At 71.6% G+C, this 57,375-nt stretch carries 49 protein-coding genes and 1 pseudogene (1 of these 50 only partly in view); 25 read left to right on the top strand and 25 right to left on the bottom strand.

Annotation, left to right across the window (positions count from 1 at the left end):
- Positions 1-88: 88 nt before the first annotated feature.
- The 5 genes from AB0F82_RS28830 to AB0F82_RS28850 form a co-directional block, all read right to left on the bottom strand.
- Positions 89-250 carry a hypothetical protein gene (locus tag AB0F82_RS28830; RefSeq protein WP_157854831.1) on the bottom strand — a complete coding sequence of 54 codons (162 nt, stop codon included), beginning with the start codon at positions 248-250 and terminating at the stop codon, positions 89-91.
- Between the two features lie 51 nt (positions 251-301).
- The gene (locus AB0F82_RS28835) at positions 302-811 is read right to left on the bottom strand and encodes a hypothetical protein (RefSeq protein WP_362632551.1); all 510 of its coding nucleotides are present in this window, start codon (positions 809-811) and stop codon (positions 302-304) included.
- Positions 812-1,252: 441 nt separating this feature from the next.
- The gene (locus AB0F82_RS28840; RefSeq protein ID WP_362632553.1) at positions 1,253-1,894 is read right to left on the bottom strand and encodes a hypothetical protein; all 642 of its coding nucleotides are present in this window, start codon (positions 1,892-1,894) and stop codon (positions 1,253-1,255) included.
- Between the two features lie 233 nt (positions 1,895-2,127).
- Positions 2,128-3,657, bottom strand: coding sequence for a helix-turn-helix domain-containing protein (locus tag AB0F82_RS28845; protein WP_030651535.1), 1,530 nt, complete (start codon positions 3,655-3,657; stop codon positions 2,128-2,130).
- A gap of 467 nt (positions 3,658-4,124) precedes the next feature.
- On the bottom strand, positions 4,125-4,961 hold the full coding sequence (locus AB0F82_RS28850) for a transglutaminase domain-containing protein (protein WP_362632555.1): 837 nt from the start codon (positions 4,959-4,961) through the stop codon (positions 4,125-4,127).
- Positions 4,962-5,325: 364 nt separating this feature from the next.
- On the opposite strand from AB0F82_RS28850, the gene acnA reads away from it, so the two are divergent.
- The 4 genes from acnA to AB0F82_RS28870 all read left to right on the top strand — a co-directional run bounded on the left by acnA (position 5,326) and on the right by AB0F82_RS28870 (position 11,719).
- Positions 5,326-8,043: an aconitate hydratase AcnA gene (acnA, locus tag AB0F82_RS28855; protein ID WP_356812589.1), complete on the top strand. Its 2,718-nt coding sequence runs from the start codon at positions 5,326-5,328 to the stop codon at positions 8,041-8,043.
- 324 nt (positions 8,044-8,367) lie between these two features.
- On the top strand, positions 8,368-9,792 hold the full coding sequence (gene ngcE / locus AB0F82_RS28860; protein ID WP_390078485.1) for an N-acetylglucosamine/diacetylchitobiose ABC transporter substrate-binding protein: 1,425 nt from the start codon (positions 8,368-8,370) through the stop codon (positions 9,790-9,792).
- A 42-nt stretch (positions 9,793-9,834) separates the two neighbouring features.
- Positions 9,835-10,779 carry a carbohydrate ABC transporter permease gene (locus tag AB0F82_RS28865; protein WP_356812578.1) on the top strand — a complete coding sequence of 315 codons (945 nt, stop codon included), beginning with the start codon at positions 9,835-9,837 and terminating at the stop codon, positions 10,777-10,779.
- Positions 10,780-10,792: 13 nt separating this feature from the next.
- On the top strand, positions 10,793-11,719 hold the full coding sequence (locus AB0F82_RS28870) for a carbohydrate ABC transporter permease (RefSeq protein ID WP_356812576.1): 927 nt from the start codon (positions 10,793-10,795) through the stop codon (positions 11,717-11,719).
- A 15-nt stretch (positions 11,720-11,734) separates the two neighbouring features.
- On the opposite strand, the gene AB0F82_RS28875 is transcribed toward AB0F82_RS28870, so the two are convergent.
- Complete coding sequence (locus AB0F82_RS28875) at positions 11,735-12,340, bottom strand: hypothetical protein (protein WP_362632558.1); 606 nt, start codon at positions 12,338-12,340, stop codon at positions 11,735-11,737.
- A complete protein-coding gene (locus AB0F82_RS28880; RefSeq protein ID WP_362632560.1) occupies positions 12,292-12,612 on the bottom strand; it encodes a hypothetical protein in 321 nt (106 codons plus the stop codon). The genes AB0F82_RS28875 and AB0F82_RS28880 overlap by 49 nt, the downstream gene beginning before the upstream one ends.
- 569 nt (positions 12,613-13,181) lie before the next feature.
- On the opposite strand from AB0F82_RS28880, the gene AB0F82_RS28885 reads away from it, so the two are divergent.
- From AB0F82_RS28885 to AB0F82_RS28910, 6 genes are all read left to right on the top strand, one after another.
- On the top strand, positions 13,182-14,396 hold the full coding sequence (locus AB0F82_RS28885) for an ROK family transcriptional regulator (protein WP_362632561.1): 1,215 nt from the start codon (positions 13,182-13,184) through the stop codon (positions 14,394-14,396).
- Between the two features lie 117 nt (positions 14,397-14,513).
- Positions 14,514-15,626 carry a sugar ABC transporter substrate-binding protein gene (locus AB0F82_RS28890; RefSeq protein ID WP_030651559.1) on the top strand — a complete coding sequence of 371 codons (1,113 nt, stop codon included), beginning with the start codon at positions 14,514-14,516 and terminating at the stop codon, positions 15,624-15,626.
- Positions 15,627-15,785: 159 nt separating this feature from the next.
- The gene (locus AB0F82_RS28895) at positions 15,786-16,574 is read left to right on the top strand and encodes an ATP-binding cassette domain-containing protein (RefSeq protein WP_030036503.1); all 789 of its coding nucleotides are present in this window, start codon (positions 15,786-15,788) and stop codon (positions 16,572-16,574) included.
- Positions 16,571-17,872: a sugar ABC transporter permease gene (locus AB0F82_RS28900; RefSeq protein ID WP_356812572.1), complete on the top strand. Its 1,302-nt coding sequence runs from the start codon at positions 16,571-16,573 to the stop codon at positions 17,870-17,872. The genes AB0F82_RS28895 and AB0F82_RS28900 overlap by 4 nt, the downstream gene beginning before the upstream one ends.
- A 262-nt stretch (positions 17,873-18,134) precedes the next feature.
- Positions 18,135-20,084: a 1-deoxy-D-xylulose-5-phosphate synthase gene (gene dxs, locus AB0F82_RS28905; RefSeq protein WP_356812571.1), complete on the top strand. Its 1,950-nt coding sequence runs from the start codon at positions 18,135-18,137 to the stop codon at positions 20,082-20,084.
- Between the two features lie 128 nt (positions 20,085-20,212).
- Positions 20,213-21,751, top strand: coding sequence for an amino acid permease (locus AB0F82_RS28910; protein ID WP_362632565.1), 1,539 nt, complete (start codon positions 20,213-20,215; stop codon positions 21,749-21,751).
- Positions 21,752-21,777: 26 nt separating this feature from the next.
- On the opposite strand, the gene AB0F82_RS28915 is transcribed toward AB0F82_RS28910, so the two are convergent.
- The 3 genes from AB0F82_RS28915 to AB0F82_RS28925 form a co-directional block, all read right to left on the bottom strand.
- Positions 21,778-22,821: an LCP family protein gene (locus AB0F82_RS28915; protein ID WP_362632567.1), complete on the bottom strand. Its 1,044-nt coding sequence runs from the start codon at positions 22,819-22,821 to the stop codon at positions 21,778-21,780.
- A 91-nt stretch (positions 22,822-22,912) separates the two neighbouring features.
- Positions 22,913-25,051, bottom strand: a complete 2,139-nt coding sequence (locus AB0F82_RS28920; RefSeq protein WP_362632568.1) for a 3-hydroxyacyl-CoA dehydrogenase NAD-binding domain-containing protein — start codon at positions 25,049-25,051, stop codon at positions 22,913-22,915.
- Complete coding sequence (locus AB0F82_RS28925; RefSeq protein ID WP_356812567.1) at positions 25,048-26,274, bottom strand: thiolase family protein; 1,227 nt, start codon at positions 26,272-26,274, stop codon at positions 25,048-25,050. Before AB0F82_RS28925 ends, AB0F82_RS28920 begins: the two co-directional genes overlap by 4 nt.
- Positions 26,275-26,600: 326 nt before the next feature.
- Between AB0F82_RS28925 and AB0F82_RS28930 the strand changes: the two genes are divergently transcribed.
- A complete protein-coding gene (locus AB0F82_RS28930) occupies positions 26,601-27,773 on the top strand; it encodes an alpha/beta hydrolase (protein ID WP_362632570.1) in 1,173 nt (390 codons plus the stop codon).
- A gap of 52 nt (positions 27,774-27,825) precedes the next feature.
- Here the strand turns inward: AB0F82_RS28930 and AB0F82_RS28935 are convergent, their stop codons facing one another.
- The 3 genes from AB0F82_RS28935 to AB0F82_RS28945 all read right to left on the bottom strand — a co-directional run bounded on the left by AB0F82_RS28935 (position 27,826) and on the right by AB0F82_RS28945 (position 30,817).
- Positions 27,826-29,109 carry a ribonuclease D gene (locus AB0F82_RS28935; protein WP_356812565.1) on the bottom strand — a complete coding sequence of 428 codons (1,284 nt, stop codon included), beginning with the start codon at positions 29,107-29,109 and terminating at the stop codon, positions 27,826-27,828.
- Positions 29,110-29,233: 124 nt separating this feature from the next.
- Positions 29,234-29,896, bottom strand: coding sequence for a helix-turn-helix transcriptional regulator (locus AB0F82_RS28940; RefSeq protein WP_007267191.1), 663 nt, complete (start codon positions 29,894-29,896; stop codon positions 29,234-29,236).
- A gap of 264 nt (positions 29,897-30,160) precedes the next feature.
- On the bottom strand, positions 30,161-30,817 hold the full coding sequence (locus AB0F82_RS28945; RefSeq protein ID WP_356812564.1) for a DUF3000 domain-containing protein: 657 nt from the start codon (positions 30,815-30,817) through the stop codon (positions 30,161-30,163).
- A gap of 91 nt (positions 30,818-30,908) precedes the next feature.
- On the opposite strand from AB0F82_RS28945, the gene hemE reads away from it, so the two are divergent.
- Entirely contained in the window at positions 30,909-31,973 is a 1,065-nt protein-coding gene (gene hemE / locus AB0F82_RS28950) for a uroporphyrinogen decarboxylase (protein ID WP_362632573.1), read from the top strand.
- A 107-nt stretch (positions 31,974-32,080) separates the two neighbouring features.
- Here hemE and AB0F82_RS28955 read toward each other — a convergent pair whose 3' ends face one another.
- Positions 32,081-33,463, bottom strand: a complete 1,383-nt coding sequence (locus AB0F82_RS28955) for an FAD-dependent oxidoreductase (protein ID WP_362632575.1) — start codon at positions 33,461-33,463, stop codon at positions 32,081-32,083.
- A gap of 59 nt (positions 33,464-33,522) precedes the next feature.
- Positions 33,523-34,563, bottom strand: coding sequence for a DUF4349 domain-containing protein (locus AB0F82_RS28960; protein ID WP_362632577.1), 1,041 nt, complete (start codon positions 34,561-34,563; stop codon positions 33,523-33,525).
- Positions 34,564-34,701: 138 nt separating this feature from the next.
- Between AB0F82_RS28960 and hemG the strand changes: the two genes are divergently transcribed.
- Positions 34,702-36,201, top strand: coding sequence for a protoporphyrinogen oxidase (gene hemG, locus AB0F82_RS28965; RefSeq protein WP_436842180.1), 1,500 nt, complete (start codon positions 34,702-34,704; stop codon positions 36,199-36,201).
- 4 nt (positions 36,202-36,205) lie between these two features.
- Positions 36,206-36,919: a hydrogen peroxide-dependent heme synthase gene (hemQ, locus tag AB0F82_RS28970; RefSeq protein ID WP_030032685.1), complete on the top strand. Its 714-nt coding sequence runs from the start codon at positions 36,206-36,208 to the stop codon at positions 36,917-36,919.
- A gap of 113 nt (positions 36,920-37,032) precedes the next feature.
- On the opposite strand, the gene AB0F82_RS28975 is transcribed toward hemQ, so the two are convergent.
- The 4 genes from AB0F82_RS28975 to AB0F82_RS28990 form a co-directional block, all read right to left on the bottom strand.
- A complete protein-coding gene (locus tag AB0F82_RS28975) occupies positions 37,033-38,709 on the bottom strand; it encodes an alpha/beta hydrolase (protein WP_362632580.1) in 1,677 nt (558 codons plus the stop codon).
- 102 nt (positions 38,710-38,811) lie between these two features.
- Positions 38,812-39,837, bottom strand: coding sequence for a TIGR04222 domain-containing membrane protein (locus AB0F82_RS28980; protein WP_362632582.1), 1,026 nt, complete (start codon positions 39,835-39,837; stop codon positions 38,812-38,814).
- Positions 39,834-41,177, bottom strand: a complete 1,344-nt coding sequence (locus AB0F82_RS28985) for a DUF692 domain-containing protein (RefSeq protein ID WP_362632584.1) — start codon at positions 41,175-41,177, stop codon at positions 39,834-39,836. Before AB0F82_RS28985 ends, AB0F82_RS28980 begins: the two co-directional genes overlap by 4 nt.
- Positions 41,178-41,327: 150 nt before the next feature.
- Positions 41,328-42,080 (bottom strand): aminoacyl-tRNA hydrolase, encoded by a 753-nt coding sequence (locus AB0F82_RS28990; protein ID WP_362632585.1) that lies wholly within the window; start codon positions 42,078-42,080, stop codon positions 41,328-41,330.
- Positions 42,081-42,151: 71 nt separating this feature from the next.
- On the opposite strand from AB0F82_RS28990, the gene AB0F82_RS28995 reads away from it, so the two are divergent.
- From AB0F82_RS28995 to AB0F82_RS29005, 3 genes and pseudogenes are all read left to right on the top strand, one after another.
- Positions 42,152-42,826 carry an AIM24 family protein gene (locus tag AB0F82_RS28995; protein WP_356812557.1) on the top strand — a complete coding sequence of 225 codons (675 nt, stop codon included), beginning with the start codon at positions 42,152-42,154 and terminating at the stop codon, positions 42,824-42,826.
- Positions 42,823-42,939: pseudogene (locus AB0F82_RS29000) on the top strand (ABC transporter ATP-binding protein); the annotation flags it as partial. The gene AB0F82_RS28995 and the pseudogene AB0F82_RS29000, both read left to right, overlap by 4 nt.
- Positions 42,940-43,073: 134 nt before the next feature.
- A complete protein-coding gene (locus tag AB0F82_RS29005) occupies positions 43,074-43,265 on the top strand; it encodes a hypothetical protein (protein ID WP_362632588.1) in 192 nt (63 codons plus the stop codon).
- Between the two features lie 14 nt (positions 43,266-43,279).
- Here the strand turns inward: AB0F82_RS29005 and AB0F82_RS29010 are convergent, their stop codons facing one another.
- The 3 genes from AB0F82_RS29010 to AB0F82_RS29020 all read right to left on the bottom strand — a co-directional run bounded on the left by AB0F82_RS29010 (position 43,280) and on the right by AB0F82_RS29020 (position 46,248).
- Positions 43,280-44,209: a polysaccharide deacetylase family protein gene (locus AB0F82_RS29010; protein ID WP_362632590.1), complete on the bottom strand. Its 930-nt coding sequence runs from the start codon at positions 44,207-44,209 to the stop codon at positions 43,280-43,282.
- Positions 44,210-44,279: 70 nt separating this feature from the next.
- Positions 44,280-45,641: an alkaline phosphatase PhoX gene (locus AB0F82_RS29015; protein ID WP_362632592.1), complete on the bottom strand. Its 1,362-nt coding sequence runs from the start codon at positions 45,639-45,641 to the stop codon at positions 44,280-44,282.
- A gap of 49 nt (positions 45,642-45,690) precedes the next feature.
- Positions 45,691-46,248, bottom strand: a complete 558-nt coding sequence (locus tag AB0F82_RS29020; RefSeq protein WP_356812553.1) for a hypothetical protein — start codon at positions 46,246-46,248, stop codon at positions 45,691-45,693.
- Positions 46,249-46,564: 316 nt separating this feature from the next.
- Between AB0F82_RS29020 and AB0F82_RS29025 the strand changes: the two genes are divergently transcribed.
- Positions 46,565-47,908: a cytochrome P450 family protein gene (locus AB0F82_RS29025; protein ID WP_362632595.1), complete on the top strand. Its 1,344-nt coding sequence runs from the start codon at positions 46,565-46,567 to the stop codon at positions 47,906-47,908.
- 8 nt (positions 47,909-47,916) lie between these two features.
- Positions 47,917-48,996, top strand: coding sequence for an amidohydrolase family protein (locus AB0F82_RS29030; protein WP_362632597.1), 1,080 nt, complete (start codon positions 47,917-47,919; stop codon positions 48,994-48,996).
- A gap of 55 nt (positions 48,997-49,051) precedes the next feature.
- Here the strand turns inward: AB0F82_RS29030 and AB0F82_RS29035 are convergent, their stop codons facing one another.
- Together AB0F82_RS29035 and zapE are read right to left on the bottom strand one after the other, a co-directional pair.
- Positions 49,052-49,480, bottom strand: coding sequence for an OsmC family protein (locus tag AB0F82_RS29035; RefSeq protein ID WP_356812550.1), 429 nt, complete (start codon positions 49,478-49,480; stop codon positions 49,052-49,054).
- Between the two features lie 63 nt (positions 49,481-49,543).
- Positions 49,544-50,599 carry a cell division protein ZapE gene (zapE, locus tag AB0F82_RS29040; protein WP_362632656.1) on the bottom strand — a complete coding sequence of 352 codons (1,056 nt, stop codon included), beginning with the start codon at positions 50,597-50,599 and terminating at the stop codon, positions 49,544-49,546.
- 84 nt (positions 50,600-50,683) lie between these two features.
- Here zapE and AB0F82_RS29045 point away from each other — a divergent pair, with 84 nt between their 5' ends.
- The 4 genes from AB0F82_RS29045 (at position 50,684) to msrB (ending at position 53,958) form a co-directional block, all read left to right on the top strand.
- Entirely contained in the window at positions 50,684-51,466 is a 783-nt protein-coding gene (locus tag AB0F82_RS29045; protein WP_356812549.1) for a pyrimidine reductase family protein, read from the top strand.
- 131 nt (positions 51,467-51,597) lie between these two features.
- Complete coding sequence (locus tag AB0F82_RS29050) at positions 51,598-52,065, top strand: indole-3-glycerol phosphate synthase (RefSeq protein ID WP_356812548.1); 468 nt, start codon at positions 51,598-51,600, stop codon at positions 52,063-52,065.
- Positions 52,066-52,123: 58 nt separating this feature from the next.
- Entirely contained in the window at positions 52,124-53,521 is a 1,398-nt protein-coding gene (gene murC, locus AB0F82_RS29055) for a UDP-N-acetylmuramate--L-alanine ligase (protein ID WP_356812547.1), read from the top strand.
- Between the two features lie 23 nt (positions 53,522-53,544).
- Positions 53,545-53,958, top strand: a complete 414-nt coding sequence (gene msrB, locus AB0F82_RS29060; RefSeq protein WP_030651645.1) for a peptide-methionine (R)-S-oxide reductase MsrB — start codon at positions 53,545-53,547, stop codon at positions 53,956-53,958.
- A gap of 95 nt (positions 53,959-54,053) precedes the next feature.
- Here the strand turns inward: msrB and AB0F82_RS29065 are convergent, their stop codons facing one another.
- On the bottom strand, positions 54,054-54,377 hold the full coding sequence (locus AB0F82_RS29065) for a hypothetical protein (protein WP_356812546.1): 324 nt from the start codon (positions 54,375-54,377) through the stop codon (positions 54,054-54,056).
- 429 nt (positions 54,378-54,806) lie between these two features.
- Between AB0F82_RS29065 and AB0F82_RS29070 the strand changes: the two genes are divergently transcribed.
- Both AB0F82_RS29070 and AB0F82_RS29075 read left to right on the top strand, forming a co-directional pair.
- On the top strand, positions 54,807-57,140 hold the full coding sequence (locus AB0F82_RS29070; protein WP_362632601.1) for a sensor histidine kinase: 2,334 nt from the start codon (positions 54,807-54,809) through the stop codon (positions 57,138-57,140).
- Positions 57,137-57,375 carry the 5' portion of a roadblock/LC7 domain-containing protein gene (locus AB0F82_RS29075; RefSeq protein WP_362632603.1) on the top strand. 181 nt of this gene lie beyond the right edge of the window, so only the first 239 of its 420 coding nucleotides appear in the window; its start codon is at positions 57,137-57,139; its stop codon lies off the right edge, out of view. The genes AB0F82_RS29070 and AB0F82_RS29075 overlap by 4 nt, the downstream gene beginning before the upstream one ends.

Genomic DNA, 57,375 nt, shown 5'->3' on the forward strand with positions numbered 1-57,375 from the left:
TTTCGCCATCCCGCCTCCCCACGCTGCTTGGAGAACTCATTTCCAACCAGCACAACGAGCAACCCGGCGAACCTTCCCGGTCACAGCACTAGGCGCTGTCGAGGATGCTGCCGACCGTTTCCGTGATGCGGTGCTTCCACTTGTGCCGGCGGTTGCAGTACTGGCGCGGGAACCAGCGCCGCTCCTGCGGTATCTGCCGGTTGCACCACTTGCACAGCACCGTGCGGCCCCTGCTCGCGAAATCCCCCATACCGTGACTCTAGCTGCTGTGACCTGTGCTTCAGGCGTGAGGGGGAACGGGTCAGTAGCCCCAGCGCTGACCGACGCTGCTGTCCTGACGGCAGTGGATCGCGCGGCCGTTGGCGTCGCGTCCGGAACTTCCGATGTCGGCCTTTCTGCATATCTGGCCGGCTCTGTAGCAGTTCCCCGCGTTGGAGAGCGGGTAACAGGTGCTGATTTCCTGGGCCTTGGTGGGCTCGGGAGCCGGTGCCGCCGTACGGGTTCGCGTCGGAGCGGGAGGTGCGGGGGCGGGCTTGGTGGCGGCAGGGGCCTGCGTCGTGGGCCGGGGGGCCGGTGCAGCGGTGGTGGGGTCGGCGCTCGCCGTGGGGCTGGCGCTCGGGCTCGGGGAGGTGGGCGCCGCCGAGGGGGTGGCGCCGACCGTGGTGGCGACGCTCGTGCTCGCACTCGGGGCGACGGCGCCGGTGGCGCTCGGGTCGCACGCGCCAATCAGCAGCACGGCGGTGACGGCGGCGAGGGCGCCCCCGTAACGCCTGTTGAGGGTGTTCTTGATGCCGGGCGGACGCATGGCCATCGGTGGCTCCTGGATGGAGGGGACACTTGGGATGGCGAGCAAGATACTCGGCAAGTTGAAGCTTGTACGGGTTAATGCAGAAATTCGAGACGGTGTACGACGACCGCGGGCTCGCGCCCCGGACGCGGGCATGGTCTGGTCATGGCGGCGAGGCTGCGCGCGCCAACGCTTCAATGGTGCCCGTGGAACCCCGAGAGAAGCGGGAGTGCGCGGCGGGCAACCACCGCGTCGGCACGGCTTCCGCGGGGCGAGTGCACCTGTGCAGCCCCCTGCTCCCCACCCCCCCCCGGCGTGGACCGTGCGGGTCAGCGACGCCGGCGGCGACAGTTGGTGGGCCGCCTGCGCGGATCAGCCGCCGCATCCACGGTGCTCTCGCCCGACGCCACCGACTGAGAGGCACACGGCTCCGAAGGCCCGACGCGCCTCCCGTGTTTCAGCAGCTCAGGAGTTCCCGGCTCTTCCGACCAGGCCGGTCGCTATGAGTTCCTTGGTCCTCGCGACTGCTTCCGCAAGCTCGGGGTGCCGGCCCGCGGGCGGGAAGAAGTCGACCGCGCCGACCGCGCCGTGGTTCGCCCACAGGCAGGTGGTCATGGGGAAGGTCTCCCAGACGTTCTTCTGGCAGGTGATCGCGGCCGTCTTGGTGGTGACCGTCTGCGCCTCGCCGACCAGGGTGCGCTCGGCGTCCTCCGCCAAAGATTTGCTGTACACGGTCTTGACGGTCGTGAGCGGGTCCGGAACGGCTCCGTAGAGGTCGTACTCGGCCGCGATGTGAGGGACCGCCACCGTCCGCCCTCCGATGGCAAGACTGATCCTGTCCGGTCCGTGGCAGACGTAGTCCTCGGAGCCGTTCTCCCCTTTGAACTCGGGCAGGGACTCGTCCTCGTGGGCGTTGAGCCCGTACCGGATCGAGCCGCGCTTGCGGTCGCACGTCATGTTCTGGACCGTCGGCACCTGGGACTTGTCGTACCGGATACCGGTGTCCTTGCCGAGCAACTCCGACTCCGGCCCCGATGCGTCGCCGGCGCACCCCACAAGCAGCAGAGCCAGCCCCGCGGCCCCCACTGCGACTTTCCCTCCGCGCACGCTCGCGCCCCCTCGCTGCTCACACCGTCTGATGATCGAACTTCGAAACCATAGGTGAGCAACGCCGGTCGTCCGGCATCCCGTGGGGGAGGGCGGGGCTGTACGCACCTCATGCCCGGCAGCCGGGCGCGAGCGCGAAGGGCCGTCGACGGGGTCTTCCGCGGGGCGGAGACACCGGCGACGGCCCACAGGCGGCCCAGCAGGACGTGAGTCCGTCCTGACCTGCGGCGTACTTAAATGTCGCGGAAGATCTCGATCTGGGCGCCCACCGAGTTGAGGCGTTCGGCCAGTTCCTCGTAGCCGCGGTTGATCACGTAGACGTTGCGCAGCACCGAGGTGCCCTCGGCCGCCATCATCGCGAGGAGGACGACCACCGCCGGGCGCAGGGCCGGCGGGCACATCATCTCCGCGGCGCGCCAGCGGGTGGGGCCCTCGACCAGGACGCGGTGGGGGTCCAGCAGCTGGAGGCGGCCGCCCAGGCGGTTCAGGTCCGTCAGATAGATGGCGCGGTTGTCGTACACCCAGTCGTGGATGAGGGTCTGGCCCTGGGCGACGGCGGCGATGGCCGCGAAGAAGGGGACGTTGTCGATGTTCAGCCCCGGGAAGGGCATCGGGTGGATCTTGTCGATCGGAGCCTCGAGCTTCGAGGGGCGGACCGTCAGGTCCACGAGCCGGGTGCGGCCGTTGTCCGCCGTGTACTCCGCCGAGCGGTCGTGGTCGAGGCCCATCTCCTCCAGCACCGCGAGCTCGATCTCCATGAACTCGATCGGTACCCGGCGGATCGTCAGCTCCGACTCCGTGACGACCGCGGCGGCCAGCAGGCTCATCGCCTCGACCGGGTCCTCGGAAGGGGAGTAGTCCACGTCCACGTCGATGTTCGGGACGCCGTGGACGGTGAGGGTGGTGGTGCCGACGCCCTCGACCTTGACGCCCAGCGCCTCCAGGAAGAAGCACAGGTCCTGGACCATGTAGTTGGACGAGGCGTTGCGGATGACGGTGACACCGTCGTGCCGGGCGGCCGCCAGCAGCGCGTTCTCGGTGACGGTGTCCCCGCGCTCGGTCAGCACGATGGGGCGGTCGGGGGAGACCCCCGCCGCGACCTTCGCGTGGTAGATGCCCTCGGTCGCGGTGATGTCCAGGCCGAAGCGGCGCAGGGCGATCATGTGCGGCTCGATGGTGCGGGTGCCGAGGTCGCAGCCGCCCGCGTACGGCAGACGGAAGGTCTCCATCCGGTGCAGCAGCGGGCCCAGGAACATGATGATGCTCCGGGTCCGGCGGGCCGCGTCCGCGTCCATGGCCTCCATGTCGAGGCGGGCCGGCGGTACCAGCTCCAGGTCCACACCGTCGTTGATCCAGCGGCTGCGGACGCCGATGGAGTTCAGGACCTCCAGCAGGCGGTAGACCTCCTCGATGCGGGCCACCCGCCGAAGTACCGTACGGCCCTTGTTGAGCAGCGAGGCGCAGAGCAGGGCGACGCACGCGTTCTTGCTCGTCTTGACGTCGATGGCGCCGGACAGCCGGCGGCCGCCCACTACGCGCAGGTGCATCGGGCCGGCGTAGCCCAGGGAGACGATCTCGCTGTCGAGAGCTTCACCGATTCGGGCGATCATCTCAAGGCTGATGTTCTGGTTGCCGCGCTCGATCCGGTTCACTGCGCTCTGGCTGGTGCCGAGAGCGTCGGCGAGCTGACTCTGTGTCCAGCCCCGGTGCTGACGGGCGTCACGGATGAGCTTGCCGATGCGTACGAGGTAGTCGTCTGCCATGGGGGAACCGTATCTCAGATATGAGATGACTCCTGCGTCGGGTGTGGCAGACGGGTGTGTTGGACGGCGTGTCGTCGCGCGCTCCCGCGTGTTACTGACCGTCAGGTTCCTGGCGGGGCGCCGCCGTACGCGTGGTGCGGCTGCGGGCCCCGGGGTCCCCCGGCCCGGCGCCTCGGCGACCGAACGCTGTGCGTGCGTGGAGGCCTGCCGCGGCAGTCGGCCGCGCAATTGGCGTAGTTCGCGCAGTGGGCGTAGCTCGCGCAGTCGGGCGGGAATATCGCCCGCGCCCGCTGGTGTCGGACGAGTACTCGCCCGACGAGTACCCGCCTGCCGCATGTATCCGGTTCGAGGTGATACGTACCCCCGAAGGGCCCGCCGACATCGTCGCTTGCGCCTGCGCCCGCGCCCACGCCCTCGCCACGCCCTCGCCGAGCGAACGCCGAAGCGCCCGGGCCGCGCCGTACCGCCTACGCCGCTCCGCGGCGCCCCAGGACCGGTTCCGCCACCAGCCTGGCCAGGCCGCACAAGGTCTGGCCGTGCCGCGCGAAGAGTTCGTCGCGCGAGTCGTAGTGGCCGAGGTCGGTCAGGACGTATGCCGACAGGTCGCACGCCGCGCCCGCTGCGGCCCCCGCTCCGGGACCCGTGCTCGGGCAGGCGGCCGGTGCGGCGCCCCAGTCGATCGCCGTCCGCGACAGCGCCTCGAAGAGGGTCTCCGATCCGGCGTTGGTGAAGCCCCCGCCCTGCTCGGCGGCCACCGGGCGCAGCCCGCCGAGGAGTTCGGACACCGTCAGCCAGGACGCGGGAGCCCCGGCCGCCCCCGCCGGGCTTCCGAGCCGGAACTCCGGCCAGGCCAGCAGTACCTGGTCCGGGACGATCCGGCGCAGCCGCGGGAACCGCGGGTACCAGAACGAGCCGTCCACCAGCAGGCCGTGCACCCGCGTGGGCACCCCGTACGCGCGTGCCACCGCCTCCAGCACGGCCAGCCGCTGGCTGCACGACCCCCGGCCCCGGCGCAGCACCTCCGAGACCGGCCGCCCGTCCTGCACGGAGTACACCGGCCGGACGGCCCGGGAGATCCACGTATGGACGCGGTGCAGGGACTCGACCTGCCGCCCGGCGTCCGCCCCGCCCACCGACCCCGCCGCGTCCGCCGGCCCCGTGCCCAGCTCGCGCACCAGTGCGGCGACCCGGGGGTGCCGCCAGTCCAGGATCCGGGTCGGGGCGGTGCTCCCCGCCGCCGCCCCGCCGGACGCCCTTGTGCCCGTACGGGTCCGACCCCGCGGTCTGAGCAGTGAGCTCGTCATGGACGGCGTCCTTTCGTAGGGCCCTCCCCCGAGGGCTGGACGCATCCTGACAGAAAATCTGAACACGTTCAATGCCGGGTCCGTGCCCGTCCGCACGCATCCGAGCTGCCCCCTGGAAGTGGGATCAGGGCATGCCGAAGTGCCCCTCCCGGCCCCTCGCCCCTCCGGGCGCGGGTGCGTGCCTCGTCGTCGCACCCGGACATGTACTAGAGTTATCTCGACATCGAGATATCTGCCGAAGGCGTACCGCAGCCGCCCCCGCTGGTAAGGGTTACCTAACTTAGCCTTACCTCAGCGGATTGGCCAAGGGGCGTGGCGGCAGGATGCGGTTATACGCGCGAATTCATGCATGAAGGAGACTGTCGTGTCGGCGAACAGCTTCGACGCCCGCAGCACGCTGCAGGTGGGCGACGAGTCGTACGAGATCTTCCGGCTGGACAAGGTCGAGGGCTCCGCCCGCCTGCCCTACAGCCTGAAGGTGCTGCTGGAGAACCTGCTCCGCACCGAGGACGGCGCGAACATCACCGCCGACCACATCCGGGCGCTGGGTGGCTGGGACTCCCAGGCCCAGCCCAGCCAGGAGATCCAGTTCACGCCGGCCCGCGTGATCATGCAGGACTTCACCGGCGTCCCCTGCGTCGTGGACCTCGCCACGATGCGCGAGGCCGTGAAGGCCCTCGGTGGCGACCCGGCGAAGATCAACCCGCTCTCGCCCGCCGAGATGGTCATCGACCACTCGGTCATCGCCGACAAGTTCGGCACGAAGGACGCCTTCGCGCAGAACGTCGAGCTGGAGTACGGCCGCAACAAGGAGCGCTACCAGTTCCTGCGCTGGGGCCAGACCGCCTTCGACGACTTCAAGGTCGTCCCCCCGGGCACCGGCATCGTCCACCAGGTCAACATCGAGCACCTGGCCCGCACGATCATGGTCCGTAACGGCCAGGCGTACCCCGACACCCTCGTCGGCACCGACTCGCACACCACCATGGTCAACGGCCTCGGCGTGCTGGGCTGGGGCGTCGGCGGCATCGAGGCCGAGGCCGCGATGCTCGGCCAGCCGGTCTCCATGCTGATCCCGCGCGTCGTCGGCTTCAAGCTGACCGGCGAGCTGCCCACCGGCACCACCGCCACCGACCTGGTGCTGACCATCACCGAGATGCTGCGCAAGCACGGTGTCGTCGGCAAGTTCGTCGAGTTCTACGGTGAGGGCGTCGCCGCCACCTCCCTCGCGAACCGCGCCACCATCGGCAACATGTCGCCGGAGTTCGGCTCCACCGCCGCGATCTTCCCGATCGACGGCGAGACCCTGAAGTACCTGCGCCTGACGGGCCGCGACGCCCAGCAGGTCGCGCTCGTCGAGGCGTACGCCAAGGAGCAGGGCCTGTGGCTGGACCCGGCCGCCGAGCCGGACTTCTCCGAGAAGCTGGAGCTCGACCTCTCCACGGTCGTCCCCTCCATCGCCGGCCCGAAGCGCCCGCAGGACCGCATCGTCCTCGCCAACGCCGCCGAGCAGTTCGCCCAGGACGTGCGCAACTACGTCGACGACGTGGACGAGGCGGGCAAGGAGTCCTTCCCGGCCTCCGACGCGCCGGCGAACCACCCGAACGGCGCCCCGTCCAAGCCCACCCCGGTCACCCTGGCCGACGGCACCTCCTTCGAGATCGACCACGGCGCCGTCACCGTCGCCGCGATCACCTCCTGCACCAACACCTCGAACCCCTACGTCATGGTGGCCGCGGCCCTCGTGGCCAAGAAGGCGGTCGAGAAGGGCCTGACCCGCAAGCCGTGGGTCAAGACCACCCTGGCCCCGGGCTCGAAGGTCGTCACCGACTACTTCGACAAGGCCGGCCTGACCCCGTACCTCGACAAGATGGGCTTCAACCTCGTCGGGTACGGCTGCACCACCTGCATCGGCAACTCCGGTCCGCTGGACGAGGAGATCTCGAAGGCGATCAACGAGCACGACCTCGCGGTCACCTCGGTGCTCTCCGGCAACCGCAACTTCGAGGGCCGGATCAACCCCGACGTCAAGATGAACTACCTGGCCTCCCCGCCGCTGGTCGTCGCGTACGCCATCGCGGGCTCCATGAAGGTGGACATCACCACCGAGGCCATCGGCATTGACACCGAGGGCAAGCCGGTCTTCCTCAAGGACATCTGGCCCTCGGAGGCCGAGGTCAACGACGTCGTGGCGAACGCCATCGGCGAGGACATGTTCAGCAAGTCCTACAGCGACGTCTTCGCGGGCGACGCCCAGTGGCAGGCGCTGTCGATCCCGACCGGCAACACCTTCGAGTGGGACCCGCAGTCCACCTACGTCCGCAAGCCCCCTTACTTCGAGGGCATGACGATGGAGACCACCCCGGTCTCCGACATCACCGGCGCCCGCGTGCTGGCGAAGCTGGGCGACTCGGTCACCACCGACCACATCTCCCCGGCGGGTGCGATCAAGGCAGACACCCCGGCCGGCAAGTACCTCACCGAGCACGGCGTCGAGCGCCGCGACTTCAACTCGTACGGTTCCCGCCGCGGCAACCACGAGGTCATGATCCGCGGTACGTTCGCGAACATCCGCCTGCGCAACCAGATCGCGCCGGGCACCGAGGGCGGCTTCACCCGCGACTTCACCGTCGAGGGCGCCCCGGTCTCCTTCATCTACGACGCCTCGCAGAACTACCAGGCCGCCGGCATCCCGCTGGTCATCCTGGCCGGCAAGGAGTACGGCTCCGGCTCGTCCCGCGACTGGGCCGCCAAGGGCACCGCGCTGCTCGGCGTCAAGGCCGTCATCGCCGAGTCCTACGAGCGCATCCACCGCTCCAACCTGATCGGCATGGGCGTCCTGCCCCTGCAGTTCCCCGAGGGCGCCACCGCGGCCTCGCTGGGCCTCACCGGCGAGGAGACCTTCTCCTTCACCGGTGTGGAGGAGCTGAACAACGGCACCACCCCGCGCACCGTCAAGGTGACCACCGACACCGGTGTGGAGTTCGACGCGGTCGTCCGCATCGACACGCCGGGTGAGGCCGACTACTACCGCAACGGCGGCATCATGCAGTACGTCCTGCGGAACCTCATCCGCGGCTAAGGGCGCGCCAGGCGGAGCGATCCGCCCTCTGTCGGCACCATAGGGCCGTACCCCTCTCAAGGGGGTGCGGCCCTTCCGCTTTTTTTGCGGCGGCGGTCTCAGGTGACGGACAGGTCTCAACTCGGAAAAGCCGGGGACGATCCTTGTGCACGATCTTGCTCAGCCGAGCGGAAGTGGACTATACCTGTGCCCGTCCGGGGCCACTGCGTGACGAGCGGCTCCGGGCCGGGGGATGCCGGGGGACCTGCGGTGATGCCCGCATGCACGGCAACTGCCGCGATTTCCGGCCTCCTTCACACTCCTGACGAAGGCGAGGACATGAGCATGGGATCCACTGGTGAGGGCTTCGGCCGCCGTGATCTGATCAAGCGTTCCGCAGCGCTCGGACTGATCAGCGTGCCGACGATGAGCTTCCTGTCCGCCTGCGCCTCCGGCGGGGGGGACACCACGAAGGGCCCCGACAAGGGGGTCGTGTCCAAGGAGAACCCCTTCGGCGTCGCCAAGGGCGGCACGATGGACGTCGTCGTCTTCAAGGGCGGCTTCGGCGACGACTACGCGAAGGCCTGGGAGGCCGCCTTCGACAAGAAGTGGGGCACCACCAGCTCCCACCTCGGCACCCAGGAGATCACCGGAAAGCTCCAGACCCGCTTCAACGGCGGCAACCCGCCGGACGTCGTCGACAACTCCGGCGCCCAGAGGATCAAGCTGGACGTGCTCTTCAAGAGCAACCAGCTCGCCGACCTCACCCCGGTGCTCGACGCGCCCTCGCTCGACGACCCCGCCAAGACCGTCCGCGACACGCTCATCGCGGGCACCGTCGAACAGGGCACGCAGGGCGGCAAGTTCGTCTCGCTGAACTACGTCTACACGGTCTACGGCTTCTGGTACTCCGGGAAGCTCTTCAAGGAGAAGGGCTGGGCGCCGCCCAAGACCTGGGACGAGTTCCTCGCGGTGTGCGCGAAGGCGAAGGAGGCCGGCCTCGGCGGCCTCGCCCACCAGGGCAAGTACCCGTACTACATCAACGTCGTCATCATGGACCTGATCGCCAAGAAGGGCGGTCTGGAGGCCATGAAGGCCGTCGACAACCTGGAGCCGAACGCCTTCGAGGGCAACGCGGCCGCCCTCGCCGCCGTCGAGGCGGTCTACGAGGTCGTCGAGAAGGACCTGCTCCTCCCGGGCACGAACGGCCTGACCCACACCGAGTCCCAGACCGCCTGGAACCAGTACAAGGCCGCCTTCATCCCCTCCGGCTCCTGGCTGGAGAACGAGCAGCTCAAGCAGACGCCCGAAGACTTCGACATGCAGTTCCTGCCGGTCCCCCCGCTCGCCGACAGCAAGCTGCCCTTCGAGGCGATCCGGGCCGGCGCCGGCGAACCCTTCATCGTCCCGGAGAAGGCCGCCAACAAAGCCGGCGGCCTGGAGTTCATCCGTTCGATGCTGTCGCGCGAATGGTCGACCATCTTCGCCCAGCAGGCCAACTCGCTCACCGTGGTCAAGGACGGCGTGGACCCGGGCGTGAAACTGCGGCCCGGCACCCAGTCGGCGGTCACCGCCCTCAAGGCGGCGGGAACGAACACCTTCAACTACCTTTATCCCGACTGGTACAGCGAGATGGACACGGCGATCCAGGACGCCTCCAACGAGCTCATGGCCAAGCGGATTCAGCCGAAGGAGTGGATCAAGCGGGCCCAGGCGGCGGTCAACAAGGCGGCGCAGGATCCCAACGCCAAGAACAACCGTCGCAGCTGACAACGCGCCCCACCGGTCACCGGCACACCAGGGACGGACACCATGAGCCAAGTAGTCCAGGGCAGGGGACGGGCCGGCTTCGTCGCCGGCTTCCTCCTCGCACCCCTCGCGCTGTATCTGACCTTCGTCATCTGGCCGTACGTACAGACGTTCGGCTACTCCTTCACCAACTGGACGGGCCAGTCGCCGACCTTCGACTTCGTCGGCGTCGAGAACTACTCCGCCCTGATGAAGGACGAGGTCTTCCGCGGAGCCCTCTGGAACAACCTGCTGCTCCTGGTGTTCGTCCCCGTGGTCACCATCCTGCTCGCCCTCTTCTTCGCCTTCATGGTGAACGCGGGCGGACGGGGCGGGGCCGGCGGGGTGCAGGGCGTGGCCGGCTCGCGCCTGTACAAGGTCGTCTACTTCTTCCCGCAGGTTCTTTCCCTCGCGATCCTCGCCGTGCTCTTCGGCGCCGTGTACCGCACCGACGAGGGGGGTCTGCTCAACGGCGTCCTCATCCGGCTCGGTGTCGTCGACCGGCTCCATCCCATCGAATGGCTGAACGAGCCGAGGCTCGTCCTGTGGTGCCTGCTCCTCGTGGTGGTCTGGCACGGCGTGGGCTTCTACCTCGTCCTGTTCTCCGCCGCCATGCAATCCGTCCCCAAGGACATCTACGAGGCGGCCCTCCTCGACGGGGCGGGGCGCGCCCAGACCTTCTTCAAGGTCACCCTGCCCCTGCTGTGGGACTCCGTGCAGACCTCCGCGGTCTACCTGGGCATCGCCGCCATGGACATGTTCGTCCTGGTGTCGACCATGACCTCGGGCCAGTTCGGCGGCGGCCCCGACCACCACAGCGAGGTCATGGCCACGGTCCTGATGAGGAACTTCCTCTACTTCGGCAAGAGCGGGTACGCCTGCGCCATGGGCGTGGTCATGCTCGTCCTCACCATGATCCTTTCCGTCATCACGCTGCGCGCCACCCGCCGCGAGCGCATCGAGTTCTGAGCGGGAGACCGTCATGACCACAGTGATCAAGGCTCCGGGCGAATCCGCTGCGGAGCGGTCCGGGGGAGCCGGCCCCGGCGGGGAACGGGGCGGCGGACGCTCCGAGGGCATGGTCCTCAACGTCTTCTCCCACGGCTTCCTCGTCGTCTGGGCCGTACTGATCGTGCTGCCGCTGATCTGGCTGGCGCTCGGCTCCTTCAAGACCGACGCGCAGATCGGCGGCTCCGCCCTCAGCTGGCCGGCGAACTGGAACTTCGACGCGTTCGGCAGGGCCTGGGACAAGGGCATCGGCGACTACTTCGCCAACACCCTCGTGGTGATGGTGTTCTCCGTGCCGCTGACGATGCTGCTCGGCTCGATGGCGGCGTACGTCCTGGCCCGCTACCCCTTCCCGGGCAACCGGTTCATCTACTACTTCTTCGTCAGCGGGGCGATGTTCCCCGTCTTCCTCGCGCTCGTCCCGCTGTTCTTCATGGTCAAGCGGTTCGACATGCTGAACACGTACCAGGGCCTGATCCTCGTCTACGTGGCGTACTCGATGCCGTTCACCGTCTTCTTCATGCACTCGTTCTTCCGCACGCTGCCGACGGCGGTGCACGAGGCGGCGGTGATCGACGGCGCCTCCGACACCCGGATCTTCTTCCAGGTGATGGTGCCGATGGCCAAGCCCGGCCTGATCAGCGTCGGGATCTTCAACGTCCTGGGCCAGTGGAACCAGTACATCCTGCCCTCCGTGCTGATGCAGCCCCAGACCGGGTCGGACCCCGAGCGCTACCTGCTCACCCAGGGCCTGATCCAGCTCCAGCAGCAGCAGGGCTACGAGACCGACCTGCCCGTGCTCTTCGCCGGTGTGACCATCGCGATGATCCCGATGCTGGTGGTCTACCTCTCCTTCCAGCGGCAGATCCAGGCGGGCCTCACCTCGGCGACGCTGAAGTAGCGGCCCGGCCCGGCGTCAGGTGCGGTCCGAGACCTTCCGCAGCTGGTACAGCCTCCTGGAATCCGGGTCGCCGATCTCCTGCTGGATCCGGGGCTGCCGGGCGGTGCCGCCGACGCTCCAGGCGGGCCAGGTGCACCCCGGGACGTCCACGCGGACCCTCTGCGCCCAGACGCCACGGCCGCTCCCGTAGGCCCAGGTACCGGAGCCCGAGCAGCTCGGCGACGGGCCGCCGCCGGGGTGGTCGAAGGCGCTGCGCCCGCCGACGCCCGAGGCGGTGACCCGGCCGTCCGGGGTGAAGGCGAGGGTGTTGCCCGTGTGGTCGATCCAGCTGCCGGTCATGGTCCGCGGCCCGATCCGAGGCGGCTCGTAGGCGGGCAGCAGACCGACGGCGAGTCCCAGTGCGCCGACCAGGCCCGTCCCCGCCACCACCGCCGAGCCCCACACCGCCACCCGGCGGGTCAGCCCCTCGCCCCGGGGCAGGGCGATCAGCGCGCCCAGGGAGATCGAGGCCGTGGCCGAGGCCCAGAAGACCAGCGTGGGGCGCGTCTGCGCGTCGTTGTAGGTCGCGAAGATCAGGACGGGCGGCGCCGGCAGGGCCGCCACCACAGCGGGGCCGGCCACCACGCCACGCGCCCGCCGAGCCCCCGGGCGAGGAGGTCGGCCAGCGCGACCGCGGGCAGCACGAAGACCAGCGAGAGCAGGAACGAGGCGACGCCGACGAGGGGTGCGGCGGCGGCCGGGGCCCCCGTGATGCGGCCGTAGTCGGGGGGAGTGTCCGGCGGCGGCTGCGTGCGCACGTACAGCAGGACCACCACGACGGCGAGCGCGACCTCCAGGCACCCCACCAGCGTCGAGACCACCAGGACGCGGCCGTACGACCGTTTCCGCTGCATGCGCGATCCCCCTCCGGGCACGGCGGACCGGCGCGTCGGCCCGGCCGGCGAAGACCCCGACCCATACCGCCAGTCGGACTGAACGTGTTCAATTCATCTCCCGCGGGTACTTTCCCCGCCGCGGCTGCCTCGCGGAGCCGAGCGGTCACGGACACAGCCGTCCGGTCACGCGGAAGGGGGAATGCGCGATGGACGCAGCGGGAGCGCGCGGGCAGTGGTACGCCGCTGCCGTGCGGCTCGGGGGAAGGGCGGCCGATCGGCCCGGTCGGCGGGTCAGCCGGTTGGTCGACGGCGGGTCACACCGTCATGGCAGGCGCCGGTCCGGCCGGAAGGGCCGCGGGGGACCGGCGCCTCGGCGACCATAACGCGATCCGGTGGGCGAATCCCTCCCTCTTCCAGCCGATTGGTCCGATTCGTGTCGTGTCAGCCTCTTGACGTGCGGATGCGCAAAGGCTCGACTTAAGGTTCACAAGTTGGAGAGACGCCGGGGTCTCGGAGCGCGTAGCCGAGGCGTGTCCCGGCCGGGGGGCGACGGCTGGCCGTCGCTAATGGGCAGGAGTGGATGAGTCGTGCAGACTCCCGGATCGCAGTCGTCACTGCACCGCGCGAATCTCGAACGGGTCGTACGGGCGGTGCGGCTCGCGGGGTCGCTGACCCAGGCGGAGATCGCCCGTACCACCGGACTGTCGGCGGCCACGGTCTCCAACATCGTCCGGGAGCTGAAGGACGGCGGGACCGTCGAGGTCACCGACACCTCGGCCGGCGGCCGGCGGGCGCGGAGCGTGTCGCTGAGCGGTGACGCGGGCATCGTGATCGGCGTCGACTTCGGCCACACCCACCTGAGGGTGGCCGTCGGCAACCTCGCCCACCAGGTGCTGGCCGAGGAGTCCGAACCGCTGGACGTCGACGCCTCCTGGGCGGACGGCTTCGACCGGGCGGAAGCCCTGGTCGGCCGGCTGATCGACGGCATAGGGGTCGGACTGGACAAGGTCATCGGCGTCGGCCTCGGCGTCCCCGGCCCGATCGACGTGGAGTCCGGCACCCTGGGCTCGACCGCGATCCTGCCGGGCTGGGCGGGGATCAACCCCCGCCAGGAGCTCTCACAGCGCCTCGGCGTGCCCGTCTACGTGGACAACGACGCGAACCTCGGCGCCCTCGGTGAACTCGTTTGGGGGAGCGGGCGGGGAGTGAAGGACCTGGCCTACATCAAGGTGGCCAGCGGCGTCGGCGCCGGCCTGGTCATCAACGGCCAGATCTACCGCGGACCGGGCGGCACGGCGGGCGAGATCGGGCACATCACGCTGGACGAATCGGGCCCGGTCTGCCGCTGCGGCAACCGCGGCTGCCTGGAGACCTTCGCCGCGGCCCGGTACGTCCTGCCGCTGCTCCAGGGCACGCACGGACCGGAGTTGACGATGGAGCGGGTGGTCGAGCTGGCCCGCGAGGGGGACCCCGGCTGCCGCCGGGTGATCAGCGACGTCGGCCGCCACATCGGCAGCGGAGTGGCCAGCCTGTGCAACCTCCTCAACCCCAGCCGTGTGGTGCTGGGCGGCTCGCTGGCGGAGGCCGGTGAACTCGTCCTGGCGCCCATCCGTGAATCAGTGGGGAGGTACGCGATTCCCAGTGCGGCCCGGCAGTTGTCGGTGCTGACGGGGTCCCTGGGCGGGCGCGCCGAGGTGCTGGGCGCACTGGCGCTGGTGTTGAGTGAGATGGGCGATTCGACACTTTTGTCAGATCATGGAAGTGGAGTGCGAGCTCCAGCCGTCTTGCCTTCAGGTAGATAACGAATGGCACCGTTGTCATCTCGTTAAGAATTCACTCCTTGACGGCAAAACGCGGCCGGGGTTGACTCACATCCACCTCGGCCGCGGCGTAGCGGCCTCGTCAGGGAGGTTCAAGTAATGAACACGCGTATGCGCAGAGCTGCCGTAGCCGTTGCCGCCGGCGCCATGGCCGTTTCCCTCGCCGCTTGTGGCAGTGCCAAGGAGGCCGGCGACAAGACGAAGGAGTCCTCCGGCGCTGCCAAGGGCGACGCGATCAAGGTCGGGCTGCTCCTGCCGGAGAACCAGACCGCGCGTTACGAGAAGTTCGACAAGCCGCTCATCGAGAAGAAGGTCGCCGAGCTCACCGGCGGCAAGGGCGAGGTCGTCTACGCCAACGCCAAGCAGGACGCGACCACGCAGAACTCCCAGGTCGACACGATGATCACCAACAAGGTGGACGTCCTGATCATCGACGCGGTGGACTCCAAGGCCATCGCCGGCTCGGTCAAGAAGGCCAAGGACGCCGGCATCCCGGTCGTCTCCTACGACCGCCTGGCCGAGGGTCCGATCGACGCCTACACCTCCTTCGACAACGAAGAGGTCGGCAAGGTCCAGGGCAAGGCCCTGCTGGAGGCGCTGGGCGACAAGGCCAAGGACGGCCAGATCGTCATGATGAACGGTTCGGTCACCGACCCGAACGCCAAGCTCTTCAAGTCCGGCGCGCACTCCGAGCTCGACGGCAAGGTGAACGTCGGCAAGGAGTACGACACCGTCGAGTGGAAGCCGGAGAACGCCAACACCAACATGGCGGCCGCGCTCTCCGCGCTCGGCAAGGACAAGATCGTCGGCGTCTACTCCGCCAACGACGGCATGGCCGGCGGCATCATCACCGCCCTCAAGGCCGCCGGCGTCAACCCCCTGCCGCCGGTCACCGGCCAGGACGCCGAACTCGCCGGTGTGCAGCGCATCGTGGCGGGCGAGCAGTTCATGAGCGTCTACAAGCCGTACGCCCCCGAGGCCGAGGCCGCCGCGAAGATGGCCGTCGCCCTCGCCAAGGGCGGGAAGCCCGAAGGCACCACCTCCACGGTCGACAGCCCCACCACCAAGGGCGTCCCCTCCGTGCTGATCCCCGTCGTCTCGCTGACCAAGGGCAACATCAAGGACACCGTCGTCAAGGACGGCGTCTACACGGTCGACGAGATCTGCACCGACAAGTACGCGGCCGCCTGCGCCGCCCTCGGCCTGAAGTAAGGCCCCCGCCGCCTGCCCACGAGGCGGCCCCACACACCTGACCGGCGTCCCGCCCCTCCTCACCCCGCCACCCGGCGGGGCGCCGGGCAGAAACGTTCCCCCATTCGCCCCGCTCCTGCTCTTCTGCACGACATCCCCGCCGGTCAGGCGGCGAAGGAGATGGTTCATGTGTCCGCTGCGCCCGTGCTGGCGTTGCGAGGGGTCTCGAAGCGGTTCGGCGCCGTTCAGGCCCTGACCGACGTAGAACTCGAGATCCACTCCGGTGAAGTGGTCGCCCTCGTCGGCGACAACGGTGCCGGCAAGTCCACGCTGGTCAAGACGATCGCCGGCGTGCACCCCATCGATGACGGCGTCATCGAGTGGGAAGGGCGTCCGGTCTCCATCGGCAAGCCCCACGACGCCCAGAACCTGGGCATCGCGACGGTCTACCAGGACCTGGCGCTGTGCGACAACATCGATGTCGTCGGCAACCTGTTCCTCGGCCGTGAGCTCAAGAAGTTCGGCGTCCTCGACGAGGTGGAGATGGAGCGCCGCGCCCGCGAGCTCCTGACCACGCTGTCCATCCGGATCCCCAGTGTCCGGATCCCCATCGCCTCGCTGTCGGGCGGTCAGCGCCAGACCGTGGCGATCGCCCGCTCCATGCTGGGCGAGCCCCAGCTCGTCATCCTCGACGAGCCCACCGCCGCCCTCGGCGTCGAGCAGACCGCTCAGGTGCTCGACCTCGTGGAGCGGCTGCGCGAGCGGGGCCACGCCGTCATCCTCATCAGCCACAACATGGCCGATGTGAAGGCCGTCGCCGACAAGGTGGCGGTCCTGCGGCTGGGCCGCAACAACGGTGTCTTCAACGTCGCCGACACCTCGCAGGAAGAGATCATCTCCGCCATCACCGGTGCCACGGACAACGCCGTGACCCGCCGGGCGGCCCGCACCTCGGAGGCCGGCAAGTGAGCACCCAGAACCCTGCCACCGATCCACTGGACAAGGGCCACGTCGACCCGGTCAACCCCGCGGCCGCGCACGACGCGATCCCGGCCGTGGACCCCCGCCTGCTCGTCCGCGAGGAGGGCCTCGCCGGGTACGTGGGCGAGTTCAAGCGCAAGATGAAGGCCGGCGACCTGGGCTCCCTCCCGGTCGTCATCGGCCTGATCGTCATCTGGTCCATCTTCCAGGGGCTGAACTCGAACTTCCTCTCCCCGGAGAACCTGACCAACATCGCGATCACGATGACCGGCACCGGCATGATCGCCATCGGCATCATCTTCGTGCTGCTGCTCGGCGAGATCGACCTCTCGGTCGGCTCGGTCAGCGGTGTCTCGGGCGCCATCGTCGCCGTCCTCGCCGTCACCCACGGCATGAACGAATGGCTGGCCATCCTCGCGGCCGTGGTGGGAGGCGCCCTGATCGGCTGCATCCACGGCTTCTTCTTCGCCAAGGTGGGCGCCCCGGCCTTCGCCGTCACCCTGTCGGGCCTGCTCTTCTGGCTCGGCGCGATGCTGCAGATCCTCGGCAGCAACGGCACGATCAACATCGACTCCGACGGCGTGGTCGGCCAGCTGACCACGTACTTCTTCTCGGACGTGGCCGTCGCCTACGGGCTGGCCGCGCTCGCGGTGGCCGGCTACTTCCTCGCGGCCTTCCTCGACGCGAGGCGTCGCGAGACGGCCGGGATGCCCTCCCGGCCGCTCACCGAGATCCTGCTGCGCACCGGCCTGCTCGCCCTGTGCGCGTTCGGTCCCGCCGTGCTGTTCAACCAGTACAAGGGCCTGCCGCTCGCGGTGGTGCTCTTCCTGCTGGCCCTGGTCGTCACGGACTTCCTGCTGCGCCGCACGACCTTCGGGCGAAACGTTTTCGCGCTGGGTGGCAGCGTCGAGGCCTCCCGCCGCGCGGGCATCAACGTCACCCGGATCCGGATCACGGTCTTCGCGATCTCCAGCACCTTCGCCGCCATCGGCGGCCTGTTCTGGGCCTCCAAGATCGCGGCGGCCAACCAGAGCGCCGGCGCCGGCGACCTGCTGATGAACGTGATCGCGGCGGCCGTCATCGGCGGCACCAGCCTCTTCGGCGGCCGCGGCCGGACCTGGAACGCCCTCCTCGGTGTCATGGTCATCGTCTCGATCCAGTACGGTCTGGCACTGGAAGGCATCGCGACGCCGATCCAGTACATGATCACCGGTGCGGTCCTGCTGGCCACCGTGGTGATCGACTCGGTCACCCGCAAGACCCAGAAGACGGCCGGACGCGCCTGACCGCGCGCCCGACCGCCCGCCGGTACCGGTCGCGGCGGTAAGAACGGTCACAGTGCCCGGCGCCACCTCAAGTGGCGCCGGGCATCCGTGCGTAGAAAAGCGGGCACTCCTGTGCGGGTATGCGCCCGTATGCGATGTGTGGCCGTGGGGTGGTGCGTACATGTATGACAAAGGTGTGACCCCACAGGGACGGCCCGATGACCGCGCCCGCGAACGGAACATTAGACTCGACAGACCAGCAAGCAACTGCAAGGAGGCACGGGTGCTGCTGACCCGCATCAAGGGACCGCGCGATCTGGACCGGCTCAGCCAGGAGGAGCTGATCCAGCTCGCGGCCGAGATCAGGTCCTTCCTCGTCGACGCCGTCTCCAAGACCGGCGGGCACCTCGGCCCCAACCTCGGCGTGGTCGAACTGACGATCGCCCTGCACCGGGTCTTCGAATCGCCCAAGGACAAGGTCCTCTTCGACACCGGCCACCAGGCCTACGTCCACAAGCTCCTCACGGGGCGCCAGGACTTCGCCGGCCTGCGCACCAAGAACGGTCTGTCCGGCTACCCCTCACGCGCCGAGTCCGACCACGACGTGATCGAGAACTCGCACGCCTCCACCGTCCTCGGCTGGGCCGACGGCCTCGCCAAGGCCAACGAGGTGCTGGGGCGCGAGGACCACCACGTCGCCGCCGTCATCGGCGACGGCGCCCTGACCGGCGGTATGGCCTGGGAGGCGCTGAACAACATCGCCGCCGCCAAGGACCGCCCGCTCGTCATCGTCGTCAACGACAACGAGCGCTCCTACGGCCCCACCATCGGCGGCCTCGCCAACCACCTGGCCACCCTGCGCACCACCGACGGCTACGAGCGCTTCCTCGCCCGCGGCAAGGAACTCCTGGAGCGCACCCCGGTCGTCGGCAAGCCGCTCTTCGAGACCCTGCACGGCGCGAAGAAGGGCCTCAAGGACTTCATCGCCCCGCAGGGCATGTTCGAGGACCTGGGCCTGAAGTACATCGGCCCCATCGACGGCCACGACATCGAGGCCCTGGAGTCCGCCCTGCAGCGCGCCAAGCGCTTCAGCGGCCCGGTCATCGTGCACTGCCTCACCCAGAAGGGCCGCGGCTACACCCCGGCCCTGGAGCACGAGGCGGACCGTTTCCACGCCGTCGGTGTGATCCACCCCGACACCGGCCTGCCGGTCAAGACCGCCGCCGCCAGCTGGACCTCCGTCTTCGCCGACGAGATGGTCAAGATCGGCCACGAGCGATCGGACATCGTCGGCATCACCGCGGCCATGCTCCACCCGGTCGGCCTCAACAAGTTCGCCGAGGCCTTCCCGGACCGCATCTACGACGTCGGCATCGCCGAGCAGCACGGCGCGACCTCCGCGGCCGGCCTCGCCACCGGTGGCGTCCACCCCGTCTTCGCGGTGTACGCGACCTTCCTCAACCGCGCCTTCGACCAGGTCCTGATGGACGTCGCCCTGCACAAGTGCGGCGTCACCTTCGTCCTGGACCGCGCCGGTGTCACCGGCGACGACGGCGCCTCCCACAACGGCATGTGGGACATGTCCATCCTCCAGGTCGTTCCCGGCCTGCGCCTGGCCGCACCGCGCGACGCCGAGCAGCTGCGCGCACAGCTCCGCGAGGCCGTCGAGGTCAAGGACGCCCCGACCGTGGTCCGCTTCTCCAAGGGCGTCGTCGGCCCCGCCGTCCCGGCCGTCGGCCGGATCGGCGGCATGGACGTGCTGCGCGCCCCGCGCGCCGAGGTCACCCACCCCCTCGGCCCTTCGGGCCTGGGGGGACCCCTTGGGGACGTACTGCTCGTCTCGGTCGGCGCCCTCGCCCCGATGTGCCTGGAGATCGCCGACCTGCTCGACAAGCAGGGCATCTCGACGACCGTCGTGGACCCCCGCTGGGTCAAGCCCGTGGACGAGGCCATGGCCCCGCTCGCGGACCGGCACCGCGTGGTCGTCACCGTCGAGGACAACGGCCGCGCCGGCGGCGTGGGCTCCGCCGTCTCGCAGGCCCTGCGCGACGCGGGTGTCGACGTACCCCTGCGCGACTTCGGCATCCCGCAGCGCTTCCTCGACCACGCCCTGCGCAAGGAGATCCTGGCGGAGATCGGCCTGACCGCACCGGACATCGCCCGGCAGGTCACCGGCCTGGTCGCCAAGCTGGACGGCCGCTACGACAGCGAGCCGGCCGCCACCGTCGACTAGGACGGGTACCGCCACTAGATCGCCGCGCGGTTGCACGTCACGGGCCGGGAGATCACTCTTGAGGAGTGGGCCTCCCGGCCCGTTCGCGTGCGTCGACACCTTTCGGAGGTGCGTCGGTGAGTAGGGATATGAACAGCCCCTTCCGCACCAAGACGGTGGAGCAGTCCATCCGCGACACGGAGGAGCCGGAACACGCGCTCCGCAAGTCGCTCTCCGCCTGGGACCTGACGGTGTTCGGTGTGGGTGTCATCATCGGCACCGGCATCTTCGTCCTCACGGGCATCGCGGCCCGGAACAACGCCGGACCCGCCACCGCCCTCGCCTTCGTGGCCGCGGGCATCGTCTGCGCCCTCGCGGCGCTCTGCTACGCCGAGTTCGCGTCCACCGTCCCGGTGGCCGGATCGGCGTACACGTTCTCGTTCGCCTCCCTCGGCGAGGTGCCCGCCTGGATCATCGGCTGGGACCTGGTCCTGGAGTTCGCCCTCGGCACCGCCGTCGTGGCGGTCGGCTGGTCCGGGTACGTGCGCCACCTGATGCACACCAACATCGGCTGGGACCTGCCCGTCGCGCTGTCCGGACGCGAGGAGGGAGGGGCCTTCGACCTGTTGGCCTTCCTGCTGGTCCTGGCGTTGACCGCGATCCTGATCGTCGGGACGAAGTTGTCGGCGAGGATCACGGCGATCGTCGTGGCCATCAAGGTCACCGTCGTGCTGCTGGTCATCGTCGCAGGCCTGTTCTTCATCAAGGCCGAGAACTACTCGCCGTTCATCCCGCCGGCCCAGCCGCAGCCCGCGGGTGGTGGCGGCTGGGACGCGCCGCTGATCCAGGTGCTGTTCGGGTACGCGCCCACCAACTTCGGCATCATGGGCATCTTCACCGCGGCCTCGCTGGTCTTCTTCGCCTTCATCGGCTTCGACGTCGTGGCCACCGCCGCCGAGGAGACCAGGAACCCCCAGCGGGACATGCCGCGCGGCATCATCGGCTCGCTGTTGATCTGCACCGTGCTCTACGTCGCCGTGACGCTGGTGGTCACCGGCATGCAGAAGTACACGGAGATGTCGCCGTCCGCCCCGCTCGCCGAAGCCTTCAAATCCGTGGACCAGCCCTTCTTCGCCGGTGCCATCAGTCTCGGGGCGTCGGTCGGTCTGATCACCGTGTGCATGATCCTGCTGCTCGGCCAGACCCGGGTGTTCTTCGCGATGAGCCGTGACGGACTGCTGCCGCGCTTCTTCTCCGTCACCCACCCGAAATACCGGACCCCTTACCGGGCGACCATCCTGCTCGGCGTGTTCATCGCCGTACTCGCTGGCTTCATCAGCCTCGGGGAACTCGCCGAACTGGTGAACATCGGTACGCTCTTCGCCTTCGTGGTCGTCGCGCTCGGCGTGATCATCCTGCGCCGGACCCGCCCCGACCTCCACCGGGCCTTCCGCACCCCCTGGGTGCCGGTGGTCCCGATCCTGTCGATCGCGGCCTCGCTGTGGCTGATGCTCAACCTGCCGACCGAGACCTGGGCCCGGTTCGGCATCTGGATGGCCGGCGGCTTCGTCGTCTACTCCTTCTACGGCGTATGGCACAGCCGCCTGAGCCGGCAGGAGACCGAAGGCCCCGGAGTCGCCACGAGTACGCCCGGCACCACACCGAAGCCCCCGGCACCGGGCGCCTGACACGCGGCACCGGGCAACGGGCGGATTCAGCCGGCCTTGGCGGGAGACTTCTTCGCCGAGGCCGGTATCTGCTGGTCCGTGCGCAACGCCTCCCACAGCTCGGTCGCCTGCGGCTCGGCCACCACCACGCGGTTGCGGTCCACCTTGTCGTAGGCGACCGGCAGCATGATGGTCTCCATCGTCTCCGGATTCACGCCCTTCATGCTCTGCGCGAAGTCGGACAGCGCGGTGAGCGAGGCCAGGTCGGAGTCCGTGGTCAGCGACTTGGTGCCGGCGTCCGCGAGCTTGTAGAGCCGCGCCGGGTTGCCCAGGGCGTCCTGCTTCTTGACCTCCGACAGCATCGCCAGCATGAACTGCTGCTGCAGGCCTATGCGTCCGAGGTCGCTGCCGTCGCCGTAGCCGTACCGGGTACGGACGAACTTGAGCGAGTCGGCCCCGTTCAGCCGGTGCGTGCCCGCGTCGAGCTTCAGACCGCCCTTGGCGCCGCTCATCGGCTTGTCCAGGGTCACGGTGACCCCGCCCAGCGCATCCACCAGGCCCTTGAAGCCGGCGAAGTCCACCTCGACGAAGTGGTCCACGCGCACGCCGGACATCTGTTCGACGGTGTTGACCACGCAGGCCGGGCCGGCCAGCGAGTAGACGGAGTTGAACATGACCCGCTTCGCGGACGGAACGGACTTGCCGTCCCGGTCCTTGCACTCGGGCCGGGTGATCAGGGTGTCGCGGGGGATGCTCACCGCGGTGGCCTTCGCCCGGCCCTCGGGTATGTGCACCAGCATCGCGGTGTCCGAGCGGGCCCCGCTGACCGCGCCGTGGTCGAGGTCCGCGTTGGCCCCGGCCCGCGAGTCCGAGCCGAGCACCAGGATGTTCTGCGCGTTCGCGACCACCTTGGCGGGCCGGTTGTCCCCGATCGCCTGGTCCAGGTCGACGCTGTCGATGTTGCCGTTGAGATGGCTGTACGTCCACCAGCCCGCCCCGGCCGCGCCCAGGATCAGCACGGCGACCAGCAGCAGGGTGATCCGCAGAATGCGGCGTCGGCGGCGCCTGGGCCGCGCGTGCGTTTCCGTCATGGGGGTGAATCTTAGACAGGTATTCGAACGGCCGGATCCCGCCCCCCGGGAGGAGCGGGCCCGGCCGTCGAACAGCCGCCTGCGACCCGGACTACGCCGGGACGCTCGCGATGCCGGGGGCGAGGAACTTCTTGCCGTTCACGCGCTCCGAGACGCCCTCACGGTCCAGGTACGGCGTGATGCCGCCCAGGTGGAAGGGCCAGCCGGCACCGGTGATGAGGCAGAGGTCGATGTCCTGGGCCTCGGCCACGACACCCTCCTCCAGCATCAGACCGATCTCCTGCGCCACCGCGTCCAGGACGCGGTCGCGGACCTGCTCCTCCGTCAGGACCGAGTCGCCCTGCACCAGGAGCGCGGCGACCTCGGGGTCCAGCTCCGGCTTGAAGTTGTTCTCTGCGGAGTAGACGTAGAAGCCGCGCTTGCCCGCCTCGACCACGCGCTTGAGGTTCGGGGAGACGGTGAAACGCTCCGGGAAGGAACGGTTCAGGGTCTCGGAGACGTGCAGACCGATCGCCGGGCCCACGAGTTCCAGCAGCACCAGCGGGGACATCGGCAGGCCGAGCGGCTCGATGGCCTTCTCCGCCGTCGCGACCGGGGTGCCCTCGTCGATCACGTTCTGGATCTCGCCCATGAAGCGGGTCAGGATGCGGTTCACGACGAACGCCGGGGCGTCCTTGGTGAGGACCGCGGTCTTCTTCAGCTTCTTGGCGACACCGAAGGCCGTGGCCAGCGAGGCGTCGTCGGTCTGCTCGCCGCGCACGATCTCCAGGAGCGGGAGGATCGCGACCGGGTTGAAGAAGTGGAAGCCGACCACGCGCTCCGGGTGCTGGAGCTTCGAGGCCATCTCCGACACCGACAGCGAGGAGGTGTTGGTGGCGAGGATCGCGTGCGCCGGGGCGACCGCCTCGACCTCCGCGAACACCTTCTGCTTGACGGACATCTCCTCGAACACGGCCTCGATGATGAAGTCCGCGTCCGCGAAGCCCTCGGCCTTGTCCAGGACACCGGTCACCAGGGCGGTCAGGCGGTTGGCCTTGTCCTGGTTGATGCGGCCCTTGCCGAGCAGCTTCTGGATCTCGGCGTGGACGTAGCCCACGCCCTTGTCCACGCGCTCCTGGTCGATGTCGGTGAGGACCACCGGCACTTCGAGGCGGCGCAGGAAGAGCAGCGCCAGCTGCGAGGCCATCAGGCCCGCGCCGACGACGCCGACCTTGGTGACCGGACGGGCCAGCGACTTGTCCGGGGCGCCGGCCGGGCGCTTGGCGCGCTTCTGGACCAGGTTGAAGGCGTAGATGCCCGAGCGCAGCTCGCCGCCCATGATGAGGTCGGCCAGGGCCGTGTCCTCGGCGTCGAAGCCGGCCTGCAGGTCGCCGTCCTTGGCCGCGGCGATGATGTCCAGCGCGCGGTAGGCGGCCGGAGCGGCGCCGTGCACCTTGGAGTCCGCGATGGAGCGGCCCTTGGCGACGGCCGCGTCCCAGGCCTCGCCGCGGTCGATCTCCGGGCGGACGACCTCGGTGGTGCCGCCCAGGACGTTCGCGGTCCACAGGAGCGACTGCTCCAGGAAGTCCGCGCCCTCGAAGATCGCGTCGGCGATGCCGAGCTCGAAGACCTGCTTGCCCTTGAGCTGGCGATTCTGGTTTAGCGAGTTCTCGATGATGACCGAGATTGCGCGCTCGGCGCCGATCAGGTTCGGGAGGATGGCGCAGCCGCCCCAGCCCGGAACCAGGCCGAGGAAGACCTCGGGCAGCGAGAACGCCGGGATGGCCTTCGAGACGGTGCGGTAGCTGCAGTGCAGACCGACCTCGACGCCGCCGCCCATCGCCGCGCCGTTGTAGTACGCGAAGGTGGGGACCGCCAGCGCGGAGAGGCGCTTGAAGACGTCGTGGCCGCCCTTGCCGATGGCGAGCGCCTCGTCGTGCTTCTTCAGCAGCTCGACGCCCTTGAGGTCGGCGCCGACCGCGAAGATGAACGGCTTGCCGGTGATGCCCGCGCCGACGATGGTGCCGGCGGTGGCCTCCTGCTCGACCTGGTCGATCGCCGCGTTCAGGTTGGCGAGGGACTGCGGGCCGAAGGTGGTCGGCTTGGTGTGGTCGAAGCCGTTGTCCAGCGTGATGAGCGCGAAGCGCCCGGCGCCGAACGGCAGGTCCAGGTGGCGGACGTGCGCGGACGTGACGACCTCGTCCGGGAACAGCTCGGCCGCGCCCTTCAGGAGCTCAGCGGTGGTGCTCACTTGGAGTCTCCCTCGGCGTTGAAGTTCGGGTTCTCCCAGATGACCGTGGCGCCCATGCCGAAGCCGACGCACATGGTGGTCAGGCCGTAGCGGACGTGCGGCTGCTCCTCGAACTGGCGGGCCAGCTGCGTCATCAGACGCACGCCGGAGGAGGCCAGCGGGTGGCCGAAGGCGATGGCGCCGCCGTACTGGTTCACGCGGGCGTCGTCGTCGGCGATGCCGTAGTGCTCCAGGAACGCGAGGACCTGGACCGCGAAGGCCTCGTTGATCTCGAAGAGACCGATGTCGTCGATCGTCAGACCGGCCTGGGCCAAAGCCTTCTCGGTGGCCGGGATCGGGCCGTAGCCCATGACCTCCGGCTCGACACCCGCGAAGGAGTACGACACGAGGCGCATCTTGACCGGGAGGTTGTTCTCGCGGGCGAAGTCCTCGGACGCGATGATCGCGGCGGTGGCACCGTCGTTGAGACCGGCGGCGTTGCCCGCGGTGACCCGGCCGTGCGTACGGAACGGGGTCTTCAGGCCGGACAGGTTCTCCAGCGTGGTGCCCGGGCGCATCGGCTCGTCGGTGGTGACCAGGCCCCAGCCCGTCTCACCGACCTCCGCGTTGGTGTTGCGCACCGAGATCGGGACCAGGTCCTGCTGGATCTTGCCGTCGGCGTACGCCTTGGCGGCCTTCTCCTGCGAGCGCACGGCGTACTCGTCGGCGCGGAGCTTGGTGATCGCCGGGTACCGGTCGTGGAGGTTCTCGGCGGTCATGCCCATGAACAGGGCGGACTCGTCGACCAGCTTCTCGGAGACGAAGCGCGGGTTCGGGTCGACGCCCTCGCCCATGGGGTGGCGGCCCATGTGCTCGACACCGCCGGCGAGGGCGACGTCGTACGCACCGAAGGCCACACCGCCCGCGACGGCGGTCACGGCGGTCAGCGCGCCGGCGCACATGCGGTCGATGGAGTAGCCCGGGACGGACTGCGGGAGGCCCGCGAGGATGCCGGCCGTGCGGCCCAGCGTCAGGCCCTGGTCGCCGATCTGCGTGGTCGCGGCGATGGCGACCTCGTCGATCTTCTTGGGGTCCAGGTCCGGGTTGCGGCGCAGCAGCTCCCGGATCGCCTTCACGACGAGGTCGTCGGCGCGGGTCTCGTGGTAGATGCCCTTCGGGCCCGCCTTGCCGAACGGGGTGCGGACGCCGTCGACGAAGACGACGTCCCTGACGGTACGAGGCACGTTGGCTCTCCTCCAGGTGCGGGATGGCACTGCTGCGCGGGGGCGCACTCGGCACATGTTGCTGAGCGCCCGCTCACCCGACCATGCTACTTGCGGGTAACCAATGTGCACACCCCCTCCCCGAGGAGCGGCGAAGGTCACACTCCGCACCCCGTGCGCGCCCCCTCCTCGCGCCCGTCCGATCGGAGCGCCCCGCGCTCCCCGAACGGGTCGGACACCCGGCCGGGGCGGCCCCGTCGATGGCATCGGGCGCACGCGCCTGCTGATTCTGGCCGGGTACGGGGCGCCCGTCCCGGACCCGGCCGACCTGAACGGAGACCCCCGCCATGCTGATCAAGGCGGTCGACCACGAGGTCAAGCACGCCTCCAGACTCCCCGTCAACGAGGGCGAGGTGATCAACCTCTTCGTCCGGGAGCGCGACGGCACGAAGAATCCCACCCAGCGCACGGCCGTCCTGATGCTGCACGGCCGCAGCGTCCCCGTGCTGCCCGGCGCGGACCTGGGCACCGGCGAGTACAACTGGATGCAGTTCCTCGCCAAGGCGGGCTTCGACGTCTTCGCCATGGACCTCCAGGGCCACGGCCGCTCACCGCGCCCGGCGGTCATGAACGAACCGTGCAACACCACAGCCGCCCAGCAGGCGAAGCTCCTGCTCGACGGCCACCCGCTGGCGGCCCCTTGCACCCCCTCGTACGCCAAGCACCTCGGCGACTCCGAGAGCGACTGGGCCGAGGTCCACAGCGTCGTCGAATACATCAAGGCCGAGCGCGGTGTGGAGCAGGTCGCCCTCTTCGGCTGGTCCGCCGCCGCGGTGGCGCTGGGCCCGTACGCCATCCAATACCCGGACAACGTCTCCAGCCTGTTCCTCCTCGCCCCCGTCTTCCGGCCGGACGGACCCGCGAGCAAGCCCGGCACCAAGTGGGACCGGCCGGACGCGCTGCCCCCGCCGGCCTCCCTGTGGACCTTCCCGATGAACATCACCGGCCGGGACGGTTTCGAGGACGCCTGGGACAGGGAACTCGGCTGCGGCGACGAGCAGCGTGAGGAGGGCATGGTCGACACCGTGTGGGCGGCGATCATGGAGAGTGACGTGGTGGGCCGCAACTGGGGGCCGCCGGTGTCCGGCGTGCCCTCCGGCGTGCTGCGCTACCGCAACCCCTTCTGGTGGGGCTGGAACAAGGCCGGCGCCAAGGTGGACAACGTCCTCGGCCACAAGGTGCCGGTGCTCATCGTCGTCGGCGAGCACGACAAGACGGTGAACAGCGCTCCGGGCACCGTTCCCTTCCTGTCGGTGACCGAGCTCTACAAGGCAATCCCGGGTTCGAAGAAGATGCACTTCAAAGTCGCCTGCGCGGGCCACCAGATCCCCTGGGAGCGGGTGGCCAAGCACGTACACCACCTGTCCCGGAAGTGGCTCAAGCACACCGAGATCGACGGCCACACGAACGGGACCTTCTCCATGGACGCGGACGGCGACTACACCGAGCAACCGCTCTGATCCGGTCGTGCCCCGGTCCGTGCGTCGCGGACCGGGGCACGGCGGCGAGGTCCTACGCGGTGGCCGACAGGGCCGTGACCAGGACCGGGGTCACCTGTTCGATCTGCCACGGGCGGGCGCCGTAGAGGGCCAGGGATTGCGACACCGCGTCGGCGTCCAGCCGCTGCGGCGGCTCCCAGCACAGGCGGCGGACCGTGTCCGGGGTGATCAGGTTCTCCTGGGGCAGGTTCAGCTCCTCCGCCAGCGCCGAGACGGCCGTGCGGGCGGCGGCCAGCCGGGCCGCGGCCGCCGGGTCCTTGTCGGCCCAGGAACGCGGCGGGGGCGGGCCCGCCGGGGTCGCACCCGGCTGCGGCAGCTCGCTCTCGGGCAGCGCCTTCGCCCGGTCCACGGCGGCCATCCACTGGTCGAGCTGACGGCGGCCCATGCGCTGCCCGTAGCCGGGCAGGGCCGACAGGGTGTGCACGTTCGCGGGCAGGGCCAGCGCGGCCTCGACGATCGCGGCGTCGCCCAGCACCTTGCCGGGCGACACGTCACGCCGCTGCGCGATGCGGTCCCGGGACTCCCACAGCTCCCGTACGACCGCCATCTGCCGGCGGCGGCGCACCTTGTGCATGCCGGACGTGCGGCGCCAGGGGTCCTTGCGCGGCGCGGCCGGCGGCGCGGCGGCGATCGCGTCGAACTCCTGCCGGGCCCACTCGAGCTTGCCCTGGCGGTCCAGATCCTTCTCCAACGCGTCCCGCAGGTCCACCAGCAGCTCCACATCCAGAGCGGCGTAGCGCAGCCACGGCTCGGGCAGCGGGCGGGTGGACCAGTCGACGGCGGAGTGGCCCTTCTCCAGGGCGTAGCCGAGAACGCTCTCGACCATCGCGCCGAGACCGACCCGCGGGAAGCCGGCGAGCCGGCCCGCCAGCTCGGTGTCGAACAGCGAGGTCGGAACCATGCCTATTTCGCGCAGGCAGGGGAGGTCCTGGGTGGCGGCGTGCAGGATCCACTCGGTGCCGGAGAGCGCCTCGCCCAGGGCGGACAGGTCGGGGCAGCCCACCGGGTCGATCAGCGCGGACCCGGCACCCTCGCGGCGCAGCTGCACCAGGTAGGCCCGCTGGCCGTAGCGGTATCCGGAGGCGCGCTCGGCGTCCACGGCGACGGGGCCGGTGCCCGCGGCGAAGGCCGCGACCACTTCGGCGAGGGCGTCCGCGTCGGCGACCACCGGGGGAATCCCCTCGCGGGGCTCCAACAATGGGATCGGCACCCCACCGGGCGGAACAACGACGTCGTCCGGGGGGCCGCCCCCGGTGGTGGTGCGCAGGTCTGCTGCGGTCTCTTGGGCGTCGGTCACCGGTCAAGGGTATCCGTGTATACGACGCGCCCGTCGCCGGAACGTTCCGTCGACGGGCGCGATCAGTACGCGGGGTGTTTTCCGGGGGTCTCCCGGACGTCTATCCGGGGGTCGCGGCCCGCGTTCAGTGGATGATCCCGGTGCGCAGTGCCACGGCGACCATTCCCGCGCGGTCACCGGTGCCCAGCTTGCGGGCGATGCGGGCGAGGTGGGACTTGACGGTCAGGGCGGACAGGCCCATCGAGACGCCGATGGCCTTGTTGGACTGGCCCTCCGCGACGAGGCGCAGGACCTCGACCTCGCGGCCGGAGAGCTCGCGGTAGCCGCCCGGGTGGCTCGGGGCACCCGGGGGGCGGCGGTGCATACGGGCGGCGGCCGCGCCGATGGGGGCGGCACCGGGCCGGGTGGGGAGCCCGATGTTGGTCCGCGTACCGGTGACGACGTAGCCCTTCACACCGCCCGCGAGGGCGTTGCGCACGGCGCCGATGTCGTCGGCGGCGGACAGGGCCAGCCCGTTGGGCCAGCCTGCGGCACGGGTCTCGGAGAGCAGGGTGAGACCGGAACCGTCGGGCAGGTGCACGTCGGCCACGCAGATGTCGCGCGGGCTGCCGACGCGGGGGCGGGCCTCCGCGATGGACGACGCCTCGATCACGTCGCGCACGCCGAGGGCCCACAGATGGCGGGTCACGGTGGAGCGGACGCGCGGGTCGGCCACGACGACCATGGCCGTCGGCTTGTTCGGGCGGTAGGCGACCAGGCTTGCGGGCTGCTCGAGAAGAACGGACACCTAGGCCTCCTGGGGGAGTGGCGGGACGGCCGGCTCGGGGAAGGAAGCCGGTGCGAACCGTGCGGATGGTCACTGACTCCTTCGGCACGTCACCCGCCCGGCTTTAGGGAATGATCACGATTTGGTGAGTAACAATTCGGGCAATTCGGACGCACGATCGATCATCGGGTGATCAGAAGCCCACAACGGAGGCCGCGTTGTGACACCCGCTTGCGGCGTTCGACCGGTCGTTCCCCGAGCGGAGGCGGCCGTACGGCCCTGTGCCTACGGGTGGTGCGGACCGCGCCGCTGTGGCAGGGAGACCACGCCCGTCGCCGTGTCCGTCGGACCCACCGGCGGCAGCCCCGCGATCTGGCAGATCAGCTCGCACCAGGCCGACAGGTGCGCCGCGGTGTCCGGGACGCCGCCCACGCCCTCGCGCGGCGTCCAGGAGGCCCTGATCTCGATCTGCGTCGCGGGCCGCCGCTCCGCGAGCCCGCCGAAGTAGTGCGAGCTCGCCATGGTCACCGTCCCGCCGGCCTCCCCGTAGGGCAGCCCGCGCGCTTCCAGGGCCCCCGTCAGCCAGGACCAGCACACCTCCGGCAGCAGCGGGTCGGCGGCCATCTCGGGCTCCAGCTCCGCCCGTACGAGCGTCACGAGCCGGAAGGTCCCGTGCCAGGCGTCGTGCCCGGCGGGGTCATGGAGCAGGATCAGCCGGCCGTCGGCCAGGTCGTCCTCCCCGTCCACCACCGCGGCCTCCAGCGCGTAGGCGTACGGCGCCAGCCGCTGGGGCGGCTTCGTCGGGTCGATCTCGACCCCCGGGCGCAGCCGGGCCTTCTTCAAACCCTCGACCGCCCGGCGGAACGGGAGTGGGACGGAGCTCTCCTTCGCACTGTCCGTACCGTCGGCGCCATCTGAAAATCGTCCCTGAGCCGCAGCCATGCGGGGAAGACTAGGCGGTATGTGAGCCCGTACGGCGCAGGGACACCCGTGCCGGGCCGGGCACTTCTTCATACGTGCGAAGATTTGGGTCGTGAGCGCCAACGACAGCCCCAAGGGCCAGCCGAGCCAGACGTACGATTCCGCCTTCCTGAAGGCGTGCCGGCGGGAGCCGGTACCTCACACGCCGGTGTGGTTCATGCGGCAGGCCGGGCGCTCCCTCCCCGAGTACCGCAAGGTCCGCGAGGGCACCGCGATGCTCGAGTCCTGCATGCGGCCCGACCTGGTCACCGAGATCACCATGCAGCCGGTGCGGCGCCACAACGTCGACGCGGCGATCTTCTTCTCCGACATCGTGGTCCCGCTCAAGGCCATCGGCGTCGACCTGGACATCAAGCCGGGCGTCGGCCCCGTCGTCGCCCAGCCGATCCGCCGCCGCGAGGACCTCGCACAGCTGCGCGACCTCACCCCTGGGGACGTCACCTACGTCACCGAGGCGATCGGCATGCTCACGGGTGAACTGGGCTCCACGCCGTTGATCGGTTTCGCGGGCGCGCCTTTCACCCTCGCGAGTTACCTCGTCGAGGGCGGCCCCTCGAAGAACCACGAGCACACCAAGGCCCTGATGTACGGGGACCCGCAGCTCTGGGCCGACCTGCTGGACCGCCTCGCGGAGATCACCTCCGCCTTTCTGAAGGTCCAGATCGAGGCCGGCGCCTCCGCGGTCCAGCTCTTCGACTCCTGGGTCGGCGCGCTCGCCCCGGCGGACTACCGCCGCTCCGTCATGCCCGCCTCGGCGAAGGTCCTGCAGTCCGTCGCCTCCTACGGCGTCCCCCGGATCCACTTCGGCGTGGGCACGGGCGAACTCCTCGGCCTGATGGGCGAGGCCGGTGCGGACGTCGTGGGCGTCGACTACCGGGTCGCGCTCGACGAGGCGGCCCGCCGCGTCGGCCCTGGCAAGGCCCTCCAGGGCAACCTGGACCCGGCCGTGCTGTTCTCCACCACGGAGGCGGTCGAGGCCAAGACGGACGAGGTCCTCGCGGCGGCCGCCGGCCTGGAGGGCCACGTCTTCAACCTCGGCCACGGCGTCCTGCCGACGACCGACCCCGAGGCGCTGACCCGCCTGGTGGACTACGTCCACACCAAGACGGCCCGCTGAGCAGGAAACCGCACGTTCAGGCGCGAGGAGGGTCCCCGGGGCGGCCGTAACCGGACGGGCCGCCTCCTGGAACTGGTCCGCTCGGAGCTGCGCCTCGCGCGGAGCGGTCAGACGCCCGCCGCGCGGACCGCGGAGACCGCCTTGCGGGCCGCCACCAGGACCGGGTCCCAGACCGGGGAGAACGGCGGGGCGTAGCCGAGGTCGAGCGAGACCACCTGCTCCACCGTCATGCCCGCCGTCAGGGCCACCGCCGCGATGTCCACCCGCTTCGCGGAGCCGGCTCCGCCGACGATCTGGACGCCGAGGAGCCGGCCCGTACGGCGTTCCGCCAGCATCTTCACCGTCATCTCCGCCGCGCCCGGGTAGTAGCCCGCCGTGTTGGTGGAGGTGATGGTGGCCGTCACGAAGCGCAGGCCCGCCTCCAGCGCGTCCCGCTCGCGCAGCCCCGTACGGGCGATCTCCAGGTCGCAGACCTTGCTGACGGCCGTGCCGACCACCCCGGGGAAGGTCGCGTAGCCGCCGCCCACGCCCGAGCCGATGACCTGGCCGTGCTTGTTGGCGTGGGTGCCCAGCGGGATGTGCCGGGTGCGGCCCGCGACCAGGTCGAGGACCTCCACGCAGTCGCCGCCCGCCCAGACGTCCTGGTGACCGCGCACGCGCATCGACAGGTCGGTGAGGATCCCGCCCGAGGGGCCGAGCGGGAGGCCGGCGGCGCGGGCCAGTGCCGTCCGCGGCTCCACGCCGATGCCGAGCACCACCACGTCCGCCGGGTACTCCTCGCCGGCCGCCGTGGCCACCGCGCGGGCCCGGCCCTCCTCGTCGGCGAGGATCTTGGTGACCTCGGCGCGCGCGACCGTACGGATCCCCATGCGGTTCATCGCGGTGTGCACCAGGCCGCCCATGTCGGGGTCCAGCGTGGCCATCGGCTGCTCGCCCCGGTGCAGGACGGTCACCTCGTAGCCCCGCAGCACCAAGGCCTCGGCCATCTCCACGCCGATGTAGCCCGCGCCGACCACGACCGCCCGCCGACCCCGCGTGCGCTCCAGCGCGTCCATGAGGCGCTGGCCGTCGTCCAGGGTCTGGATGCCGTGCACCCCGTGCGCGCCGATGCCCGGCAGGCGCGGGCGTACGGGCCGGGCGCCCGTGGCCAGGACGAGCTTGTCGTAGTGCGTCCAGGATTCGGATCCGCCGTCCAGATCGCGGGCGCGGACCCGGGACCCGGGCAGATCGAGCTCCACCACCTCGGTGCGGGTGCGCAGGTCGATGTCCCGGGCCCGGTGCTCCTCGGGGGTGCGGGCGATCAGGTCGTCGCGCTCGGCGACCAGACCGCCGACCCAGTACGGGATGCCGCAGGCCGAGTACGAGGTGAAGCGGCCGCGCTCGAAGGCGACGATCTCCAGCTCCTGCGGTCCCTGCAGCCTGCGGGCCTGCGACGCGGCGGACATCCCCGCCGCGTCGCCCCCGACCACCACCAGTCGTTCCGTCGCCATCGCCCGTACCGCCCCTTCACCGCCGTCGACTGGTGAACACGCTACGGGCGAACGCGCGTTCAGTCCTGCACGTCGGCCTCGGTGTCCGGAGCCGCAGTCGCAGTCGCAGCCGGAGCCGTGGCCGGAGCGGGAGTCGTGGCCGGCGCCGAGGGCGCCGTCCGCGCCGCGGGCACCGGCGGCCGCTTCGGGGCCGGGCCCGTCTTCGGCCGCGCCGGACGCCGCCGCCGGTACCCCCGGACCAGCAGCGCCACCACCGCGGCCGTCAGCAGGAACGGCAGCAACGCGCCCAGCGCCACCATCAGGTAGCGCAGGATCCGCGTGAAGACGTCCCAGCCCCCGCTCAGCGCACCGAGGAAGGTCGGCTCCTCCTTCTTCTTCTCCTCCACCGCGGCCGGCGCCGGCTCCGAGACCTGCAGCGTGATCGTGCCCATCGAGGTCTGGTCCTTCAGCGCCGTCTGCTGCGCCAGCAGCGACTCCAGGTCCGACTGACGCCGGCTCAGCTCGCCCTCCAGCATCACCACCTCGCTCAGTGCCGAGGCCTTGCCCATCATCTCCCGCACCCGCGCCACGCTCGCCTGCTGCGAGGAGACGCGGCTGCCGATGTCGGCGACCTTCTCGGTGACGTCCTGCGCGTCGACCTTGCGGTGCAGCAGCTTCCCGCTGCCCTCCATGGCGCCGAGGACGGCGTCGTAGCGCTCGCCGGGCACCCGCAGGGTCACCGTCGAGGTCATCCGGCCGTCCTTGCCGCGCTCGGTCGACTCGTTGCCGACGTACCCGCCCGCGCCGTCGGCCGCGGTACGGGCCGCGGCGAGCGTCTTCTGGACGTCCGCCGTCTCGATGCCGAGCGTCGCCGTACGGATGACGTTCGGGCGGACCGCGACCGGCGCCCCGTCGTTCTTGCCGGATGACCCCCCGGACCCCGCCGGGGCCGGCGCCGCCGCGGCGCCCGCCGCTCCCTCCCGGGTCTTCCCGTCCGCCGCGGGCGGCGCGACCGCCGCCTTGTCGTTAGCGGCCCCCTGGCCGCCCGCACCGCAGCCGGTGAGCGTCAGAGCCCCGGCCAGGGACAGGGCCGCCAGGGCCGCCGCCGCATGAGCACGCATCTTGTAAACCCCCGATGATCGGCTGGTGTTGCCGTTTCGACGTACAGGGTCCCGTCGCGGGTTTCGCACACGCGGTTCCGGGCCGGTCCCGATGCGGTCACGGTCCGGCCTCGGTGATCGGTCTGAGACGATGTGTCCATGCACGAAGCGGACATGCGTACGGATCGGCCGGTGAGCCCCACCCGCTCCAGCGGCTCCCCGGGCCACGTGGTCGTCATCGGCGGCGGCATCGCGGGCCTCGCGGCGGCCCACCGGCTGCTCGCCGAAGGCGCCCGCGTTACGCTGCTGGAGGCCGGGCAGAGGCTCGGCGGCAAGCTGTACTCCGGCGAGCTCGCCGGGGCCCGCGTCGACCTCGGCGCCGAGTCCGTGCTCGCCCGCCGCCCCGAGGCCGTGGCCCTCGCCGAGGCCGTCGGCCTGGCCGACGCGGTGCAGCCGCCCGCCACCGCCACCGCCCACCTGTGGACCCGCGGCGCGCTGCGGCCGATGCCGCGCGGCCACGTCATGGGCGTCCCCGGCGACCTCGGACCGCTCGCCGCCTCCGGAGTCCTCTCCGCCGAGGGCATGGCCCGCATCGAGGCCGAGCGGACACTGCCGCCCACCGAGATCGGTGAGGACGTCGCCGTCGGCGAGTACGTGGCCGCCCGCCTCGGCCGGGAGGTCGTCGACCGACTGGTGGAACCGCTGCTCGGCGGGGTGTACGCGGGCGACGCCTACCGCATCTCCATGCGGGCGGCCGTGCCCCAGCTCTTCGAGGCCGCCCGCACCCACGCCCTGCTGGGCGACGGCGTACGGGAGATCCAGCGCAGGGAGCAGAGCCGGCCGCAGCAGGCCGGCCCCGTCTTCGCCGGCATCGACGGAGGCATCGGACGCCTCCCCATCGCCGTGGCCGAGTCCTGCCGCGCGGCCGGAGCGCGCATCGTCACCGGCGCCCCCGTCCGCGAGGTCCTTCGTACGGCTGAAGGCTGGCGCGTCGTGGCCGCCGAGGAGACCGTCGAAGCCGACGGTGTCGTCCTGGCCGTCCCGGCCGGGCCCGCCGCCCGACTGCTGGACACCCTCGCGCCGACCGCCGCCGCCGAACTGCACCAGGTCGAATACGCCTCGATGGCACTGGTCACCATGGCCTTCCGGCGCAGCGACCTGCCCGGGGCCGTCTCCGGCGGCGGCGCCAGCGGCTTCCTCGTACCGCCCGTCGACGGCCGGACCATCAAGGCGTCCACCTTCTCCAGCAACAAGTGGGCCTGGGCGGGCACCGATCCCGACCTGTTCCTGCTGCGCACCTCCGTGGGCCGGTACGCCGACGAGCGCGACTTGGAGCGCGAGGACGGCGAACTCGTCGAGGTGTCCCTCGCCGACCTCGGCGAGGCCGTGGGCCTGACGGCCCGGCCGGTCGCCTCCACCGTCACCCGCTGGGACGGCGGGCTGCCCCAGTACCCGGTCGGCCACCTCGGCCGGGTCGCCCGGATCCGCGGCGCCGTCGAGGCCCTGCCCGGCCTCGCGGTGTGCGGCGCGCTCTACGACGGCGTGGGCATTCCGGCCTGCATCGCGAGCGCCGGCCGGGCCGCGGACGCGGTGATCGCCGCGCTCGCTGCGCGTACGGCACCCCTGGCGCCGACCACTGATCAGCGCACGGGACAATAGGAACATGACTGCACCAGAGAAGATTCCCAACGCGGGGAAGAAGGCGAAGGACCTCAACGAGGTCATCCGCTACACCCTGTGGTCCGTCTTCAAGCTGAAGGACGTCCTGCCGGAGGACCGCGCCGGTTTCGCCGACGAGGTCCAGGAGCTGTTCGACCAGCTGGCTGCCAAGGACATCACCGTCCGCGGCACCTATGACGTCTCCGGCCTGCGTGCCGACGCCGACATCATGATCTGGTGGCACGCGGAGACCGCGGACGAGCTGCAGACCGCGTACAACCTGTTCCGCCGTACCAAGCTGGGCCGCGCGATGGAGCCGGTGTGGTCGAACATGGCCCTGCACCGCCCGGCCGAGTTCAACAAGTCGCACATCCCCGCCTTCCTGGCCGACGAGGTCGCCCGCGACTACGTCAGCGTCTACCCCTTCGTCCGCAGCTACGACTGGTACCTGCTGCCCGACGAGGACCGCCGCCGCATGCTCGCCGACCACGGCAAGATGGCCCGCGGCTACCCTGACGTGCGTGCCAACACCGTCGCCTCGTTCTCGCTGGGCGACTACGAGTGGCTGCTGGCCTTCGAGGCGGACGAGCTGTACCGCATCGTCGACCTCATGCGTCACCTGCGTGCCTCCGAGGCCCGTATGCACGTCCGTGAAGAGGTGCCCTTCTACACCGGGCGCCGCAAGTCCGTCGCCGACCTGGTGGCCGGGCTCGCCTGATACCTCCCCTGGGGGGAAGGACCGGAGGACGACCACACCGTCAGGTGAGTGCCTCCGGTGGATCGGGAGGCCCAGCCCCCGAAACGACGCAGCCGGAGATCCCGCCCGGAAGTTCAGACGACAGGCGGCAGCAGTGCCCTGCGGGCGCTCGCTGCCCGGTCGTCCAGCGACACCGGTGCGGGCTCCGGATGCGGCGCGCAACGGACGCGCCACCCCGGGGTGGCGCCCGTCAGCAGATACCGCTCCACGTGCCGGTCCACGCACCCGTTGCGTCCGCCGGCCACACCGTGGGAGCCGGCCCCCGTCTCCGTCACCAATGACGCCTCCGTACCGAGCCGCCGCTGGAGTTCCAGCGCACCCGGGTACGGGGTCGCGCCGTCCCGTTCCGCCGCGACCACGAGGGTCCGCGGCAGCCGCTCGGGCTGGGACCCGACCGGCACCGGCGACTGCCGGCCGCGCACCGGCCAGGAGGCGCACGGCAGGTTGAGGAAGGCGTTGGCCCAGGTCTCGAAGGGCGCGGTACGGGCCAGCTCGGTGTGGTCGCGGTCCCAGGTGCCCCAGTCCGCGGGCCAGGGGGCGTCGTTGCACAGCACCGCCGTGTAGACGGCCGTCGCGTTCTCGGTCTCGGCCGCCGCCGCCGGGTCGGGAGCGGCCTGGGCGGCCAGCACCGAGGGATCGCCGCGCAGGAACGCAGCCAGGGCCGCGGCCCGTTCCGGCCAGACGTCGTCGTAGTACGCGGCCTGGAGGAAGGCGGCCCGCAGTTCGCCCGTCCCGACGGTCCCGCCGGCGGGGGTGCGGGACACCGCGTCGCGCACCCGCTCGTAGCCGGCCTGCACGGCCGCCGGGGTGGTGCCGAGCCCGTACGTGGCGTGGTGCCGGGCCACCCAGGCCCGGAAGTCGTGCCAGCGCGCCTCGAACCCGCGTGACTGGTCGAGGTTGTTGCGGTACCAGACACGGCGCGGATCGGGATCGACCGCCGAGTCGAGGACCATCCGGCGGACGTGGCCCGGGTACAGGGTGGCGTAGACGGCGCCGAGGTAGGTGCCGTACGAGGCACCCATGAAGGTCAGCTTGTCCTCGCCGAGCGCGGCGCGCAGCACGTGCAGGTCACGGGCGTTGTTCAGGGTGGTGTAGTGCGGCAGGGCCGCTCCGGCCCGGCGGGCACAGCCGCGGGCGTACTCCCGGGCCTGCGCGAGGCGTTGCATCTTGTACGCGGCGGAGGGGTGGACCGGCTCCTGGGTGGGGCCCTTCGCGCCGGCGGCCGGGTCCCGGCAGGACAGCGGGGCCGAGCGTCCGACTCCGCGCGGGGCGTAGCCCACGAGGTCGTAGGCTGCGGCGATCCGCTCCCAGCCGGGGAGGCCGGCGACGAGCGGGAAGTGCATTCCGGAGGCGCCGGGGCCGCCCGGGTTCTGCACGAGCGCGCCCTGGCGGGCGGCGCCGCGGGCCCCGGTGGCGGCGGCCCGGCTGACGGTGAGGGAGATCTGCGGGCCGTCGGGACGGGCGTAGTCGAGCGGGACGCGCAGGGTGGCGCACCGGACGTCCGACGGCAGGGCCTCGGCGGCGGGGCAGGTACGGAAGTCGAGACCGGCGCCGCGGCCCCCGTCCCGGGAGGCCGCCGCGAGGGCCGCGCGTCGGGCGACGAGCGCGGCGCCGGCGCTCTCGGCGGCGGTGTCCTCCGCGCTTGCGGCGGCCGGAGCCCGTGGGACGGGAGCGGCCGCGGCGGTGGGCGCGCCCAGGGCGAGGAGGAGGACGGCCGCGACGGCTTCGTGGCGTGCGGTTCTCGTGCGCATGACGGCCCCTGCCTCTCATCTGATGGACCGATGAGAGGCAGGCGGTGCCACCCTTGTAAAGGATCACCGGCCGGTGTCGGCGGCCGTGACCCGGACGCCGTATCAGGAACTGCTGGAACTGCTGGAACAGCTGGAGCTGCTCGAACTCGAACAGCTGGAACCGGAGGAGCTGCCGCCGCAGCTCGAACCGCTGCCGCCCGAGCAACTGGAGCTGCTGCCTCCGCAACCGCCGCCGGAGGATCCGCAGCCCGAACCGCCGCTCCCGCCGCCCCCGTCGCTCGTGGCGCACCACAGCACCGGCAGCAGCTCGGCCGAGGAGTCGGAAGACGGCGTGTGCGAGTGGTGGTGGGAGCGCGCCCCCGACTGGGCCGCCGCCAGCCGGGTGCCGCGCGCGGCGGGCACCAGCTGCTGGCGCAGGAACGGGTCCCGCAGGCCGCGCAGGCCGAAGAGCGCGGTCTGTACGTGCGGCGTGCGGTCGTTCCCGTACCCGGAGCGCATGGCGAGCAGCGCCCGAAGCCCGGCCGGGGTGACCCGGTTGCGGGCCCGGGCCGTGCAGAACAGGCCCACGACGATGCCCGCGAACAGTGCCGGCGCCACCATCACGATGAACGGCACGCGGGGGCCGGAGTCGAGGGCGAAGCCCACGACTGTCAGGGGGACCGACGCCACCAGCCAGACCACGCACACGACGGCCTGGACCAGTCCCCAGCGGCGCCAGGTCCGGCCGGTGCCGGGCGGGGCGATCAGGCCGCGGGCGGCCAGGGCGTCCCCGATCTCCTGGACGGCCGGGTCGCACATGGCGGAGTAGCGCACCTGGTAGAGCCACCCCGAGGGGGCTCCGGCGTGCGCCTGGAGCACGGCGCGTTCGGCGGGGTCGGCGGCCCGCGCCCCGGGGCGTACCTGGACGATGCCGGGACCGCCGACGACCAGCCGGCCGTCCCCGAGCATCGAGACGAGCGCGGTGTCCACGACGGTGCCGGGGCCGCCCACCACGAACGCGGTCTCGGACAGGTCGTGGAGGCCCGCCGACGGGCCGGTCGGCGTGGGCCGGGCCCCGCGCAGCCCGCGCACGAGCAGGACGCAGGAGACGATGACGGCGATCCAGATCGCGACGGCGAGGATGTTCACGCTGCCCTCCCCGCGAGCGCCCGGGCCCAGCGCACGACGCGGCGCGGCGGCCTGGCCCCCGCTCGTTCCCGCCACCAGGCGGTGAGCCGGCGCCGCGCGGCCGGGTCGGCAGGCAGGTCCTGGATCAGCAGGTGTTCGGCGAAGTCCAGCGCGTCCCGGCGGTACCCGGCGGTCATGGGCCGGCGCTTGGCGTACGCCAGGAAGGCCTCGCGGTACGGGTCGCGGCCGCCGAGGATCCCGGGCAGCTCCGGAGCCACCTTGGCGACCACGTCGGCCCGCTTGGCGGCCAGTGCCCGCACCTGCGTGCGGATGCGCGCGCGGTCGAAGCCCTCGGGCACGGGTGTCCCGGCCACGAGCGCGGAGAGCAGGGCGGCCTGCCCGAGCGCCACCCGGATCCGGGCTGCCTCGCAGGCCCCCCGCTCGGGCTCCGTCGCGGCCGCCTGCCCGGCGTCCGTCGCCACCGGCAGCGTCGTCATCGGCTGCGTCGCAGCCGGCTCCGGTGCCGCCGGCTGCGGTGCCGCGCCGCGGGCCGTCACCACCTCGCGGATCGCGGCCAGTTCGCCCGCCAGCTCCGCCTCGGTCGGGAAGTCGTCGTCGCGCTCCAGCAGGACGCCCGCCGGCTCCACCCGGGAGCGAAGCTCGGCCAGCAGGTCGAGCACCACCGGCGGTACGGGGTGCGCGTGGGTGTCGTGCCAGACACCGCCCCGCTCGACGCCGCCCGCCACGTGCACGTACGCCAGCGCCTCCAGCGGGATCGCGTCGAGGACGGCGGCCGGGTCCTCGCCCCGGTTGACCCGGTTGGTGTGCAGGTTGGCCACGTCGATGAGCAGCCGGACCCCGGTCCGCTCGACCAGCTCCGTGAGGAACTGCCCCTCGGTCAGCTCCTCACCCGGCCACGAGAACAGCGCGGCGATGTTCTCCAGCGCCAGCGGCACCGGCAGCGCGTCCTGCGCGATCGTCACGTTCTCGCACAGCACGTCCAGCGCGTCGCGGGTGCGCGGCACCGGCAGCAGGTGCCCGGCCTCCAGCAGCGGCGAGGAGGTCCGTACGAAGGCGATGTGCTCGGTGACGAGCGGCGCCCCCAGCGCCACCGCCCGCTCGGCGAGCGCCGCCAGCTTCTCGGGGTCCGGGCGGTCGGCGCCGCCGAGGCCGAGCGAGACGCCGTGCGGCACGATCCGCGTGCCGCGCTCGCGCAGCCGCCGGAGCGGCTCGGGCAGGTGGCCCGGGCAGATGTTCTCGGCCACCACCTCGACCCAGTCCAGGCCGTCCAGCCGCTCGACGGCGTCCGCGATCTCCGGCCGCCAGCCGATGCCCACCCCCAGGTGTGCCATGGGCTTCATGTCCCCTCGCCCCCTCTCTTCGTACCGTGTGCGGATGTCATGGCCCCGACGCAGTCGCGCCAATCCGCACGAGGGGACGTTCAGAGCAACATTTGAGGTTCCCGCCGCGCGTGCCCTGCCGCCGCGCGCGCCCCTGCCGCCGGGCGGCCGTCAGAGCCGGGCGCGGAGCGCCGGATGGTCCGCGACGACGGTCGCGCTGCCGGGGGCGATCTCGGTGAACCCGGCGTCGCGGACCACCGGCAGCCCGCTCCCGCTCAGCCCGGCCCACCGCTCGCGCGCTGCGGTCCGTACGGCCAGGCGGAAGCCCGACTCCTGCCAGGCGGCCCGCTCCGCACGCGTCAGCTCCCACCACGCCAGCTGCGCCGCGTGCCCGGCCTGGGCCATCGCCTTGCCCGCCGACATGTCGAGGTCGGGGTTGAGCCACAGCACCGGCAGGCCGGGGCCGCCGGCCGCGGGGACCGGTTCGGGGTCGTCGAGGTCGGTGCCCGACACCTGGAGCTTGGCCAGCTCCTTGGGCCAGCCGTCGAGGGGCACCGGCGGGAAGACCCGGACCTCTGCGGCGTCGCCGTGGACCGTGACGCCCGGCAGGGTCTGCGCCTTGCGCCACTCCGCCCCGCGCGCCCGCCGGACCACCTTGCGGATCCGTGCGTCCTGCCAGTCGCGGACCGCCCGTGCCCACTCGCCCTCGCCCCGCGCCCGCTCGTCGGTGAGCAGCACCAGCACCGCCCGCGCCGCGGTCTCCAAGGCGTCGGTCCGGGCGGGCGGCTCCGCCTTCTCGATGCGCACCACCAGCGGCAGGACGAACTGCGGGGCCTCGTCGCGCAGTACGTGCTCCCGCCGGAAGGCGCTGTCGGCCCCGACCGCCGGTACGGCCGGGGTGTCGTTCGTGTGCTGGCTGCTCATCCCGCCAAGGATGCCAGGCTCCGCCTTGAGGAGGATGCCCCGGGTGGCGGGCCCGGGTGAGGATCAATGCCATGAAGAGTGATCTTTTCGCGTCCGAGAACCTGGCCCAGGCCGCCGTCGCCCCCGGCATGAGCCTGCAGAACGCCAAGTCCGTGCGGTACGGCGTCAACGGGGAGATGCTGGCCCGTCAGGGATCGATGGTGGCCTTCCGCGGCGACCTGCAGTTCGAGCGCAAGGGCCAGGGCATAGGCGGCATGCTCAAGCGCGCCGTCACGGGCGAGGGCCTGGCGCTCATGTCCGTACGCGGCCAGGGCGAGGCCTGGTTCGCCCACCAGGCGGGCAACTGCTTCATCATCGACTTCGAACCGGGTGACGCCCTCACCGTCAACGGCCGCAACGTGCTCTGCTTCGACCCGACCCTGTCCTACGAGATCAAGATGGTGAAGGGCGCCGGCATGACCGGCGGCGGTCTCTTCAACAGCGTCTTCACCGGCACCGGCAAGCTCGCCGTCGTCTGCGACGGCAACCCGATCATCATCCCGGTGACCGCGCAGTCCCCGGTCTTCGTCGACACGGACGCGGTGGTCGGCTGGAGCGCCCGGCTGGAGACCGGCCTGCACCGCTCCCAGTCGGTCGGCTCGATGATCCGCGGCGGCTCCGGCGAGGCCGTCCAGCTGAAGCTGAGCGGCGAGGGCTTCGTCATCGTCCGCCCGAGCGAGGTCACCGAGCCGGCGGCCGCGCACTGAAGCTCACCGGTGTGGGCCGCCGCTACGGACGCCGCGGGCCTTGGGTCCTGTGGGGAGTCCCGCTGGAGGTGCCGCCCGGCGCCCTCGTCCGGGTCGAGGGCGGCAACGGCGGCAGTGGTGTGCGCCCTCCCCGGCCCGCGGCGCGGTGTCGGCCCTGGTTGCGGGGGCGCGCTCGGGCACGGCGGCCTGCCTGGCCGCCGTCCGGCGGGGCTGAGTCCCGCCGGACGGCACCGGTAGGCTCGTGCGCATGGACCAGCCCGACGAGACCGCCTCGTACTGTCCCGCTCCTGCCGCCCCGGCCGGGCGCGTGGCCGGACCGCCGTTCGCCGACTGCGTGGAGTGCGGCAAGCCCACCGAGTACGGGGTCGCGACGCCGGGCAGGGTGCTGTGCCCGGTGTGCGAGTGGCAGGAGGCGCAGCGCACCGCCTGCTCCGGCTGAGCGCCGCGCCCGCACTACGTCCCGATCAGCTCGGAGACCTTCACGAACCGGTAGCCGCGCTTGCGCAGTTCCGGGACGATCTTCCGGATGGCCTCCTCGGTGACCGGGGCGGCGCTGCGCGTGCAGTGCATCACCACCACCGAGCCGGGCTTCACCCCGGCGAGGACCTGTTCGGCCACCGCGTCCGGGTCCTTCGCGAAGGCGTCCCCGCTGACCACGTCCCACTGGACCGCCGTGACCTTGGCCGTGGACAGGGCCCGCAGCGCCGGGTCGTCGTAGCAGCCGCCGGGGAAGCGGAAGTAGGGGACGGTGTTGACGGCGCCGGCCTGCCGGAAGGCGGCGAAGGCCCGGTCCACGTCGGCCCGGGCGGCCGCGCCGTCGAGCGCGGGCAGCCCGTAGCACGGGGACTTGAAGGCGTGGTGGCTGTACGAGTGGTTGGCGATCTCGAAGTTCGGGTCGGTCCCGATGGACTTGGCCTGGTCCGGATACTCCTCGGCCCAGCGGCCCGTCATGAAGATCGTCGAGGGCACCTTGAGGGTGCGCAGCGCCGAGATCAGCTCGGGGTTGTCGAAGCGCTCCCCGCCCGCGGCGCGCGGCCCCTGGTCGGAGGTCATGTCGGCGTCGAAGGTCAGCGCCACGGTCTTGTCCGCGTGCTGCCTCGCACGCTCGAAGACCGGAGTCAGGCCGTTGGGACCGGGGGCCAGGGTCGGAGCCCTGCCGGGGGCGCCTGCGGGCGGGGCGCCCGGCAAGGGGCTCTGGGAGGCGGCCGAGGCGCCGGGGACGGAGGCCGCCGGGGACGCGGGGGCGGACGCCGGGGGCGTGCCCATACGGGCTTCGCGGCCGGCGTCCGTGGAGCCGGAGCCGCCCCCGCAGCCCGCGAGGGAGGCGGTGAGGGCGGCACTGAGTGCGGCCGCGGCCGCCACCTTGCGCACAGAAATGGTCACGCACGCAAAATATATGACTATGTGACAAGTGGGCGTCAGCGGCACTCCCGTCGTGCCGCGGGACCCCTGGTCAGCGCCGCCAGGGGCCCGTCACCGCGAAGGTGGTGCCCGGGGCGTAGGCGTTGACGTACATCGTCCGCCCGTCGGGGGAGAAGGTGACCCCGGCGAACTCCCCCCACTCCGGGGCCCCCGGCCGGCCGATGTCCTCGGCGTTGCGGGCCACCGGATAGACCTGGCCGCCCGCCGTGACCCCGAACACGTACTGCGCACCGCCGCCGTCCTCGCACACCATCAGCCCGCCATCCGGGGCCAGGCAGATGTTGTCGGGGGAGTCCCCGGGCAGCTGTACGTCGGCGGCCGGCCCGAAGAGCACGTCGAGCCGGAGCCGGGCGCGGCGCGGATCGTAGGACCACACCTGTCCGTGGTGGTCGGCGGGCGCGCCCTCGACCCGGCGGGCGTAGCTGGACACGAAGTGGACGCTGCGGCCTCCCCAGTAGCAGCCCTCCAGCTTCTGCGCGTGGGTGATGCCGCCCCGGCCGAAGTCCTGGTGCCGGATCGGGGTGCCGGCGGCCGAGGGGTCCGGTACGGGCACCCACTCCACCGGAAACTCCGCGCCGGGCTCGTCCACCACCGCCAGGTCCGCCAGCCCCGGAACCCGCAGGGCCTCCAGGACGCCGCCGGCCCGCAGCGAGCCGACGCCGCCGAGCGGCCGCTCCGGCAGGAACCGGTAGAACAGCCCGAAGGGCCGGACGAAGGCGTCCTCCGTCTCGTACACCACCCCGCGGTACGGGTCGACGGCGACGGCCTCGTGCGCGAAGCGGCCCATCGCGGTCAGCGGGACCGCGCCCGAGCGGTGCGGCCGGGCGGGGTCCACCTCGAAGACGTAGCCGTGGTCGCGGGTGTAGCCGGCGCTGCCGGCGCGGTCCTCGGCCTCCTCGCAGCTCAACCAGGTGTGCCAGGGGGTGCGGCCGCCCGCGCAGTTGACGGCGGTGCCGGCGAGGGCGACCCGCTCGCCGGTCACGCGCCCGTCCGCGGCGAGGTCCAGAGCGGTGCAGCCGCCGAGCGCCCCGGGGTCGTACGTGAGCCCCGCCACGGCGGGGACCCGCAGGGCGGCGGTGGCGCGGTTCTCGTGGTTGCGCACCAGCCGCACCCGGCCGCCCCCGGCGTCGAAGGCGGCCATGCCGTCGCAGTTGGCGGGGACGGTGCCCTCACCGGAGCGCAGCGGGTCGCCCGCGCGCGACAGCACCCGGTAGGTGAACCCGGCGGGCAGGTCGAGGAGACCGCGCGGGTCGGGGAGCAGCGGCCCGTACCCGCCACCGGCCCGGGCGGCGGCCCGGGCCGAGGCGGGGGAGCCGCCGGCGAACAGCGCGCCCAGCGCTCCGCTGAAGGCGATCGTGCCGGCGGCGAGCAGGCTGCGTCGGGTGACGGACATCGGCGGCTCCGGGGTGGCACGGCCAGGCACGGCGGGCGGGGACGCCCCCTCAGGGGCGGGTGGTGCCGGGCAGGCAGGCCACCGCGGGGTTGAAGGTCTCGTGCAGGCCGCGGGGGTTCTTCTTCCACAGCCACAGGTGCAGGGCGTAGTGGACCGGCTGGCCGGGGAAGTTGCCGGGCTTGGGGCCCTTGAACGCGGTGCCGAACATCGTCGGGCGGTCGTCGTCCGTGGTCAGCTTCTGGTCGCGGTCGTAGACCAGCCACTGGACCCCGACGAGACGCTTGCCGCCGCGCCCGTCGTCCTCGTAGTACAGCGCGGCGGGCTTCCTCGGGTCGACGGAGTTGTCGTACGAGTGGTTGAAGTGCGGGTAGCCGAGTGCGCCGGTCCGCCCCGCCTTGTCGAAGACGCAGTACTTGTCGGGGACGTAGCCGGCCGCCACCGCGTTGGCGTGCACCTGGTACCTGGCGGTCGCGCTGTACGCGGCCGCGCGGTCGGCCAGGGCCCGTCCGACGTCCGGGCCGTGGTCGGCGGAGGCCTGCGGCGCGGCGACGGCCGCCAGGGCGAGCGAGGCGGCTGCGGTGAGGGCGGGGGCGAGACGTCGGACCATGCGCGGGCTCCTCGTGACGGGCTGGCTGGTGGCACAGCAGCCCTTCCCGCGGTCCGCCGCGCCCGCCCGGCGCCGCCCCGTACACGGCACGGACGGGCGACCGCCGATCGGCCGACGGCAGACCCTGCGCCGCCCGGCCGACCGGTGGCCGGGCGCCCGCATGCGAACGGCCGCGCCCCGGGAGCCGGCGGCTCACCCGATCGGGAGCCGGGCCGTTTCGCGGCGCACCGGCACGGGGAACCGGTGAGTCCGCAGACGGCCGTTGCGACGGCCACGGCCACAGCCACGGCGGCGAGTACGACGGAGGGTGCGGAACATGGCGCAGCGGGACGCGGCACCGAGCGGCGACGGAGAACTGCGGGACATCGTGTCGGCCGTCTCCAGGGGCGCGCCGGAGTACCGGCAGTGCCCCCACCCCCTGTACGCGGCGCTGCGCGAGCAGGACCCGGTGTGCCGGCTGACCCCTCCCCACGGGATCGACACCTATCTGATCACCCGCCACGACGACGCCCGCGACGCCCTGTCGGACCCCCGGTTCAGCAAGGACATGCGCGGCGCCATCGACACCTACCACGCGGTGTACGGCAGCTTCTTCGACGCGCTCGACGACAACGTGCTCTTCGCGGACCCGCCGCGGCACACGCGGCTGCGCCGCATCCTGCGGAGCGCCTTCACCCCCCGGCGGGTGGAGCAGATGCGTCCGCGGATCACCGAGATCGCGGAGACGATCCTCGGCGAGTGCCGCAGGGCCGGCACGGTCGATCTGATGACCTCGTTCGCGTTCCCCCTGCCCGTCGCGGTCCTGTGCGAACTGATGGGCATCCCGCAGGAGGACCGCCCGGAGATCCTGGAGCAGTTCGCGGTGGTCACCCGCTCCCGGTTCGACCCCGGCCGAAGGGCGGAGCTGAAGGCGGCCGAGGAGCGGCTCCAGCACCGGCTGGAACGGCTCATCTCGGACACCCGCGACCATCCGTCGGACACCTTCCTCAGCGACCTCCTCCAGGCGGAGGAACGCCTGGAGGACCCCGAACTGGTCGCGTCGCTGTGGGTCCTGTTCTTCGCCGGCCACAAGACCACCGCGTACCAGATCGGCAACTCCGTCCTCAACCTGCTGCTCCACCCCGACCAGGCGGCCAGGCTCCGCGAGGACCCGCGGCTCATCCCGGGGGCGGTCGAGGAGATGCTGCGCTTCGAGGGGTCGGTGGAGACCTCCACCTTCCGGTACGCGGCCCAGGAGGCCCGGATCCGGGACACGGTGATCCCCAGGGGCTCCCTGGTGCAGATCGCGATCTCCTCGGCCAACCGGGACCCGGAGAGGTTCGACGCGCCCGACGAGCTGGACGTGACGCGCGAGGGGCTGCAGGGCACGCACCTGGGCTTCGGCCACGGCACCCACTACTGCCTGGGGGCGCCGCTGGCGCGGCTCGAACTCGAGATCGCGCTGTCCTGCCTGCTGCGGGAGTTCCCCGACATGCGGCCGGTGGACCTGGAGGAGACCCGGGGCGCCTGGCTCAAGGGCCCGGTCGCGGCCTTCCGGGGGCTGGAGCACCTGAGGATCGTCCTGGAACCCTCGCGCCCGGACGGTGACCCGGGCGAGCCGGCCCTGGCTTCCGTGGCCTCCGGAGAGCAACCGGACCCGAAGGGCGGTGGATTGGCATGACGGACTCCGTGAGTACCCCCGTGCGGCTCCTGGGCGCGCCGGCGGGCGGACTGCGCATCGCGGCGGTGGGCACCAGCGAGGTCATCCGGATCGCCCGGGGTCCCTCCGCGCCGGCCGCGGACACGGCGGGCACGGTCCATTCGAAGATCGACATGCACCATCACTACTGCGCGCCGGAGTGGCGCGAGTGGGCGGTGCAGCACGGGCTGATCACGCCGGAGCAGCTGCCCCCGTGGGCCCGGATCGACACCGAGGCGTCGATCCGGTTCATGGACGACGCGGGCATCACCACCGCCGTCCTCAAGCCGATGCTGCCGGCGCGCTACCAGTCGTCGGCGCAGCTGCGCGAGGCGATCAACATCACGCTGCGGTCGATGATCGAGGTGGCGACCTCGCACCCGGGGAGGTTCTCGTACTACGTGCCGCTCTTCCTGGACGACCAGGAGGCGTCGTCGTGGGCCGTGCGCCGAGGGCTCGGGCAGCTCGGCGCCGCAGGCGTCAACGTGACCGCCAACTACGGGGGCGTCTACCTCGGGGACCCCGCCTACGACCGGCTCTTCCACGAGCTGAACGAACGCTCGGCCGTGGTGGACACCCACCCGCACAACCTCCCGGGCGGCCCGCCCGGTGCGCCGACGGTTCCGGGCATCCCGAACTTCATGTGCGACTTCCTGCTGGACACCACCCGGGCCGCCGTGAACATGATCAGCAGGAGGACGCTGGACCGCTTCCCGGACCTCTCCGTGGTCCTGCCGCACGCCGGCGGCTTCCTCCCGTACATCGCCACGCGCCTGCAGGCACTGGGCCGGTTCTGCGAACCGAGCGTGGAACCCGCGGCCGTCCGCGACCACCTGAGCCGCTTCTACTACGACACCGCGGGTCCCATGGCGCCCGCGGCGACCCTGCTGGAGCACGTGCCGGCCGACCACGTCCTCTTCGGCACGGACTGGCCCGCCGCCCCCGCGGACACGGTCATGGACCTGGCGCTGCCCGCACTGGAAGCGGACCCGGCCTTCACGCCGGAGCAGCTGCGGGGGATCTACCACGACAACGCGATGCGCCTGATCCCGCAGCTGGCGAACGTCTGACGGGGGTGTGCGGGCCGCGTCGTGCGGCCCGCGCCCCCCGCCGGAGCGGGAGCGGTCAGACGAGCTTGGCGCTCAGGGTGATCGTCGTACCGGTCAGGGCCTGGCTGACCGGGCAGTTCTTCTTGGCGTCCTCGGCCGCGGCGACGAAGCCGTCCTCGTCCAGGCCCGGCACCTCACCCTCGGTGGTGAGGTGGATGCCGGTGATGCCCTTGCCGGGTACGAACGTGACGGCTGCCGAAGTGGTCAGCTTGGCCGGCGGGTTGCCCGCCTTCGCCAGCACGTTCGAGAACGCCATGTTGAAGCAGCTGGAGTGCGCGGCGGCGATGAGCTCCTCCGGGCTGGTCCGTCCGTTCGCCGCCTCGTCGGTGCGCGCGGGCCAGGAGACCGGGTAGCTGCCGAGGCCGGACGAGTCGAGGGTGACGACGCCCTTGCCCTCGAACAGGTCGCCTTCCCATACGGCGTGGGCGTTGCGTGTGGCGGCCATGATGGATCCCTTCGTAGAAGTGGGAACGGCCGGGCCCCCGGAAGGGGCCCGGCCTTCCCAAACCTACTGGGACACCAGGGGTTTCGCGTCGCGCGCCAGCGCGGTGAGCCGCGATATGGCGCGGAAGTACTTCTTCCGATAGCCGCCGTTCAGCATCTCCTCACTGAACAGCCCGTCGAACGGGACGCCGGACGCCAGCACCGGGACCTCGCGGTCGTACAGCCGGTCGGCCAGGACCACCAGCCGCAGCGCGGTCGACTGGTCCGGCACCGGGCCGACGTCGGTCAGGCAGACGGCCGTGATCCCGTCGGTCAGGGCGCCGTACCGGCTCGGGTGCACCCGGGCCAGGTGCTCCAGCAGGCCGGGGAAGTCGTCCAGGCTCGCGCCCTCGGTCGCGTACGCGGCCTTGGTGACCTGCTCGTCGGAGAACGGCGCCGGTGCCTCCGGCAGCCCGCGGTGGCGGTAGTCCTGGCCGTCGATCCGCAGCGGCCGGAAGTGCGCCGACAGCCCCTGGATCTCCCGCAGGAAGTCCGCGGCGGCGAAGCGGCCCTCGCCGAGCTTGCCGGGCAGCGTGTTGGAGGTGGCGGCCAGCGCCACGCCCTGCTCGACGAGACGGCTGAGCAGCGAGGACACCAGCACGGTGTCGCCCGGGTCGTCCAGCTCGAACTCGTCGATGCACAGCAGCCTGTGCCCGCCCAGGGTCTGCACGGTCTGCTGGAAGCCGAGCGCGCCGACCAGGTTCGTGAGCTCCACGAAGGTGCCGAAGGCCTTGAGCGCGGGCTCGGCCGGCGTGGCGTGCCACAGCGAGGCGAGCAGGTGGGTCTTGCCGACGCCGTAGCCGCCGTCGAGGTAGACCCCGCGCGGGCCGGCGGGGGCGGCCGGCTTCTTGGAGAACCAGCGCTTCTTGCCGGCGCCGCTCGCGTGCGCCCCGCCCAGGCCGGCGGCGAAACCGCTCAGCACGGTGACGGCCTCGGCCTGGCTCGGCTGGGCCGGGTCGGGGTCGTAGGTGTCGAAGCGGACGGAGTCGAACCGCGGCGGCGGCACCATCTCGGCCACCAGCCGTTCGGCGGGCACCCGCGGCTCGCGCGCGCACAGGGCCTGCGGCCCGGCGTCGGCCATCGGGGGCCGGCCTGAGGTGTAACCGGAGGTGGTGAGTGATGTCGACACAGCCCTTAACTCTACGGGGCGTGGCACACTGCACCGATGCGACGCCTGTTCCCTGTGACCGATCAGACACCAGCCCGGACGCGGGACGGGGCCGACCGGGAGTGGTCGCTCGACGAGCTCGCGGACGCCTACGCGTACCCCGAACTGGCGGCGGACGGCCACTGGCTCCGGGCCAACATGGTCTCCACCCTCGACGGCGCCGCCCAGCACGACGGCCGCTCACAGCCCATCTCCGGCGAGACCGACATGCGGATCTTCGGCACCCTGCGGGCGCTGGCCGATGTGGTGGTCGTCGGCGCGGAAACGGTTCGCCAGGAGGGCTACCGCCCGGCCCGCGCCCGGGAGGCCTTCGCGGCCCGCCGCGAGGCCGCCGGGCAGGGCCCCGCCCCCGCCATCGCGGTGATCACCGCCGGCCTCGACCTGGACTTCTCGCTGCCGCTGTTCACCTCCCCGCTGGTGCCGACCCTGGTGGTCACCGGCGCCGCCGCGCCCTCCGACCGGGTGGCCGAGGCGGTGCGCGCCGGGGCCGAGGTGGTGGTGGCCGGCGACGGCGCCGCCGTGGACGCGGCCCGGGCCGTACGGGAACTCGCCGACCGGGGGCTGCGCCGCCAGCTCACCGAGGGCGGGCCCCGGCTGCTGGGCCAGTTCGTGGCCGCCGACGTACTGGACGAGCTGTGCCTGACGATCTCCCCGACCCTCACGGCGGGCGGCGCCCAGCGCATCGCCGGAGGGCCTTCCGTCACGGTTCCGCACCGGCTCGCGCCCGCCTGCGTACTGGAAGAGGCCGGGTTCCTGTTCACGAGCTACCGTCGGATCTGACAAGGGGCGGAATTTCCCGTTCCGCTTTGCTTCCGCTGGGCACATATACCTGCGCAGGCCCCGTGCGACAGCGGGGCAGGATGGTTTCCGCAGGGGCCGGCCGGCCTCGGCCCATGAAGGAGAGGGCGTCCGTGTTCACGAGCGTATTGATGATCGAGCAGCCGCTGACCACGGTGGACGTGGACTTCGTCACCAGCCTCCACGGAGACGACACGGTCTCCTTCGTCGTCCTCATGCAACCCCGGGGCGACCAGGACCGACTGCTGCGCGCCATCGACGACGTAGCGCTCGGTGAACTCCCCGAAGCCATCCGTGAGGGTGACGAACCGGAGGGCGAGGACGCGCTCGGCCCCGCCGCGCACGCCCTCGCGCACTCCCTGAACGCCCTGCGCCAGAAGGGCGCCAAGGCCGTCGGGCAGATCATCGAGAACCACCCGCTCGACAAGCTGCAGTCCGTGGTCGACGAGACCGGCGCCGACGAGGTGATCGTCCTGACCGCCCCGCACTTCGTGGAGGAGTTCTTCCACCGGGACTGGGCCTCCCGCGCGCGCCACAAGGTCGGCGTTCCCGTGCTCAAGCTCTTCGCCCACAACGAATAGGCTTGGGCCCCAGAGCCCGACGCACACAAGCACCGCACTCGATCCTGGAGCGACCTGAATGAAGCCCGGCCTGCCGACCGCCATGGAACGGCCCCACTTCATCGGCATCGGCGGCGCCGGCATGTCCGGCATCGCGAAGATCCTGGCCCAGCGCGGCGGCCGGGTCGCCGGCAGCGACGCCCGGGGCGACTCCGAGACCGCCGACGCGCTGCGCGCCCACGGCGTCACGGTCCACGGCGGACACGCCGCCGAGAACCTCGCCGCAGACTCCACCTGCGTGGTCGTCTCCAGCGCCATCCGCGCCGACAACCCCGAGCTGGCCCGCGCCGCCGAGTTCGGCGTGCCCGTCGTGCACCGCTCCGACGCCCTCGCCGCCCTGATGGACGGGCTGCGCCCGATCGCCGTCGCCGGCACCCACGGCAAGACGACCACCACCTCCATGCTGGCGGTCTCCCTCTCGGCCCTGGGCCTGGACCCCTCGTACGCCATCGGCGGCGACCTGGACGCCCCGGGCTCCAACGCCCACCACGGCGAGGGCGACATCTTCGTGGCCGAGGCCGACGAGAGCGACCGCACCTTCCACAAGTACTCCCCGCAGGTCGCGATCATCCTCAACGCGGAGCTCGACCACCACGCGAACTACGCGTCGATCGAGGAGATCTACGAGTCCTTCGAGACCTTCGTCGGCAAGGTCGTCCCCGGCGGCACCCTGGTCGTCGCCCACGGCCAGGAGGGCGCCGCCGAGATCGCCCGCCGCGTCGCGGGCCGCGAGGGCCTCACCGTCGTCACGTACGGCGAGGAGGAGGACGCCGACGTCCGCATCACCAAGATCACCCCGCGCGGCCTGACCAGCGAGGTCACCGTGGTCCTGGACGGCCGGATGCTCACCTTCACCGTCTCCGTCCCCGGCCGCCACTACGCCCACAACGCCGTGGCGGCGCTCGCCGCGGGCGTCGCCCTGGGCATCCCGGCCCACAACCTGGCCTCCGCCCTCGGCAAGTACACCGGCGTCAAGCGCCGCCTCCAGCTCAAGGGCGAGGCCGCCGGCGTCCAGGTCATCGACTCCTACGCGCACCACCCCACCGAGATGACCGCCGACCTGGAGGCCATCCGCGGGGCCGCCGGCGACTCCCGGATCCTGGTGGTGTTCCAGCCGCACCTGTTCTCCCGCACCCAGGAGCTCGGCAAGGAGATGGGCCAGGCCCTGGCACTCGCCGACGCCTCCGTGGTCCTGGACATCTACCCCGCCCGCGAGGACCCGGTCCCCGGCGTCACCAGCGAGATCATCATCGCCGCGGCCCGGGCGGCGGGCGCCGACGTCACCGCCGAGCACGACAAGGCGGCCGTCGCGGACGTCATCGCGGGAATGGCCAAGCCCGGTGATCTCGTTCTCACCATGGGCGCGGGCGACGTCACGGACCTCGGTCCGGCCATCCTCGCGCGCCTGTCGAGCTGACGGAACGAGGGAGCGGGAGAGTCATGTCGTACGAGGTCGAGAAGACGGACGAGCAGTGGCAGGCGGAGCTGACCCCGTCCGAGTACCAGGTGCTGCGCCTCGCCGGCACCGAGCCGGCCTTCCGCGGTGAGTACACCGACACCAAGACGGAGGGCGTCTACTCCTGTCGCGGCTGCGGGGCCGAGCTGTTCCGCTCCTCGGAGAAGTTCGAGTCGCACTGCGGCTGGCCCTCCTTCTTCGACCCGAAGGACACCGACGCCGTCGAACTGCTCGCCGACACCTCGCACGGCATGGTCCGCACCGAGGTCCGCTGCGCCAAGTGCGGCTCCCACCTCGGTCACGTCTTCGAGGGCGAGGGCTACCCGACCCCCACCGACCAGCGCTACTGCATCAACAGCATCTCGCTGCGCCTGACCCCGGCCCCCGACGCGGGCTGACCCCGGGGCGCCTCAGGAGAACAGCCGGGCCCTCCCGCTCCCGCACGGGGCCGGGAGGGCCCGGTGTCGTGTCCGGGCCCGGAGGGTGCGCGTGCTCAGCCGCTGCACTGGGTCAGTTCGCCGCCCTGGCGGACGCTGTACTGGCCCGGCGGCACGTTCATGACCTGGAAGCCGCCGTTCTGGGCTATCTCGACCGTCCCGCCGAAGCCGGCCGACCCGTACACGTAGGCCGGCCCCGGGGTGAAGCCGCCGCCCGACAGGTGCACCTTCCCGTTGTCGAGGACCCCGGAGGTCGAACACGTCGCGGCCGGGACCGCGGCGGGAGCGGAGTGCGGGGCCGCCGCGAGGGCGGTGGGGGCGGCGACGAACGAGGCGGCCACGAGGGGACCGAGGACGAGGAGCCGTGTGCGCCGGTTCATGAGACTTCCTTACCGGGAGGGATCTGGAAGGCCGCGCGCCGCGCGCCGCAGGCGGGGCCGCCTTTCCATCGTCACCCCGCCCCCTGTCCGGTGCGACCGGAGGGTCGGCTGGCCGGAACCGTACGGCCATGGTGTCGAGGACGTCGCGGTTCGGTTCCGATCCGGTCTCTGGCCTGGGGTGATCCACCGGCAATAGCATGTTCGACCTTCGAAGACACCTATCCGTTTCCTCGGTCTGTCTGGTTATGATCGCCCCCTCACATCCCGTCACCATGACACCGGTTGTGACCGTCCCCTCAGCAGTGCCCTGCCCGGTCAGGCTGTTCGGCCACCCCTGACGTCCCCAGTCGCCCCCGCTCCCGAGGACCGATGTCTCCCATACAACCCGAAGGCGTACGAGGGCGGTCGACGACGCGTCGGTGGCGCAGCGTGCGCCTGCGCACCCTCCTCATCTGGCTGGCAGTGGTCCCCACCGTGGCGATGGGAACCCAAGTCACGGTGACCGCCGACCGGTTGCTGGAGCAGTCGGCGCGGCTGCGGGCCGACGTGGAGGCCGCCGAGCGGATCGGCGCACCGCTGTACACGCTCATGGTCGACATGCAGGCGGAGCGGACGGCGACCGCGGCCCAGTGGGCGGGCACCGAGGGGGCCGAGGGCGAACTGCGCGTACGGCGCGCCGCGACGGACTCGGCCGCGGCCGAATTCGGCCGGCTCGCGGACGACCCGTCGAGGTCCTTCGCCGAAGTGACCCGGCAGCTCGAGAAGCTGGCCGCCCACCGCCAGCGCGCCGACACCCGCAGCGGCGCCGCCGACAGCACGCTCGCCTACTACTCCGAGGTGATCGGCAAGGTCATCCAGGTCTACCAGCAGGAGTTCAGCCACGCCGAGGACGCCGAACTCGCCCAGGCGAGCCGCCCCGTGGTGTCGATGCTCCAGGCCACCGAGATGGTCGCGCGCGAGGACACCGTCCTGGCGCTCGCCGGGCCGTCCGGGGAACTGGGCTTCGTCGGCTACGACCAGTTCGTCAGTTCCCTGGGAGCCCAGCGCTACCTGCACGAGGCGCTGATCGTGCCGCACCTCGCGGAAGGCGACGAGCGCTTCTACGAACGGGTCGTCGGCTCCGCGGACTGGCAGACCAAGACGCGCATCGAGAACGCGGTCCTCTCCGGGCACCAGGACACCGTCTCGGGCATCAGGGTGCCCGCAGAGGTCGGCGACTGGAAGTCCGCCCACGCCAACTTCTCCGTGCAGATGACCACCCTCAACATCGACCTGGCGCGCTCGGTGCTCACCCGCGGCGAGGCCAAGGCCGCGCAGCTGCAGACCGAGGTCGCCTGGCTGATCGCCGGCAGCGGCGGCGGACTGCTGGCCGTCGTGATCGTGGTCGTCCTCACCACCCGGTCGGTCCTGCGCCGCCTGCGCGAACTGCACGAGCGCACGGTCACCGTGGCCGAGGAGACCCTCCCCGACGTCGTCGCCCGGCTCCAGCGCGGACAGACCGTGGACCCCGAGGCCCTGCCGGCGGTCAGCGGGGACCGGGACGAGGTCGGACGCATCAGCGACGCGTTCGCCCGGGCCGTCGCCGTATCGGTCGACGGACACCGCCGGCTGGCCGCCGAGCGCCACGGGTTCGGCCTGTTCGCCTCGGGCATCGCCTCGCGCACAGGCAACCTCGTCAGCCGCCAGCTCAGTCTCACCGAGGACATCCAGGACACCTTCGGCCACGACGAGGCGCTGCTCGCCCAGTTGATGCGGTCCGACCAGCTGACGGTCGGCATGCGGCGGCAGATCGAGAACCTCCTCATCCTGGCGGGCGGCGAGGTCCCCGACCCGCACACCGAGCCCATGCGCGTCGCCGACCTGCTGCGCGAAGCCGCCGCGGAGGTCGAGGACTTCCGGCGCATCGAGCGGCAGGCCCTCGACGAGACCAGCGTGGAGCCGAGCGCCGTCAGCCGGATCAGCCACCTGCTGGCCGAACTGCTGGACAACGCCACCCGGTTCTCCCCGCCCAAGTCCAAGGTGGTCATCCGCGCCGAACTCGTCGCCGACGGGCTGACGGTCGAGATCGAGGACCGCGGGCCGCGGGTGAGCCCCGAGCGGTACGAGGAGATGAACGGCCGCCTGCACCAGGCACCGCCGTACTCCGTCCTGGCGCAGAACGCGCACCGGCTCGGCCTCTTCGTCGTGGGCCACCTCGCCGACCAGCTCGGGGCCACGGTGACCCTGCGCCGCTCGGTGTACGGAGGGACTTGCGCGGTGGTGGTCCTCCCGGCCGAACTGCTGCTGCCGACGGTGGGGGTGGCCCCGGGTGGGCCCGCCCGCCGCGAACCGGTGGTCCCGGCCCCGGCCGCGGAGCCGGACTCCGCTGCGGCCGAGTCCGCCGCGGACGCGCCCGCCGCGGACGTGCCCGTGTCGTCGGACCCCGGAGGGCCGGTCCCCGCCGAGGGCCGAGAGCCAGGACCGGTGGTGCACACGAGCGCCGGACTGCCCAGCCGCCGTACGAAGACGCCCCGGCCCGCACCGGCCGCCGCACCTGCCGCCGTACCCGCGGTCCGGCCGGCCGCGGCGGCCGCCCCCGCGCGGCCGGCCCTCCCCGAGCGCGTACCGCAGACCCACCTCGCCGACCAACTGCGCGCGCCCCACGCGCCGGAAACAAGGGTTCCCCAGGACACAGCGACACCCGAAGAGGTCGCCGACGCCTGGGCGGACTACGAACAGGGGACCCAGACAGTGGAAGAAGAGCTCCGACGGGATCAGCCATGACCACCTCATCGAACAACGCGGCATCCAACGACGCGATCTACAGCGTCCTCGACAACAACCTGAGCAGGATCGCCGGCATCCAGGGAGCCGTGCTCCTGTCCAACGACGGCATCCGGCTCAGCGCCTACCTGCTGGACCAGCCCCAGGCCGAGCGGATGGCGGCCGCCGCCTCCGGCATCGCCTCCACGATGAAGGCGATATCCCGTGAGATCGACGGCGGCCGCGTCATCCGCCA

Origin of the sequence: Streptomyces virginiae, from assembly GCF_040638905.1 — a bacterium.
Classification (GTDB): domain Bacteria; phylum Actinomycetota; class Actinomycetes; order Streptomycetales; family Streptomycetaceae; genus Streptomyces; species Streptomyces virginiae_B.

Bases quoted from the DNA above. Each gene is read 5' to 3' on its own strand.
- AB0F82_RS28830 (WP_157854831.1), bottom strand. From the start codon at position 250: ATGGGGGATTTCGCGAGCAGGGGCCGCACGGTGCTGTGCAAGTGGTGC.
- AB0F82_RS28835 (WP_362632551.1), bottom strand. From the start codon at position 811: ATGGCCATGCGTCCGCCCGGCATCAAGAACACCCTCAACAGGCGTTAC.
- AB0F82_RS28845 (WP_030651535.1), bottom strand. From the start codon at position 3,657: ATGGCAGACGACTACCTCGTACGCATCGGCAAGCTCATCCGTGACGCC.
- AB0F82_RS28850 (WP_362632555.1), bottom strand. From the start codon at position 4,961: ATGACGAGCTCACTGCTCAGACCGCGGGGTCGGACCCGTACGGGCACA.
- ngcE (WP_390078485.1), top strand. From the start codon at position 8,368: ATGGGATCCACTGGTGAGGGCTTCGGCCGCCGTGATCTGATCAAGCGT.
- AB0F82_RS28865 (WP_356812578.1), top strand. From the start codon at position 9,835: ATGAGCCAAGTAGTCCAGGGCAGGGGACGGGCCGGCTTCGTCGCCGGC.
- AB0F82_RS28870 (WP_356812576.1), top strand. From the start codon at position 10,793: ATGACCACAGTGATCAAGGCTCCGGGCGAATCCGCTGCGGAGCGGTCC.
- AB0F82_RS28880 (WP_362632560.1), bottom strand. From the start codon at position 12,612: ATGCAGCGGAAACGGTCGTACGGCCGCGTCCTGGTGGTCTCGACGCTG.
- AB0F82_RS28890 (WP_030651559.1), top strand. From the start codon at position 14,514: ATGAACACGCGTATGCGCAGAGCTGCCGTAGCCGTTGCCGCCGGCGCC.
- AB0F82_RS28895 (WP_030036503.1), top strand. From the start codon at position 15,786: ATGGTTCATGTGTCCGCTGCGCCCGTGCTGGCGTTGCGAGGGGTCTCG.
- AB0F82_RS28910 (WP_362632565.1), top strand. From the start codon at position 20,213: ATGAACAGCCCCTTCCGCACCAAGACGGTGGAGCAGTCCATCCGCGAC.
- AB0F82_RS28915 (WP_362632567.1), bottom strand. From the start codon at position 22,821: ATGACGGAAACGCACGCGCGGCCCAGGCGCCGCCGACGCCGCATTCTG.
- AB0F82_RS28930 (WP_362632570.1), top strand. From the start codon at position 26,601: ATGCTGATCAAGGCGGTCGACCACGAGGTCAAGCACGCCTCCAGACTC.
- AB0F82_RS28945 (WP_356812564.1), bottom strand. From the start codon at position 30,817: ATGGCTGCGGCTCAGGGACGATTTTCAGATGGCGCCGACGGTACGGAC.
- AB0F82_RS28955 (WP_362632575.1), bottom strand. From the start codon at position 33,463: ATGGCGACGGAACGACTGGTGGTGGTCGGGGGCGACGCGGCGGGGATG.
- AB0F82_RS28960 (WP_362632577.1), bottom strand. From the start codon at position 34,563: ATGCGTGCTCATGCGGCGGCGGCCCTGGCGGCCCTGTCCCTGGCCGGG.
- hemG (WP_436842180.1), top strand. From the start codon at position 34,702: ATGCACGAAGCGGACATGCGTACGGATCGGCCGGTGAGCCCCACCCGC.
- hemQ (WP_030032685.1), top strand. From the start codon at position 36,206: ATGACTGCACCAGAGAAGATTCCCAACGCGGGGAAGAAGGCGAAGGAC.
- AB0F82_RS28975 (WP_362632580.1), bottom strand. From the start codon at position 38,709: ATGCGCACGAGAACCGCACGCCACGAAGCCGTCGCGGCCGTCCTCCTC.
- AB0F82_RS28985 (WP_362632584.1), bottom strand. From the start codon at position 41,177: ATGAAGCCCATGGCACACCTGGGGGTGGGCATCGGCTGGCGGCCGGAG.
- AB0F82_RS28990 (WP_362632585.1), bottom strand. From the start codon at position 42,080: ATGAGCAGCCAGCACACGAACGACACCCCGGCCGTACCGGCGGTCGGG.
- AB0F82_RS28995 (WP_356812557.1), top strand. From the start codon at position 42,152: ATGAAGAGTGATCTTTTCGCGTCCGAGAACCTGGCCCAGGCCGCCGTC.
- AB0F82_RS29005 (WP_362632588.1), top strand. From the start codon at position 43,074: ATGGACCAGCCCGACGAGACCGCCTCGTACTGTCCCGCTCCTGCCGCC.
- AB0F82_RS29015 (WP_362632592.1), bottom strand. From the start codon at position 45,641: ATGTCCGTCACCCGACGCAGCCTGCTCGCCGCCGGCACGATCGCCTTC.
- AB0F82_RS29020 (WP_356812553.1), bottom strand. From the start codon at position 46,248: ATGGTCCGACGTCTCGCCCCCGCCCTCACCGCAGCCGCCTCGCTCGCC.
- AB0F82_RS29025 (WP_362632595.1), top strand. From the start codon at position 46,565: ATGGCGCAGCGGGACGCGGCACCGAGCGGCGACGGAGAACTGCGGGAC.
- AB0F82_RS29035 (WP_356812550.1), bottom strand. From the start codon at position 49,480: ATGGCCGCCACACGCAACGCCCACGCCGTATGGGAAGGCGACCTGTTC.
- zapE (WP_362632656.1), bottom strand. From the start codon at position 50,599: ATGGCCGACGCCGGGCCGCAGGCCCTGTGCGCGCGCGAGCCGCGGGTG.
- AB0F82_RS29045 (WP_356812549.1), top strand. From the start codon at position 50,684: ATGCGACGCCTGTTCCCTGTGACCGATCAGACACCAGCCCGGACGCGG.
- murC (WP_356812547.1), top strand. From the start codon at position 52,124: ATGAAGCCCGGCCTGCCGACCGCCATGGAACGGCCCCACTTCATCGGC.
- msrB (WP_030651645.1), top strand. From the start codon at position 53,545: ATGTCGTACGAGGTCGAGAAGACGGACGAGCAGTGGCAGGCGGAGCTG.
- AB0F82_RS29065 (WP_356812546.1), bottom strand. From the start codon at position 54,377: ATGAACCGGCGCACACGGCTCCTCGTCCTCGGTCCCCTCGTGGCCGCC.